This window comes from Faecalicatena orotica (assembly GCF_003149245.1).
In the GTDB taxonomy this organism is placed as follows: domain Bacteria; phylum Bacillota; class Clostridia; order Lachnospirales; family Lachnospiraceae; genus Faecalicatena_A; species Faecalicatena_A orotica.
The window spans coordinates 1-57,671 of record NZ_QGDL01000005.1 but is presented as its reverse complement, the minus strand read 5'-3'; the positions used below and the strand labels follow the sequence as shown (position 1 = coordinate 57,671).

56 protein-coding genes and 2 pseudogenes (1 of these 58 running past the window's edge) are annotated in these 57,671 nt (G+C 42.7%); 14 read left to right on the top strand and 44 right to left on the bottom strand.

What is annotated here, in order from left to right; genetic code table 11:
• A protein-coding gene (locus tag A8806_RS09200) for an AraC family transcriptional regulator (RefSeq protein ID WP_109730902.1) crosses the window boundary here: on the top strand, positions 1-246 show its final stretch. Its footprint begins 621 nt before the window's first position; 246 of the gene's 867 nt are visible here — the last part of the coding sequence; its start codon lies beyond the left edge, outside the window; the stop codon is at positions 244-246.
• 25 nt (positions 247-271) lie between these two features.
• On the opposite strand, the gene A8806_RS09195 is transcribed toward A8806_RS09200, so the two are convergent.
• Positions 272-841, bottom strand: a complete 570-nt coding sequence (locus tag A8806_RS09195; protein ID WP_109730901.1) for a TetR/AcrR family transcriptional regulator — start codon at positions 839-841, stop codon at positions 272-274.
• 180 nt (positions 842-1,021) lie between these two features.
• Here A8806_RS09195 and A8806_RS09190 point away from each other — a divergent pair, with 180 nt between their 5' ends.
• On the top strand, positions 1,022-2,053 hold the full coding sequence (locus A8806_RS09190) for an NAD-dependent epimerase/dehydratase family protein (RefSeq protein ID WP_109730900.1): 1,032 nt from the start codon (positions 1,022-1,024) through the stop codon (positions 2,051-2,053).
• Here A8806_RS09190 and A8806_RS09185 read toward each other — a convergent pair.
• Positions 2,050-2,883, bottom strand: a complete 834-nt coding sequence (locus tag A8806_RS09185; protein ID WP_109730899.1) for a C39 family peptidase — start codon at positions 2,881-2,883, stop codon at positions 2,050-2,052. The two genes, A8806_RS09190 and A8806_RS09185, sit on opposite strands and share 4 nt — an antisense overlap.
• Positions 2,884-3,022: 139 nt before the next feature.
• Here A8806_RS09185 and A8806_RS09180 point away from each other — a divergent pair, with 139 nt between their 5' ends.
• Complete coding sequence (locus tag A8806_RS09180; protein ID WP_109730898.1) at positions 3,023-4,222, top strand: MFS transporter; 1,200 nt, start codon at positions 3,023-3,025, stop codon at positions 4,220-4,222.
• Positions 4,223-4,253: 31 nt separating this feature from the next.
• On the opposite strand, the gene A8806_RS26620 is transcribed toward A8806_RS09180, so the two are convergent.
• From A8806_RS26620 to A8806_RS26610, 3 genes are read right to left on the bottom strand one after another with little or no spacing between them, the layout of a single operon-like run.
• On the bottom strand, positions 4,254-4,403 hold the full coding sequence (locus tag A8806_RS26620; RefSeq protein WP_242996020.1) for a hypothetical protein: 150 nt from the start codon (positions 4,401-4,403) through the stop codon (positions 4,254-4,256).
• 18 nt (positions 4,404-4,421) lie between these two features.
• Positions 4,422-4,586, bottom strand: coding sequence for a P-loop NTPase family protein (locus tag A8806_RS26615; RefSeq protein WP_242996018.1), 165 nt, complete (start codon positions 4,584-4,586; stop codon positions 4,422-4,424).
• Complete coding sequence (locus A8806_RS26610; protein WP_465220389.1) at positions 4,583-4,861, bottom strand: ABC transporter transmembrane domain-containing protein; 279 nt, start codon at positions 4,859-4,861, stop codon at positions 4,583-4,585. The genes A8806_RS26615 and A8806_RS26610 overlap by 4 nt, the downstream gene beginning before the upstream one ends.
• 55 nt (positions 4,862-4,916) lie before the next feature.
• Here A8806_RS26610 and A8806_RS27190 point away from each other — a divergent pair.
• From A8806_RS27190 to A8806_RS09150, 5 genes and pseudogenes are all read left to right on the top strand, one after another.
• Positions 4,917-5,313 (top strand): annotated as a pseudogene (locus A8806_RS27190) (transposase); the annotation flags it as partial.
• Positions 5,314-5,836: 523 nt separating this feature from the next.
• On the top strand, positions 5,837-7,261 hold the full coding sequence (ccpM, locus tag A8806_RS09165) for a Cys-rich peptide radical SAM maturase CcpM (RefSeq protein ID WP_109730897.1): 1,425 nt from the start codon (positions 5,837-5,839) through the stop codon (positions 7,259-7,261).
• Between the two features lie 10 nt (positions 7,262-7,271).
• A complete protein-coding gene (locus A8806_RS09160; RefSeq protein ID WP_181368640.1) occupies positions 7,272-8,330 on the top strand; it encodes a TIGR04066 family peptide maturation system protein in 1,059 nt (352 codons plus the stop codon).
• A 12-nt stretch (positions 8,331-8,342) separates the two neighbouring features.
• Positions 8,343-8,567, top strand: coding sequence for a hypothetical protein (locus A8806_RS09155; protein WP_109730895.1), 225 nt, complete (start codon positions 8,343-8,345; stop codon positions 8,565-8,567).
• A 431-nt stretch (positions 8,568-8,998) separates the two neighbouring features.
• Positions 8,999-10,525 (top strand): DUF6034 family protein, encoded by a 1,527-nt coding sequence (locus A8806_RS09150; RefSeq protein ID WP_109730894.1) that lies wholly within the window; start codon positions 8,999-9,001, stop codon positions 10,523-10,525.
• A gap of 259 nt (positions 10,526-10,784) precedes the next feature.
• On the opposite strand, the gene A8806_RS09145 is transcribed toward A8806_RS09150, so the two are convergent.
• From A8806_RS09145 to A8806_RS09090, 13 genes are all read right to left on the bottom strand, one after another.
• Positions 10,785-12,476: an ABC transporter ATP-binding protein gene (locus A8806_RS09145; protein ID WP_109730893.1), complete on the bottom strand. Its 1,692-nt coding sequence runs from the start codon at positions 12,474-12,476 to the stop codon at positions 10,785-10,787.
• Positions 12,477-12,554: 78 nt separating this feature from the next.
• Entirely contained in the window at positions 12,555-13,703 is a 1,149-nt protein-coding gene (locus A8806_RS09140; RefSeq protein WP_109730892.1) for a S8 family serine peptidase, read from the bottom strand.
• Positions 13,704-14,122: 419 nt separating this feature from the next.
• On the bottom strand, positions 14,123-14,764 hold the full coding sequence (locus A8806_RS09135) for an ABC transporter ATP-binding protein (protein ID WP_109731110.1): 642 nt from the start codon (positions 14,762-14,764) through the stop codon (positions 14,123-14,125).
• Positions 14,765-14,854: 90 nt separating this feature from the next.
• Positions 14,855-15,748 (bottom strand): hypothetical protein, encoded by an 894-nt coding sequence (locus A8806_RS09130; protein WP_109730891.1) that lies wholly within the window; start codon positions 15,746-15,748, stop codon positions 14,855-14,857.
• A complete protein-coding gene (locus tag A8806_RS09125; protein ID WP_109730890.1) occupies positions 15,741-16,496 on the bottom strand; it encodes an ABC transporter permease in 756 nt (251 codons plus the stop codon). The genes A8806_RS09130 and A8806_RS09125 overlap by 8 nt, the downstream gene beginning before the upstream one ends.
• 32 nt (positions 16,497-16,528) lie before the next feature.
• The gene (locus A8806_RS09120; protein WP_465220388.1) at positions 16,529-16,996 is read right to left on the bottom strand and encodes a DUF6034 family protein; all 468 of its coding nucleotides are present in this window, start codon (positions 16,994-16,996) and stop codon (positions 16,529-16,531) included.
• Positions 16,887-18,056 (bottom strand): DUF6034 family protein, encoded by a 1,170-nt coding sequence (locus tag A8806_RS09115; RefSeq protein WP_109730888.1) that lies wholly within the window; start codon positions 18,054-18,056, stop codon positions 16,887-16,889. Before A8806_RS09115 ends, A8806_RS09120 begins: the two co-directional genes overlap by 110 nt.
• Positions 18,057-18,196: 140 nt before the next feature.
• On the bottom strand, positions 18,197-18,547 hold the full coding sequence (locus tag A8806_RS09110) for a hypothetical protein (protein WP_109730887.1): 351 nt from the start codon (positions 18,545-18,547) through the stop codon (positions 18,197-18,199).
• Positions 18,548-19,488: 941 nt separating this feature from the next.
• Positions 19,489-22,554 carry a type 2 lanthipeptide synthetase LanM family protein gene (locus A8806_RS09105; protein WP_242996013.1) on the bottom strand — a complete coding sequence of 1,022 codons (3,066 nt, stop codon included), beginning with the start codon at positions 22,552-22,554 and terminating at the stop codon, positions 19,489-19,491.
• A gap of 188 nt (positions 22,555-22,742) precedes the next feature.
• Positions 22,743-22,892: a hypothetical protein gene (locus A8806_RS26140; RefSeq protein WP_181368638.1), complete on the bottom strand. Its 150-nt coding sequence runs from the start codon at positions 22,890-22,892 to the stop codon at positions 22,743-22,745.
• Positions 22,893-22,931: 39 nt separating this feature from the next.
• On the bottom strand, positions 22,932-24,251 hold the full coding sequence (locus A8806_RS09100; RefSeq protein WP_109730885.1) for an ATP-binding protein: 1,320 nt from the start codon (positions 24,249-24,251) through the stop codon (positions 22,932-22,934).
• The gene (locus tag A8806_RS09095; RefSeq protein WP_109730884.1) at positions 24,252-24,971 is read right to left on the bottom strand and encodes a LytR/AlgR family response regulator transcription factor; all 720 of its coding nucleotides are present in this window, start codon (positions 24,969-24,971) and stop codon (positions 24,252-24,254) included.
• Between the two features lie 9 nt (positions 24,972-24,980).
• Complete coding sequence (locus A8806_RS09090; RefSeq protein WP_109730883.1) at positions 24,981-25,532, bottom strand: hypothetical protein; 552 nt, start codon at positions 25,530-25,532, stop codon at positions 24,981-24,983.
• 127 nt (positions 25,533-25,659) lie between these two features.
• Between A8806_RS09090 and A8806_RS09085 the strand changes: the two genes are divergently transcribed.
• Positions 25,660-25,977, top strand: a complete 318-nt coding sequence (locus A8806_RS09085) for a helix-turn-helix domain-containing protein (RefSeq protein WP_109730882.1) — start codon at positions 25,660-25,662, stop codon at positions 25,975-25,977.
• Between the two features lie 123 nt (positions 25,978-26,100).
• Here the strand turns inward: A8806_RS09085 and A8806_RS09080 are convergent, their stop codons facing one another.
• From A8806_RS09080 to A8806_RS09025, 12 genes are all read right to left on the bottom strand, one after another.
• The gene (locus A8806_RS09080; protein ID WP_109730881.1) at positions 26,101-27,816 is read right to left on the bottom strand and encodes an AAA family ATPase; all 1,716 of its coding nucleotides are present in this window, start codon (positions 27,814-27,816) and stop codon (positions 26,101-26,103) included.
• A gap of 54 nt (positions 27,817-27,870) precedes the next feature.
• Positions 27,871-28,836, bottom strand: coding sequence for a carbohydrate kinase family protein (locus A8806_RS09075; protein ID WP_109730880.1), 966 nt, complete (start codon positions 28,834-28,836; stop codon positions 27,871-27,873).
• A gap of 94 nt (positions 28,837-28,930) precedes the next feature.
• Entirely contained in the window at positions 28,931-29,878 is a 948-nt protein-coding gene (locus tag A8806_RS09070; RefSeq protein ID WP_109730879.1) for a TIGR03943 family putative permease subunit, read from the bottom strand.
• Positions 29,879-29,944: 66 nt separating this feature from the next.
• Positions 29,945-31,120, bottom strand: a complete 1,176-nt coding sequence (locus A8806_RS09065) for a CobW family GTP-binding protein (RefSeq protein WP_109730878.1) — start codon at positions 31,118-31,120, stop codon at positions 29,945-29,947.
• Positions 31,121-31,153: 33 nt separating this feature from the next.
• Positions 31,154-31,906: an exodeoxyribonuclease III gene (locus tag A8806_RS09060; protein WP_109730877.1), complete on the bottom strand. Its 753-nt coding sequence runs from the start codon at positions 31,904-31,906 to the stop codon at positions 31,154-31,156.
• Positions 31,907-32,034: 128 nt separating this feature from the next.
• On the bottom strand, positions 32,035-32,772 hold the full coding sequence (gene truA, locus A8806_RS09055; RefSeq protein ID WP_109730876.1) for a tRNA pseudouridine(38-40) synthase TruA: 738 nt from the start codon (positions 32,770-32,772) through the stop codon (positions 32,035-32,037).
• The gene (locus A8806_RS09050; RefSeq protein ID WP_109730875.1) at positions 32,759-33,415 is read right to left on the bottom strand and encodes an ABC transporter ATP-binding protein; all 657 of its coding nucleotides are present in this window, start codon (positions 33,413-33,415) and stop codon (positions 32,759-32,761) included. Before A8806_RS09050 ends, truA begins: the two co-directional genes overlap by 14 nt.
• Positions 33,408-34,277 carry an ABC transporter ATP-binding protein gene (locus tag A8806_RS09045; protein ID WP_109730874.1) on the bottom strand — a complete coding sequence of 290 codons (870 nt, stop codon included), beginning with the start codon at positions 34,275-34,277 and terminating at the stop codon, positions 33,408-33,410. Before A8806_RS09045 ends, A8806_RS09050 begins: the two co-directional genes overlap by 8 nt.
• On the bottom strand, positions 34,277-35,032 hold the full coding sequence (locus A8806_RS09040) for an ABC transporter permease (RefSeq protein WP_242996041.1): 756 nt from the start codon (positions 35,030-35,032) through the stop codon (positions 34,277-34,279). Before A8806_RS09040 ends, A8806_RS09045 begins: the two co-directional genes overlap by 1 nt.
• A 160-nt stretch (positions 35,033-35,192) precedes the next feature.
• Positions 35,193-36,131, bottom strand: a complete 939-nt coding sequence (locus tag A8806_RS09035) for an ABC transporter permease (RefSeq protein ID WP_109730873.1) — start codon at positions 36,129-36,131, stop codon at positions 35,193-35,195.
• A gap of 89 nt (positions 36,132-36,220) precedes the next feature.
• A complete protein-coding gene (locus A8806_RS09030) occupies positions 36,221-37,765 on the bottom strand; it encodes an ABC transporter substrate-binding protein (protein ID WP_109730872.1) in 1,545 nt (514 codons plus the stop codon).
• Between the two features lie 102 nt (positions 37,766-37,867).
• Positions 37,868-38,743, bottom strand: a complete 876-nt coding sequence (locus A8806_RS09025) for a permease (protein ID WP_109730871.1) — start codon at positions 38,741-38,743, stop codon at positions 37,868-37,870.
• Positions 38,744-39,069: 326 nt separating this feature from the next.
• Here A8806_RS09025 and A8806_RS09020 point away from each other — a divergent pair, with 326 nt between their 5' ends.
• Together A8806_RS09020 and A8806_RS09015 are read left to right on the top strand one after the other, a co-directional pair.
• Positions 39,070-39,600, top strand: coding sequence for a nitroreductase family protein (locus tag A8806_RS09020; protein ID WP_109730870.1), 531 nt, complete (start codon positions 39,070-39,072; stop codon positions 39,598-39,600).
• On the top strand, positions 39,593-39,865 hold the full coding sequence (locus A8806_RS09015; protein ID WP_109730869.1) for a DUF6092 family protein: 273 nt from the start codon (positions 39,593-39,595) through the stop codon (positions 39,863-39,865). Before A8806_RS09020 ends, A8806_RS09015 begins: the two co-directional genes overlap by 8 nt.
• An 86-nt stretch (positions 39,866-39,951) precedes the next feature.
• Here A8806_RS09015 and A8806_RS09010 read toward each other — a convergent pair whose 3' ends face one another.
• The 11 genes from A8806_RS09010 to A8806_RS08960 all read right to left on the bottom strand — a co-directional run bounded on the left by A8806_RS09010 (position 39,952) and on the right by A8806_RS08960 (position 49,785).
• Positions 39,952-40,395, bottom strand: coding sequence for a hypothetical protein (locus A8806_RS09010; protein WP_109730868.1), 444 nt, complete (start codon positions 40,393-40,395; stop codon positions 39,952-39,954).
• Positions 40,392-43,457, bottom strand: coding sequence for a glycoside hydrolase family 3 protein (locus A8806_RS09005; RefSeq protein WP_109730867.1), 3,066 nt, complete (start codon positions 43,455-43,457; stop codon positions 40,392-40,394). Before A8806_RS09005 ends, A8806_RS09010 begins: the two co-directional genes overlap by 4 nt.
• Positions 43,458-43,696: 239 nt before the next feature.
• Complete coding sequence (locus A8806_RS09000) at positions 43,697-44,959, bottom strand: ATP-binding protein (RefSeq protein ID WP_109730866.1); 1,263 nt, start codon at positions 44,957-44,959, stop codon at positions 43,697-43,699.
• Positions 44,959-45,672, bottom strand: a complete 714-nt coding sequence (locus A8806_RS08995; protein WP_109730865.1) for a LytR/AlgR family response regulator transcription factor — start codon at positions 45,670-45,672, stop codon at positions 44,959-44,961. Before A8806_RS08995 ends, A8806_RS09000 begins: the two co-directional genes overlap by 1 nt.
• Positions 45,673-45,747: 75 nt before the next feature.
• Entirely contained in the window at positions 45,748-46,197 is a 450-nt protein-coding gene (gene nrdR, locus A8806_RS08990) for a transcriptional regulator NrdR (RefSeq protein ID WP_109731108.1), read from the bottom strand.
• A gap of 115 nt (positions 46,198-46,312) precedes the next feature.
• Positions 46,313-46,567 carry a YlmC/YmxH family sporulation protein gene (locus A8806_RS08985; protein ID WP_109730864.1) on the bottom strand — a complete coding sequence of 85 codons (255 nt, stop codon included), beginning with the start codon at positions 46,565-46,567 and terminating at the stop codon, positions 46,313-46,315.
• Positions 46,568-46,706: 139 nt separating this feature from the next.
• Complete coding sequence (locus tag A8806_RS08980) at positions 46,707-47,912, bottom strand: ABC transporter permease (protein WP_109730863.1); 1,206 nt, start codon at positions 47,910-47,912, stop codon at positions 46,707-46,709.
• 1 nt (position 47,913) lies between these two features.
• Complete coding sequence (locus A8806_RS08975) at positions 47,914-48,687, bottom strand: ABC transporter ATP-binding protein (RefSeq protein ID WP_109730862.1); 774 nt, start codon at positions 48,685-48,687, stop codon at positions 47,914-47,916.
• Positions 48,688-48,845: 158 nt separating this feature from the next.
• Positions 48,846-49,325 (bottom strand): hypothetical protein, encoded by a 480-nt coding sequence (locus A8806_RS08970; RefSeq protein ID WP_109730861.1) that lies wholly within the window; start codon positions 49,323-49,325, stop codon positions 48,846-48,848.
• The gene (locus tag A8806_RS08965; protein WP_109730860.1) at positions 49,322-49,531 is read right to left on the bottom strand and encodes a helix-turn-helix transcriptional regulator; all 210 of its coding nucleotides are present in this window, start codon (positions 49,529-49,531) and stop codon (positions 49,322-49,324) included. Before A8806_RS08965 ends, A8806_RS08970 begins: the two co-directional genes overlap by 4 nt.
• 17 nt (positions 49,532-49,548) lie before the next feature.
• Positions 49,549-49,785: a hypothetical protein gene (locus A8806_RS08960; RefSeq protein WP_109730859.1), complete on the bottom strand. Its 237-nt coding sequence runs from the start codon at positions 49,783-49,785 to the stop codon at positions 49,549-49,551.
• A 553-nt stretch (positions 49,786-50,338) separates the two neighbouring features.
• On the opposite strand from A8806_RS08960, the gene A8806_RS08955 reads away from it, so the two are divergent.
• Together A8806_RS08955 and A8806_RS08950 are read left to right on the top strand one after the other, a co-directional pair.
• Complete coding sequence (locus tag A8806_RS08955; RefSeq protein ID WP_109730858.1) at positions 50,339-51,364, top strand: Rpn family recombination-promoting nuclease/putative transposase; 1,026 nt, start codon at positions 50,339-50,341, stop codon at positions 51,362-51,364.
• Positions 51,365-51,411: 47 nt separating this feature from the next.
• On the top strand, positions 51,412-51,792 hold the full coding sequence (locus A8806_RS08950; RefSeq protein ID WP_109730857.1) for a DUF3783 domain-containing protein: 381 nt from the start codon (positions 51,412-51,414) through the stop codon (positions 51,790-51,792).
• A 132-nt stretch (positions 51,793-51,924) separates the two neighbouring features.
• On the opposite strand, the gene A8806_RS08945 is transcribed toward A8806_RS08950, so the two are convergent.
• From A8806_RS08945 to A8806_RS08935, 3 genes are all read right to left on the bottom strand, one after another.
• Positions 51,925-53,577, bottom strand: coding sequence for a hypothetical protein (locus A8806_RS08945; RefSeq protein WP_109730856.1), 1,653 nt, complete (start codon positions 53,575-53,577; stop codon positions 51,925-51,927).
• 142 nt (positions 53,578-53,719) lie between these two features.
• Positions 53,720-55,462 (bottom strand): ABC transporter ATP-binding protein, encoded by a 1,743-nt coding sequence (locus A8806_RS08940; RefSeq protein WP_109730855.1) that lies wholly within the window; start codon positions 55,460-55,462, stop codon positions 53,720-53,722.
• 1 nt (position 55,463) lies between these two features.
• The gene (locus A8806_RS08935; RefSeq protein WP_109730854.1) at positions 55,464-57,194 is read right to left on the bottom strand and encodes an ABC transporter ATP-binding protein; all 1,731 of its coding nucleotides are present in this window, start codon (positions 57,192-57,194) and stop codon (positions 55,464-55,466) included.
• A 281-nt stretch (positions 57,195-57,475) separates the two neighbouring features.
• Between A8806_RS08935 and A8806_RS08930 the strand changes: the two are divergent.
• Positions 57,476-57,671: pseudogene (locus A8806_RS08930) on the top strand (IS1634 family transposase); the annotation flags it as partial.

The following is a 57,671-nucleotide window of genomic DNA, read 5'->3' as shown; positions in this document are numbered from 1 at the left end:
AGCTATTTCGGAAAGATCTTCAAAGATACAGTAGGAAAATCCCCTCAGGAATTCCTGCTGAACTACCGCATGGCAAAAGCAGCTGAACTGCTGAAGCTCACCACACTTTCTATCGGTGATATCAGCAATGCGGTTGGCTACGCAAATCAGCTGCATTTCTCAAGGGCTTTCAAAAATGTATACGGGCTCTCTCCGCGAAGCTGGAGAAACCAGAACCAGGTAATCCGGCAGGATTCCAGTCAATGACACCTTGCCCCGCTCATGGCACAGCCTATGTTTCCATCCCCTTTACGCATGACCGGAACATCTGTGCCATAAACCGGGCCATATCCTCAGGCTCTGCCTGAAATCCGCTCTCTGCCCACTTCTGTATGGTGCCTGCACAGCCGTTGACGATAAATCCATACAGCCATTCCAGTTTCTCCTCCCCTATATCCGGATACAGCTTTTTCCAGTCCCCCAATGAATCCTCCTCCGCAAAATACATCAGCTTCCGTAAGAACTCCTTATCCCCGTATTTTCCGAACATCGCCCTGCAGAGTTCTTCATTTTCCCTGATCTTCTTAAGAATCTCTATAGGCAGTATTCCCGTATAGTCCTCCTGCACCATATTGCTGGCAGAATCCTGCACATCCCGGTAAAACTCCTCCTCGATCTTGTCCAGCAGATCATATACATCCTCATAATGGGCATAGAAAGTCGCCCGGTTAATATCTGCCATCCCACAGATCTCTTTCACAGTAATCTTCCCCAGCGGTTTTTCCGACAGAAGCTTAAGAAAACTGTGCCGTATCATATTCCTCGTGTACCTGACACGCCTGTCCAAATCTGAATTTTTCATAAACAATCAACACTTCTTTCTAATCTGTTGTCTAACTTACGTTTCACAAAAATCTGATGGTTGTCAACTTCCCCTGCCTTTATTATATTTTAAGTAAGAACAGAAAGCAACGCCGTGTTGTATATCTGTAAACATCTGTAAACAAAACTCCATTTATTCAGAACCAAGGAGGCGCTGATCATGAAACACACACAATATATCGTAACCGGAGCTGCCGGACACCTCGGCAGCCATATAGCAGCCGGACTTTTGAAACAGGGATATCCTGTCCTGGGCCTCATCCTGCCGGATGAATTGCAGGATGTGCCGGACCCTCCCCCAGGACTTTCCTATATCGCAGGGGATGTCCGTGATCCGGAAACAATGGAAATGCTGTTTACTGCGGCATCAGAAAATCTGCATGAAGCCTCCACCGGGAAGCCCGGTGTCGTGCTGATCCACTGTGCAGGCCTCATTTCCATCTACGGCGGCCCGACCCCTGCCGTGTATTCCGTAAATGTAGGCGGAACGAAGAATGTCGTAGACGCCTGTATCCGCCACCATGTAAAGCGTCTGGTCTATGTCAGCAGTGTCCACGCTATCCCCGAAACACCGGACCAGACAATTATATCCGAGATCAGGACTTTCTCCCCTGACGACGTAACGGGCTACTATGCCAAGACAAAAGCAGAAGCAACCCAATACGTTTTAGACAGTACCAAACGCGGACTCGATGCCGTGGTGGTACATCCGTCCGGCATCATCGGACCTGCCAGACACCCTTCCGGCAGCATGCTTCACATGATCGCCCATTATACACAGAAGGGGATGCCTGTAGCCGTACGCGGCGGATATGATTTTGTCGACGTGCGCGATGTCGCATCCGGAGTAATCAAGGCCTCCCAAAAAGGAAGATCTGGAGAGTGCTACATCCTCTGCAACCGGTTTGTCACGCTTAAAGAACTCTTCGGGGAACTCTCAGCAGCTACCGGACAGAAAAGGCCACGGATCTTCCTCCCCGCATGGATCGCCAAATGTGCGGCGCCTTTTGCACAACTGCACTACAAATGCTGGAAAAAAACGCCTGTTTTCACACCATATGCCATGTATACACTGACATCCAACGGGAACTTTTCACACGAAAAAGCAAGCAGGGAGCTGGGATATCATCCCCGCCCCCTGCACCAGACCATAGCCGACATGATCAGGCAGATGAAGAAAGAGAAGCGTTAACTCCCGGGCAGCACAGCCAGCGCCTGGCTGCCCATCTCCCGGTAACGCTCTTCTACTAACGCTTTCTCATATCTGGTCCCCCCGGACTTTTCCAGTGGGTCATTAAAATAATAGTACTCACGATCCACACCGACAAGCAGGAGACAGTGTTCTTCTGCCGGCCAGATATACTCTTTTCCGGTCTCCAGAATGGTCCAGCTGCGTCCTTCATAGCTCGGCTGCATACCAATCGTGGCCCAGAGGATCACAGGGATTCCATTGCCGATATATTCTTTGCATATATTCTGCAGTGTCATCCCTGTCAGGTCCTTCACCCGTTCTCCTCCCGCCGCCTCCACAAGCGCATCATGTATCACCGGGGCAAAGCAGCCAAAACCATTTCCCCTCGGATCACCGATAAAATAATAATAAGGACTGTTCCCGTAATATTGCCCGTCCTTCCAGTAATATTTCCCAATCCTCAGATACTGGTCTATAAATTCATCCACAGTAATGTCAACCCCTGCATACGACAGAGCCATCACCGAAGTCACGCTCTCACATCCTGTCGGGTAGTCGTCCTGATTCATAAAAGGAACCGTTATTATCCTGTCTGTCTCCCCCGTCCCGGAAGAAGCACCCTTTTTCCCACCGTCCATATAACTGCCTCCTGCACCAGATTGATCATTTTCTTCCTCCCCGCCGTTTCCTGCCGCCGCAATCCGTGATTGTGCATGTTTATCCATATGAACCGCCTTCGTGTAAAAAATACTGAGCACCGCAATACTTATATAAAGAGCGAGTCTGACCAGCTGCATCCTGTGCCCGCCGTCTCTCCTGAATTCTGACATATGCACTCTGATTTTTGCTTCTTATAACTATTATAATCGGCAGGGGTTGTACTCTATGCAGGCTTATTTTATAATCAGGTTATTACACGGGCATTGCCAGATGGAAAAATAATGGCTCAGAGAAGGGGGAATTATCTGTATGAGCAAGAAAAGAGTATGCGATAGATATATTATTCTCGAAACATTATTTTACTTACATTCTGGAATCATTGGGGCAACTTATATTTTATACTTTTATGATTTGGGTTATAGTAAATTTGTTACAAATATTATTACAAGCGTATTTAATGTATTTGTATTTATATTTGAAATACCAAGTGGCTCACTCAGTGATAACAGAGGAAATAAAAGTGCATTAATTATATCAGGTATAGCATTATCGTCTTCAATGGCACTTTTTTTGTATGCTGGTAATATTTCAATACTAATATTGGGGCAGATTTTCTGGGGGATTAGCTATGCTATGCAATCGGGCGCCTTAGAAGCCTGGGTAGTTAATACGGCAGATTTGGATGATAACGAATTGGATGCAGTTTTTTCTAAAAGTGCTAAAATTCGAAATTTTGTTATGATATTAGGAGGGGTTATAGGAACTTTTATTGCAAAAGCTGGCTTAAGGTATATTTGGATTATCCCTTTGATAACTGCTATAATTTATACACTATTGGTTTTACGATGGGTAAGAAACAAACAGTTGAATCAAAGTAAAATTCATACTTGTAATTTCAAAATAAATGTCAGATCAGAGCTAAAGGGGAGTTTTATTACAATATATGATACGATTCGAAAGGGAGACTCGATTAAAACGATTCTACTTTTAAATATGGGCGTAGCATTTGTAATCTCACCATTATTTACATACTGGTCACCTTATATTCTCCAATTAGGAGGAGGAGAGTTAGGTGTTTTGGCATGGATGTGGATATTCATTAAAATTAGTATGACCGCCGGAAATGCGTTATGGGAACATCTGCACAAAAAATATAATAGAATACAGGCATTGTTTGTAATATGTATATTATTTGGCTCAATATTTATAATTGCAGCTATCAATAGTAATCTTTTAGTGGGATTTGCGGTGATTATAGGGATGGAAATATTGCTTGGAGTGCTTGACCCTATTCAAAAAGCTCTGATAAATAAATATATTGACTCGGATAATAGGGCAACAATGCTATCTGTGAACTCAATGGCAGAAAGGGTTGGAGGGTGGATATCCCTCGTTTTAATGGGAATTTTAGGTGATGTATTTTCAATTGGTATTACTTGGATAATAGCTGGAGTAACTATGCTGTTTCTATGTATATTTATATCTAAGCTTAAAAGGAATCCAAATTAGTCAGAAGATGTGCAGCTGGCAAACAATTCATTCAAACCTGCCCTTCCATCAGTTCCAGCTGCCCTCCCGCAAGTCTATACACCTTCTCCACGCCTTCCAGCTTTTCAATGAATGTGATTGCACCGCTTTTGATACATGCATCAACCACATCTTCGTGAGATGCTGCCCCACCGATATTCACGTTTTCCTCTATTGTTCCCTAAAAAAGGTATGGCTTCTGGCTTACTACTGCAATCCTGTTCCTGATTATTTTAGGTTCCAGATTCTCGGTCGGAATCCCGTAGAATTTTATCTCGCCTTTCTCCGGGTGATAAAAACCCAGAATCAAATCCAGCATCATGTTTTCCCTGTAAGAATCCATCATCCTTCCCTGCAATTTTTCAAAATCTGGATTCTTTTTCTGGAAAAATAGAGTACCACTAGAAATTTTACGGGGATCAGCAGTGTAATCATCAATGCTAGTTTCCAGTCCAGTATCGATAATCCCACGATTCCTCCCACAATCTGCAGAATTGAAGAGATGGAAAATGTCGTAATCTGGTCTGCCGCAGAAGCCATATTGCTGATATCACTGCTGATCGTGTTTGCAATCTCCGCACTTCCTTTTTCATCATAATAACCGATATTCAGATTGTCCATTTTCCAATACGCTTTTCTGTAAAGGGAAAATGTCAGCCCGTTATGCCTCCGACATCTCAACTGCGGCGCCCCCTTTTTTGGCGGTGCCAAGTATTCTGACGACAGGCATCTTGTTTTTACCATTGATGAGTCCTCCGTCATTTTTTCCTTGACGACAGGGACTTGCTTAACTGCCTCTTCGAGGCCGTTTCCGAGGTCATTAAGAATCTTTTTCTTTCCCTCAACAAATCCAAAACTTTGTTCCCGGCTTTCTCTGTGTCCTCCATACTTTCGGCCGCCCTCTCGAATGGAACCCTCATTATATCCATTGTCTCCTCTCTGAAGGCGGATTCTGGCATACAGTTAACTATTTCAACTATTCCTACCTCCGTAAATCCTTCCAGACTGTTCTCCTCAATCATCTGGAAAAACGAATCGGTCCTTCTTTTAAGACGGTTAAATCCACTATTTATAAGACACTCTTTTTCAATATGTGATGCAAACGAATTTGACACTTTTTCTCCGTTACGATGTTTTGGCCGTGTGGGGACAACAGTTTCCTTATACAATCACAACAATTCGAGGTCAAAAAAATACAATTGATGGCCTACTTATTTCAAAAATAATAAAAGAAGCTATAATTAATATTAACAAGCTATAAGAAATTCGAGTGTCTGCAAAACTAATACTTGGTCTCCAGAGGGTAATTTCAGGGTGAGGTATTTAACTTTATCGGGAATAGATATTGCATCAGGATAAACAAAAATATCACAAAGGATATCCTGAGGGGGCATTTGTGTAGTAGTTCACGTCTAATACCCATGAACATTCTTCAAGAGCAAAGAGTAGGAGGTGAAAACGTAATATATTTTTCTAATTATGATTTTCTACAGGTTACTGAGATAGCATATACTAACAGTTAATAATACATCTATGTCATAGGGGCAGTTTAGTATCAAATAAAGTGTATTTTCTAAAAACAGAGAGAGGAAAATTATGGGCAAGATACTTATTAAATGTTTTGAGACACCTATGCAAAAGTATTTTTATGATCGTTTTTTTAATACTATTGTAATGGTAAATGATGAAGAATATGAGGTTTTAAAAGAGGTTGAAAAAACTGGGAAAATTCAAGACGAAGAATCATTAAGGATGTTTTTAGATAATGGATTACTGCAGGAAACAGTTATAGAAGGTATTGAACACCCAGAAACAGATAGATTAAAATTATTGACAGAACATTATATGGAGAATTTGATTTTACAAGTGACTCAACAATGTAATATGAGATGCAATTATTGCGCATATTCAGGAAATTATTTTAATCGATCACATGCATCAAATAGAATGAGCTTTGAAACAGCCAAAAAGGCAATTGATTTCTATCTTGCAAGGAGTGACAAGGCAGATGCAATATATGTATCATTTTATGGGGGAGAACCTTTATTAGAATTTGAACTCATAAAACAATGCGTAGACTATACTTTAGAGCACAAAGGGGATAAAACTGCAGGATTTCCAATGACAACAAATGGAACGCTGTTAACAGAAGAAGTTATTAAATTCTTAGTAAAACATAAATTTACTCTTATGATTAGTCTGGATGGTGATAAGGAAAGTCATGATGTAAACCGCATATTCAAAACAGGGGGCGGATCATTTGATACAATTTTAAAGAATTTAAAGGCACTGAAGAAATATGATGAAAAGTATTATAAAGAAAATGTTATGTTTAATTGTGTTATTAGTAACACAACAGATTTCGAAAGGGTCTATAAGTTCTATGCAGAGTCGGATTTGTTTACACCTGATTCTGTAAGCTTTAATTATGTAAATAAAATAGGGTTAAAAGATGACAATATCTCTGAAATCACACAAAAAAATAGACGGGTAGAACATTTGGCATATATAAAAATGGTCTTGGCAGTATTGGGGAAAAGAGAGTGGGATGCACAAAGCCGGATGGTTAGGCGACAACTACAGGATGTAGAACTCTTATATGATCAATTACATAAGCATTCACGAGAAGCTAAAAAGACACATCATGGTGGACCATGTATTCCGTCAGTCAGACGATTATTTGTAGAAACCAATGGCACTTTTTTCCCATGTGAAAGAGTATCGGAAGAAGATGAAGAAATGAGTATTGGTTCAATAAATACAGGGCTTGATTATGACAAATTGGATTTCTTTCTTAACCATGGAAAGATGATTCAAGGAAATTGTATGTCTTGTTGGAATTTAAGAACATGTACGTTTTGTCTTAGTGAGATATCAAAGGAAAATAAAAAGCTTACTGAAAATATGCTGTTTAGACAATGTGAGATATCTAAAAAGAAGACTTTGTCACAGTTTCGCAGGCTGTGTATGTTGGCCGAGTTAGGATATAGAGGGAATGAAAATTTACTTGGGTCAAGGTAGAGGAGGATATATGGAAAAATTAGTTCTTTTTCCCTTAAATGAAGATACGGAAGTTTTAATAAATAATCTAAGAAACAGTGAGCAATATCAGACAGTAGCAGTAGCCAGTTATTATGAAGATAAAAAAAGACTTGAACTACTGCAGAAAAAAAACTCTTTCTATTGTAGTACTGATTTTGAAAAGTGCCTTGGAGAAGCGGATGCTGTAGTATTTGCAGAAAACACGATGGAGTATGACTATGAGGGGTATAAGGAAAGAATAAATCAGGCTCAAAAGTCCATGAAAAAAATTTATATTAGTGTTGCATTATTAGAAAAATTGGGGCTTGATATAGAAATAGATAATTTTAATATATTACAAGAAAAGTCTTTACCACAAGATTTGGGAGAAACAAAGATTAAGGAAATAGATATTCCTATAATATCTATTATGGGAATGGGAGAAAACTGTGATAAGTTTAATCTGCAGGTGAAGGCAAAGGAAGTGATAGAAAAAAAGGGGTATAATGTATTAGCAATTTCTTCAAATGTTCTTGGGAAGTTTCTGGGAATGGAAGTATTACCGGGATTCTTATATTCTAAAAATATGTCCTATCCAGAAAAAATCAAGTATTTTAATGTATGGGTTTATCAGTTACAGAAACAAAAGAAAGCAGATGTGATTCTCTTGGGATGTCCAAGTGGAATTTCAGAGTTTGAGGATTATGAAACCAACTTTTATGCCGAAATTCCTTTAATCATTTCTAAAGCTATTAGTATAGATGCTGGCTTACTTACCTTATATGCCAATATGGGACAAAATGCTGAAACTATTAAGAAATTAAGTGATTTTTTAATGGTTAGGTTTGATACCGAGGTGAAAGAATTTGTAGTTTCAAAACAGTATTTTAAGGCTGATTATGAATGTCAAAGGATAAGATATTATAAAATATGTGAAAGGGATGATTCCCAATTTAACATAAATGATACGACAGGATATCATATTTCTTATATTGAGAATGATTTAGAAGTTGAAGATCAAGTTAAAGCAATAATAAATAAATTAGAAAACAATTTTCATGTAATTTAAGTGAGGAGAGGCATGGATAAATTATTGAGAAATGTAATATTGAAGTATTCAGGTATTGCATTGGAAAGTGATAAGCAAAATTTGCTGGATTTGCCCGTTTATGAGGAAGTTTGGGTATATATAATTATTGAATTGGAAGAGAAACATAAATTACCTATGCTGCAGGTGATGGAGGAGATTAATAGTAGTGAGTTTAATTTAGAAACTATATGTAAAAAATTAGAGTTGGCTTCCTAATAAAAAAATTAAAAAACAGTGAAACTCGTATATAGAGCCAGTGTTGCAGAAATTAATTCTCCTAGTACGAAAGGAGGTTAATAATATTAGGGAAGGAGGTAAAATATAATGAAGAAACTCGAAAAAAAGTTCAGAAAACATCGTTATACAATTGAGTCATTTGATTGTTCGTGCGGATGTCCATGTCCTTGCAATTATTGTGCTGCAACATATGTAGCACAGCGTAATGCTGATAAAAATAGGATTTATAATGCGGCAGATAATGCTATAATGGCTTCCTAATGTCTCACCAGATTTTAACTTATGTATTTGTAAAGAAGGTTGTCTAATACGTATATGTATTAGACAACTTTAATAGTATTACTCAAAACAAAGTAAAAATAGCTAGATGAAATGGAAAGGGAATAACTTCGCTTGAGAGGAGGACTGTTATGAAAAAAGTAGTTTTATTAATCATGATGTTATGTATGGCACTTACGGGGTGCCAAAAAACACCTGATAAAAGCTCTGTAGTCAGTAAAGCAGATGGGTTGAGTGAAGATGTGATTGCAGAACCTCTGGCAAACGGCGAAAAGAGAACCCTAGATAATCCCGAGCACTGGAAGATTAATGATAAGAGAAGCAATAACAGGGTAACGATTTCTGCTGATTTAGAATTGGGGAAGATAGAAACAGGAAACCTTCCGGTTATAGAGATGAAAAATCATGAATTAGAGCAGAAAGAGCTGGAAAAATTAGTTTTATATTTTTCTGGGAATAACGATTTATATGTGCAGCAAATTTATACCAAAGACATTTACCAGAAAGTGATAGACCGGATAGAGAATAAAGAAGGTACCTATGGAGACACAACCATGTGGACTTCTCATCAGGAATTGAAAGAGGCATTAAAGACGGCCATCAAACTAGCTCCGGATATTCTGGCGGAACCAAAAAAGGCGGAAATAAAGTTTCAAAAGATAATAGATAACCCGGCATTTACAGCCGCACAAGGTTGGGCAGGCGGTAAAAAAGATGAACAAGATTCTGATGCGAAGAATTATTTTTCTGTTGACGTAGGGAGAGAGATGACGGCGCATATCGATGCAGAGCGCTATGACTCAAAGCTCGGAAACAGTAGTAAGTTCAGTTGGATGCAGGGAGCAGATATTGTAGAAGCGGCTACGATACAGAAATATAAGATGCAATGTAAGTATCAAAATGATGCAGGGTTGGATACATCAGGTTATACAGAAGGATACAGCGCTTTATTAAGTCAGTACGATGCGTGTTTAGATCAACCGGGGATTGAAGAGGAGGAGGGAAAAAAGCAGGCAGAGCAGGTTTTACAAGATTTAAATATTACGGATATGGTATGTTCCTCATCTGAAAAGATTCTGTGGTTCCCTAAAGGAGCATTTCCGGAGAGAGACTCTCTGGGATTTTGGTCAGACCATTTATGGCTGGGAAATCTGGAAGAGGCAGAAACAGGATATCAATATATTTTTTCAGCTAATATAGAAGGAATCCCTGTAAAGCAGGTGTACGGGACTATTTCAGAAAAAACAATAGAAAGTTATACCCCTCCATTTCCAGTTGAAGAAATCACAATCACTGTGACGAAGGGGGGAATTAGGAGTTTTGATTGGCAAGGAATGACTGAAGAAGTCGAGCAAATAGCTGAGAATACAGAATTGCTGTCTTTTGAAACAATACAGAATCAACTGTTGGATCAAATTTTCTATTGGTATTCCCAACAGGGACAGCCGGTAAATGATACCACATTATTTAATTACCAGATAATAAGTACAGAATTAGAATACACATATATTCCGGCTTACAAAGAGCCCAAAAATGCATGGCTTGTTCCAGTATGGGTCTTCACGGTAAAAGAAAGTGCTGGGGAAGTGGAAACAGTACAGAACTTAAGCTTTGTGTTGAGTGCCTTGGATGGCGGTGTGGTAGGCAGGACAGACTAATAAAAGATTAAAATGGGGTCAATGGGTCTGGCTTAATCAAATCTATTTTTTCCCTTCAAGTACATAGGACATCTCTTTCTGATGATCGGGGCCTACGTTGTACCAGGTTGTAACATACTCATAATCACCGGCCCTAAAGTCATCGATAATCTATGAAAGCTGTTCTTCTGACGGCTTGCGACCCCCGCAGGATACAGAGAAAAAAGCGGTCAGAAGAAATAGAAATATGACAAGCCGCTGTTCTATCAGACAATTTTGATCAGATCTCTCCTTCCATCAGCTCCAGCCGCCCTTCCGCAAGCCTGTACACCATTTCCACTCCTTCCAGTTCTTCATATCTGTGTGTAATAAATATGACTGTCTTATCCTTCAATTCCCCGCACACCAGATTCATCAGGACTTTATCGGATTCCCTGTCAAAACCTGATGTTGCTTCATCCAGAAGTAATATATCGGCTTTTTTCAATATCGCACGTGCAACCGCCACCTTCTGTTTCTCACCACCTGAAAGTTTTGCTCCATCCTGACCTGCCCGCTGCATGAACCCGTCATCCAGCTTTTCAATGAATGTGATTGCACCGCTTTTGATACATGCATCAACCACGTCTTCGTGTGATGCCGTCCCACCGATATTCACGTTTTCCTCTATTGTTCCCTGAAAGAGGTATGGCTTCTGGCTTACTACTGCAATCCTGTTCCTGATTATCTTAGGTTCCAGATTCTCGGTCGGAATCCCCCAGAATTTTATCTCGCCTTTCTCCGGGTGATAAAAACCCAGAATCAAATCCAACAGTGTTGACTTCCCACTCCCGTTTTCTCCGATAACCGCGATCCTGTCCCCCCGCTGCACCGTCAAATTCACACCGCTTAAGATAGGGGTGCCTTCTTTGTACCCAAATATCACATCCTTCAGTTCCAGAACAGGTACTTCTGCGTCCTTATCAAACCTGCTTAAACTCCCCGCATGTTCCCCACCTTCTTCCGGCTGCTCTAGAAATTCAAAAAATCGTTTCGCAGATGGCTTAATCTGCGCAAAGTAATATTTGATATTGATCAAAAAAGTGATCGGGTTAACAACATATGCACTGTATGTCATAAACGCAAATGCTCCGCCAATTGTAAACTCTCCTCTCACAATCAAAAGACCGCCTGATATATAGAGAGCAGCATTCATCAGGGCATCCAGCATAGACACACTAAACGTCCTGTATTCATCCAGCATCATGTTTTCCCTGTAAGAATCCATCATCTTTCCCTGCAATTTTTCAAAATCCGCATTCTTTATACGAAACAAGTCCCAGAGCTTCATTTCCCGTATACCATTAATGCAGTCACCCAGCCAGCCGAAGAACACCCGGTTATTTTCTATCAGGCGTTCAAAAGCTAAATTCTTTTTTCTGGAAAAATAGAGTACCACCAGAAATTTTACGGGGATCAGCAGTGTAATCATCAGTGCCAGTTTCCAGTCCAGTATCGATAATCCCACGATTCCTCCCACAATCTGCAGAATAGAAGAGATGGAAAATGTCGTAATCTGGTCTGCCACAGAAGCCACATTGCTGATATCACTGCCGATCGTGTTTGCAATCTCCGCACTTCCTTTTTCATCATAATAACCAATATTCAGAGTGTCCATTTTCCAATACGCTTCTCTGTAAAGGGAAAATGTCAACCCGTTATGTATATTGGAAAAAAGTCGTGTCTGTATCACTTCTGTCACTTGGACAATCACGGAGATGCCGACCAGCACTCCTGAGAAAATAAGAATGCACTCCATATCTTTCGCTACCATCCCCTGGTCTGTTATCCTTCGGATAACCAGCGGCTGTAAAAAAGTCATAAATGAAGTGCAAACTAAACATATGAAAATACCCGGGAAATACTTTTTGTATGCGAGAAGCAGCCCGCAGACCCGCCTCCAGATTTTACTGTCATTCTTCCTTTTTTCCATATTTTTTCTTTCTCCTTTTATCTCCATGCCCGGTATTTTAATTACTTGCCGTTTGGAACACCAGAGTGTGTTTGATACTTAAAAATACTGGCAGATAATACCCCCTATTTCTTCTGCCTTTCCGGCTGTCCTTTGCAGTCCCTTGGCCGTGATCGTATAAGAGCCGCTGTCATGTGAGATAAACATATCTATTTCGGATTTTTCAGCCTCGCTGCAGGTCTTTACAGATAAATAATCCAAAAAAATAATATCCGGTTTGTATATAACATCCACTGTATGGAGAATCTGCCCAAGAGGACGGTCCTTTCCGCCATAGTATTCTATTGGGATTGCACCAGAATCCACCACCTTTTCCTGCAGTAGCAATGACTGAAAGCCTTTTCCTTCAAATTCATCCGTCAGCATCCTCATCTCCGTGCGGCATCCTCTCCCGGCAATCACTGGTATCTCTAGACTCTCATCGTTTTCAGCCTGGGACATTCTCCTGCCATTTCGCATGTCGGTTTTAGGAATGACACAATCTATCTTATCCTGATACTCACGGCCCGTTACAGCATTTTTTTCCAGATATTCTAAGACAGTGTCAATCCCCGCCTTCTGGTTTTCACATAAAACTTTTGCTGCATACCCTGTAATAACAGGCGCCGCATAGCTGTTGGAACGCTGATCACCACCCCCGCCCCACCAGTGTGCTACGATCGAATTCTCACGACCATAGCCTGCCTGTTCCTGAAACAGGAACTGGTTATCTTCCAATATCCCCTCCCGGTCCTGACGCACCCCAAACACTCCCGGAAATGCAGCTGGATATGTCCTGATATTACGGTTATGATACGCCGCAACAATTATCACGTTCTGGTCCAGCAAGCTTCTTACCCGTTCCTCTAATGGTTTTTTATCAAAGTAATGCACTGTGCCGAGACTTAAATGTATCAGCTTCACCCCCTGTTGTGCACACCAGTCCAACGCTTCCAGCAATTTTAAGAGGTCTGTCGTCCCGTCCGGCTGCATTGCCGTCAAATCAAGAAAATACGCGTCCGGGCATATCCCGCAGATGATCTTTGCACAAACTGTACCATGTACACAGGACGACCGCCTGTGTCGAACCTCCGTTTTCTTCTGGGCCTCAGCAAAGAAGTCTACTCTCGTAGAAATCCTGCCATTTAGAACCCCTTCCTCGTAAATTCCGCTGTCAATCACAGCAATCTTAATCTTCTTTTCTTTCATGCCCTTGCTATTCCTTTTCACTGCATTTATCTGTGCCGCTTTCGCCTGCTGAGTCAGATGATCACTACCATGTAATTATCCTTCCATCCAGCGCATCAATTATATATGGCATCTCCTGATACACATTGCCATTCATACTTTGTTTTATCATAAAGAACCATGCCGGAACCAGCCAGACATTTTCCGGTTTCTCAAAAGCTGTAATATACGTATAGCCCAGCCTGACATTTGTCACCTCATAATCAAATGTTGACTAATCATTTTCAGGCTGTCCCATTGCCGTATAAAGATAAAAATTGACCCTTTAGGGTCGCACGAACCAATAGTCTCCCGTTAGTTCCATCCCCGGGATTACAACCGTTTTGCCGTGCGTTTCTGCAAGATTCTCCATCCATGCTTTGAAGTTTATATAACCAACTTCACTTCATCCGCGTCAATACCCCCGCGTCCATCTCACTGATTGTATCGCAAAGATACTCGATCTCCAGCATATTATGCGCTGCAACCAGTATGGTCTTCCCCCGCCCCCTGATTTCATCGAACAAAGCACATACTTCCTCAGCCCCCCGTTTATCCAGTCCGTTAAACGGCTCATCCAGAATCAGCAGTTCAGGATCTTCCATAATAGCCTGTGCAATGCCGAGACGTTCCCTCATCCCCAAAGAATACTGCCCCACTTTCTTCTTCGAGTCCGGATCAAGTCCTACTCTCCTGATTGATTCCCGCACCTCTTCATCCGTAATCAGCCTTTTCAGCGCCGCCAGCCGTTTCAGATTAGCAAACCCGCTGAGTCCCGGCAGAAATCCCGGACTCTCAATAATCATCCCCACAGATTCCGGGAAATCCACATCCTTACCAATCTGCCTTCCATCCACCCAGACAGCGCCCCCATCCGGTTTTAAGAATCCGCAGATACACTTAAACATAACCGTCTTTCCGGAGCCATTAAACCCCATGATTCCATGTATTTTCCCTTTTTCAAAACTATGTGTGATTCCCTTCAGGACCTTCTCTTCTTTAAATGATTTCGATAGATTTTCCAGCCTTACCGCAATTTCCATCCCGCACTCCTTTCGCCTTGTATCGTTTTCATTCTGCATCGCACTTATCCTTTATCACTGCCTGCCACGCTGCCCATACAATCATTCACATCATTCGTTTACCTGAACAAATGAAAAATTATAACTTCGCATTTTTCTTCCTGCCAGAAAAACCAGTATCGCAATCAGTCCCAGAAAGATTCCCGCACTCACCTGTATTCTCGGCAGGTAATCATAGCCAAAATTATGCATGGGAAATGTAGCATGATTCAATGGTGAGAGCCATCCGCACAACACATTTGCCCGATACTCCAGATTCCCCGTAAAATGGAAGATTCTTTGAAAAATTGATGGATTCAGAAGGAATCCATACAGATTCACAGCAAAAGCCCCCAGCACGCCTGCCGCATTCCCTCCCAGCAGATTCAAAAGCAGCATCAGAACCGCAATAAAGAGTGAGTACAGAAGCATAAGCAAAAAAACGACCGAAGCACAGTAATACGGTGTAGAGATTTCCATCGTTTTAATGGATACCGGAACAGTGATGTTCTCTCCCCCTCCATATCCAAACATCGCCGCCGTCTCACTCCACACATTTCCTGTAAAAGAAAAAGGTGCCCCCATAATCCCCAATACAGCCAGCAAAAAGAGATTATAAATAACTGTTGCCAGAACCACATAAATCACCTGCCCTGCCAGCCATACACTCCGCTTTGTCCGGACCAGCCAGTATGGTGTAACCTGACTCACAAACGGCATATCCGCAAACAGCAGTACCAGAAGAAGCGAGGAAAGCATCACCGAAGCAGCATCCCCGTAAGTCCAGATAAAGGGCTCCAGTATCTGCAGAATGGATTCATACTGCACAGCATGCGAAATGACCTGATTTGAAAGCATCAGGCAGAGAACCAGCGCCAAAATAAATGACATCCAGATTCGCGGGCTCCGCTTCCATCCGGAGAAGTTCTGTCCCGCGATTTGAAAAGCTTGTCTAATATCACGCATACCTCAGCCTCCTTTTCAATGCCCACATAAACAACAGGCTGGTCAGAACAGAAAGTACCAGCAGAACCACAACACAAAACAAGTCATTATAATAAACTGGGGCCATCCAGTATCTGGGATTCAGGAAAAACAACGCACGGTAGTATCTCTCCTGAAAGACACTCAGCACATAATAGAGGATAAACGGCACCGCATTTGCCATATACCGGTTGCGCGTCACAACCGCCGCAAAACTTCCTGCCACAGCCCACAAAGCCCCGTTCAGAAATCCTCTGAGAAAACTGACAAGCACCTTTAAAACAAGTTCTGAAAATGCCGGTCCATGATCACTCAATATTGGAATATGACCAAAAACAACACAACTGACTCCCAGCATAAGCAGCATGGCAAAACAAAGCATAAGCCCGCCGGAAAAAAACAGTCCTGCCGCCTTTCCGAGAAGATACTGTTTCTTTCCTGAACGAATGCAGCTAAACAGGGCATACCTGCTGCGAAGCTCCATCTCCGCATCTCCTCCTGCCGCAAAAGTAACAGCTATTGGGACGAAGAGAAGCGTATTCGTGCCATTAGAACAAAACAAATATGCCAGAAACCATCCCGGCCCTTCCTGTGAGCCACCTGCGTCTATCAGGAACTGCAGGTGCACCTGTTCCGATATAAGTGCCGCAGTCAGAATTAAAATCACACCGGCCAGAAAACGAATATTCAAGATGCTGTTTTTACATTCAACCGCTAATGTATGCCCCATAAGCCCCCTCCTGTCAGCTGTAAAATGTCACACTACTGTGCGACAATGACACCGCCGTCCATAGCATTGATCGCAACCGGTATAATCACTAAGTCCTTCATATTTTCTGCCTGCCCCTCACTTCGCATTACCTGAAAAAACCATGCTGGAACCATCCATGCGTTTTCCGGTTTATGAAAGGCAGTTACATAAGTATAACCCAGCTTTGCAGAGGTTACCTTGTAATCAAATTTTGTCGTATCCTCTGCCGGCTGTCCAATATTCAAATAACTATAAAAAATCTGCTCAAATAGCGGTTTCTGTATGTCATCGAAGGGAAGGAGATTTACATTCTCTGCAATAACAGCTACTTCCTCGCACATCCCTTTCCATGAAAAAGATTTCACACCGTCATCTGTCACTATCATTGACACCATTTCTATTGGGAACGGTGCAGTATATGTATCCGTTGTATCCTTTGTGGCACCCCCGATAGACGCATCTGCCGAAATCCCCCCCATATGAACGTGTAAAATCATAACGATATCCAATTTTTGCGTTTTTCAGATCTGCCTGCCAATAAAAATCATCACTCTTTCCATACCTGTCGTCAGGTGCCGCTTCTTCTGGAAACCACAGAATCTTATCCGTGGATAAAAGTGACATCTCTGGTATGTCCAGATCCTTTATTACGTTTTCTGCCTGCTTCTGCCCTTCTTCCTTAGAAAATGTCTCTTGTTCCAAAGTCGCCTGAAATTGATTTAACAGATCACGGAACTTCTCCTTATATCCTGAGGTGTCCGGGCTATATTCATTCATTCTTATATATTGTTGAATATATTCCAGACTATAGCCGCCTGTTCCCGTTTTCCAAACAAAACTACTGCTGTTAGCAAGTTTAGGATTATAACTCCTCGCCTCAATATGAGACAATCTGTTTTTCCCGACATCTGCCGAAAAAAACGCCTCGGCATCCGGAGTCTGCTCCACTTCTCCCCTCAGCTTCGAGTACCAGCTGTCTGATGCCATTGCGACTATATCTTCTGATTTTTTATGAAATTTAAATTCCGCCTTTTGATCTTCCGGCGGTGTCTCAGGTGCAGACTCGGCAGCCTCCTCCAAAGCACTTTTTAAGTCGTTAAACGGTGCTAAAGTTGGGTTAGCATAGACTCCTTCTTTCTGATCTATACGGTCTATCACCTTCTGGAAAACCTCTTTCGTGTCAACTTGCGGTACATAAAAATCCTCACCGTCTGCAAAATACTCTGCATATTCTTTCAATTCCTTCTGCGTCAACGTGTGATTTGCCATCTCCACAACCGGAAGATTTCCTGTATGTAGCTTTCCCAGATCCAAATCTGCAGATATCGTCACCCTGTCGTTGCTTTTCTTTTCTGATGCACTCCAATGTTCCGGCATATCAACGGTCCTCGTCTCACCAGATTCTAAGGGTTCGGCAATAAACTCCTCACTCAGACCGTCAGCCTTACTGACCACAGAACTCTTATCCGGTGTTTTCTGGCAGCCAGACAGGCATAACGCAAATGACATCACCAGACATAAAACCATTTTCTTTTTCAAAGCATTTTCTCCTCCGTTTTTAATACGTTATTTTTTGTAACTATTGTTGTACAAATAGCCAGCTTAACGCTGGCTATTTGTAGTCTGCAATTCTCTTTTTTGTTTTACCTCATCATGTTTCAAAAATATAAATTCAGAAATCAGGTTGTTTTTTTCTGAAAGAATGTAGAAACTACAACAATCACACCAATTCCTACTAATGCGCCAGCCAAAACCTGAACCCACGACTGTGAAATTAGTGCAATACCTAAACCAGCCACTACTGAAGCATTCGCATTCGAACCTGCACTCTGACTTCTTCCGCTGAAAAATGCTAAGTTCATTCTTTCTTCTACTATCATGTATATGACAGCCAGTACGCCTATGATAATTCCAACTATTCTTATGATCGCATTTGCACTTGGATTACTTTCAATTATTTGTCCTCTTATTAGATAGATAAAAATACTTGCTGCTACTAACGTAATCATTTTTAAATACTCTTTTCTCATTTTTATATCTCCTTCCTAAATTTACTGCATATTAGTCCTCCTAGTGAAAAAATAGCTTATATAATTATTTTCCATAATTTCCCCCTTTCTTCTATGCTTAAAACCTCATAGTACAGCCCCTTCAAATGGTCTGAAAAATCATGAAGAACCGGAAAATTTATTATACTTATTACTGTTACGAATCAATGTAATAATTAACTATTTCAATTCATTTGTTTATTTAATCATACCATTGTCTGATAATATTTACAATTATTATTTTATAATTTGATATTTCGTTCATTTTTTCTTTATAATCTTTTTTTACTCTGAGTAGCATTTTGTAAATTCATATTTTTACTTAAACCGCTCAATATCAGAGCATTAACAAATCGCTATAAAAATACTTAATGAAAAAGAATGTTTCCTCATTAAATCCTATATCGCTGAGAAATATTGTATTCATATATCGATTTTATTGTAACTATAATCTGAATATTTTACAATTAGCTGTCCGTAAACAGTATGTTTTTTGTCCCTAAAAAGTCAAAATCTTATTTCTAATGTTAGGACGAGATCATTATCCATCCCTTCCTTTTCTACTAAATTGTACTATTCTTCTTAAATTTATATTGTAATTAACTTTTTCATTAATAGAAAGTACCTGCGCTTTCTATTGATGAAAATGCAGGTACTTACTATTGGTTTATTAAATTAATACATGGGTGTCCTCTTAACTCCTATATCACTATTGAATCATAATGATTCTTTTCCCATCCCAGGCTCTTTTTATAAAATCCACCTCCCCCATTCCTTAAAATATATAGTAATGAGCAAAATGCATACCTTAGATTTGTAAACGATTTAGGGCTGGACTATTTGCTCATTTCTATTCAACTTCATTATAAAAATTGAATCCCTTCAGCGCAACGCTTTGTCCTCCAATGGTATGATATGTGTCCTCAAAAACTTTGTAAAAGTCTGTAAAGAATCCCTCCATAACCATTCATAAATCCGGGATTCATTCTTTCTTGCGGCAGTAAAGTTATCTTTCTTATAATCTGTTCTTCTTTCTCCCGTTCAGTGTAAGGTTCCATCCCAAATTCATCCATCTTACTTCCTGCGATGTCCAGAATCCAAAGATTTCCCAATATCCCATGACAAAGGCAATAACTGTCACGCAGCCAATAACCATTCAATTTAGAATAGGCCCGTCTTATATCTGTTTCTATCCGCTTTTTCCACACATCATCTTCAACCATTTCATAACAGAAAATACGTGAGAGTAAAATTCCCCCTGCACCATGACACCATGCAACAGAGCCGATGCGGTCTACTTTTTCACTCTCTTTATGGCTGCGCAGATCTTCCCAGTTATTCATCACGGAATTGTATAATGAATCCTCATACTTCCAAATATCTTCTGCCAATACACGGTACCGTTCCTTCTTTGTATACTTCCATAGTGCAATCACAGGCATCAGAATCCCGCTATTCCCATGTGCAAGACCTGACATAGGCATTTCGCCTTGTTCCACGATCCATCCTAAGCCACATGACTGTCTCTCTGCCCTCTGATCCAGCCTGGCTATACTGCGTTCGGCCAAATGAATATATTTTGAATCCTTTGTTATTTCATACAGCAATATCATAATCCAGGCTGCGCCGGCATTGCCAGATAGCAGGTCATAACGAATATCCTGATCAATAAGTTTCTCCACAATCCCGGCATGTTTCATGGCATATTTCAGAAACTTTTCATTCCCGCCCTGCCTGTAAAGCATGATGTACACATAAATAATCGAGCTTTCCCCATCGTAGGCCCCTGTATTATGGGAGTCTAAACCGTCAAGGGATTTCATTCCCTGATCCGTATATAAGAAAAGCATTCTTTTCAGTGTTCTGTAAATATCCGTTATGTTCTTGTCTGTATTTCTCTTTTTTAATTCAGAAAAAACAAGCAGCATCCCAGATAAACCGTCATACAGATAATGGTTCATCGGCTTTATATCCCAATTCATCTTTCCAAAAGAAGAAAGCTGCACAGTATACCAGCTTACTTCCGTTCTTTTCTGATTCCAAACTGCATATTTCAAAATCCGGTCCGTCAGATCTTCCGCAGTATACCTCACACGCTCTTTGTCCGCCTGCTCCATCAGCATACTGTCAGTCACTCGATAAACACGATTCATATAACCATCATTTTTATCAGGCATCAGCTCCAGCGACAAGCGAATATACTCACTCTGTATTTCTAAATCTATTTCGCTCAGCGCTCTTATTCTTGCATGAACAAACTCTATGGGCTCTTCTGGAAGATCATGCTGTCCGATTACTTTTTGTTCGCTGAACAATTCCTTCTGACTCAAAACATTATAAAAATAAGGGATATCCCCATCCAGCATAGCTGCCACTTCAATATCCACAAGCTCCATATCCTGTTCTTCTCTGCCACTCAGCATGGAATACAAAAAAATCTCCCGCTCCGCCCCATCTCTCAACAGGCTTGGATGGTAAGAACCTGAAATCATCATGCTGTATCTTTGTGTATCTGCCATAAGTACCCTGTTTTTTATGTCTTTTGAATCTTTTAATTGATCGAAAAAGTCCTCCTTATTGTTTATAACCTGCCTGTATGCCCGGGTAAATCCCTCTGTCATTTCTTTTTTATAATGGTATGGTTCGTAAAACGTTCCTTCCAGTGTCGCTAAGTTTTGTACATTCCGGGAAACCGGAGACTGATATTCAATTCTCATGTCAGATGTTCCTTCATTCACTACCACAGGCACCCTGAATGGATACTTCTGCCCTCCCACACCATTGACAGCACTCTGGTTAATTCCTTCCCCATTCTTATTCCAGTGATAAAACGGAAGCATTCCGGAAAAAAGAACGGAATCAGACAGGCGGCCGTTAATTTCCTGCCGGACAGTCTCCCATCCTCTTTGATCTGCGATGCTCATCAGCACTTCCAAATCAATTAAAACCGGATATTCCCCTGAAGCTATGATGTTCTCACAATGCAGATCCTTTGTACCTAAGGCATAGGCTAAAAACAACTGAACCCCCAAACGCAGGTAATAATCTTTCAATTGCTGTTCTGTCCTGCATGAACAGTACTCCACACAGGACGACCAGCTATAAGTATCTTTAGGAATAAAAGAATATGCGGATTGTTTTATCCCTGTTTTAGCACCCAGCCAATCCAGCAATTTGTAAAATACCCTTTCATTCTCCATTGAATGCGGCTTATATAAGATCTCAGCTGTATCATCTAACTGCATTCTAAGTACTTGTTTTCCCCCATGATGTGTATCCGAAAAATCGCCTTTTATCCCGGTAATCTTTCCAATAGCTTTTCCTGCAAATATTTCATTCTGTATTTCAGACCGGTCACAGCTATAACATATCAACACTTCTGCATAATATTCTACTAATTGTTCACATTTCTGAACGATACAGCGGTATAACACCGGATATGTGTCAAATAATTCTCTGTAGAACTCTGCTTTACCTAAATACTGCGTACAATAAAATTCATACTCGTCACTGGAATTTTCTCCCTGAAGAAGTCCTTTTTGTTTATAGAAATGCATTTGGACAATTAACGTCCTTGTACATATATTCTGTAGCTGCCCTGCTAAATGGATAGAAAAATCTTTATAAATATTTTCATCAAAATATAGTTTTAAATTATTTATCCTCAAATTTAATCCATCTGTATAGTACAGTAATATTTTAAAATAGAACTCCGAAAAAACAATTTTCTCTTTTATTGATTCTAAACAGCTTAACTTCCTCTCACTTTCATTATCCTGTGTAAGATATTGAAACAACTCATCTGATATAGATTTTAAATCTGCCTTAAAATCTGCTGTATTTAAATAAAAAGCAAAATTTTTATTCTTCTTTAAAAGAAGTTCAAAATTCTGCTCCCCCAATAACTTTTTCCAATAGCTTAATTTTTCAAAATTCCATTTGAAGTCCTGACTACATTCCCTATACTTACGTTCCAATAAATAACTCATCCTCATATCCATATGCTTCACCCTTATCCTATTGTCTGTTAAAGTCCTCCGAAGTTGTTATCCCCAAAAAAGACAAAGGGCTGCAACAGATGTACTATTTTAATCAGATAAAATCTCTGGAATACTGATTCCATAATATCTAAAATAATAATTCATCTTATAGCAGCCCCTCTATCATTTTCTGGATCTTAACAGCAATAAATTGTAAATAAATTGGAACATCCTACAGTATTAGTAAATATTTGTTCTATTCTGTCAATATCTGAAATAATTTTACTTACTTCATCAACCTCCTGAAATAAATCTCCTGCAAATTCTATAGCTTTCTCTTCTTTCATAAACGTTCTCCTTTCTTTTAAATTTTATATGAATTGGTATTACATATCAAAGAAAGTAAGTCTTACTATAAACTTGTCCTGTTCGATTTGATATGCAATATTACCTTCATATGCTTCTACTATTCGTTGAACACTTTTTAGTCCAAAGCCATGTAAATCTTTATTTGTCTTTGTTGATAGAAACCCTTTTCCAGATTTTTTTGGAAAATCATTTATTGAATTCATTATTTGTAAAAAAAATAAATTATTTTGCCTTTCTAAACGTACTCCGATGCATCTATTGGACTCCACCTTTTCACAAGCCTCTATAGCATTATCCAGCAAGTTTCCAAAAATGATACATAACTCCCTTTCTTTAAATGGAAGCTTTGAAAGTGGCATTACTTGTAACATTAATGTAATATTTTTTTGCTCAGATATCAATTTTTTCTGACTCAAAATCAGATCTATTACACGATTACCAGTATATATCTGTGGATTCACCTTGATAAAACTATGTTTCAGGTCTTCTATATAATCATGGAGCCTTTGATAATCTCCGCTCCTTTCGTATTCACTTATTATTAGATAATGATTTTTTGTATCATGTATTAATTCTTTATTCTTTTCCAATGCAGACTCTAGTTCTTCGTATTTTTGATGTTCTAATTCTTCTTTGAGAACAAGAAATTCATACTCATTCTTTATCATTTTATTTTTTGATAAGATCATGCCTATAAAGCCTATTATAACGACTATTGTTATTAATGACAAAATACCGATACTGCCGTTTTTTTCTCTAAGACCAAATACCATTGATACTATATATAAGTGATATCCTTTAGCCAGTATCAAAAATAAAAGACCCATTAAAAATATGATTTTGCGCAATTCAAATATAACTTTTTTCAAATCACTTTTTCGAACTATTATAACTAATATCGTCGTAATCATCCTTGAAAAAATATAAATTATTATTTTTTGATTACTTATTCCATTAAAATAAACTATCTCATTAAATTTCTCCTCCAGAAAATTCATCTGTAAAAAGGCAAATAAAAAGTCTAATAATGCCACAAATGCAAAGTAAACAAGAACTAAGCTGACGGTTAAAAACTTATAGTTTTTTATTATTATACAGCTAAAAAGTATCACCAACACTACTGTTAAAAAAAATACTGAATCAGAAAAAAATATTATTTTGCGGTTAATTGCTAAACTCGAGCCGGTTACCACAATACTAAACCACAGAACTGCCATATATCTCTTTTTTATGTTTTTTTTCTCTATTAGAACTCCGAAAACTAACTGATAATAAAGCCAAACTTCATATAATGATATTACAAGCAGAATCCCCCTTAGAACCGCTTCTTCTTTCATTTAATTCCCCCAATATAAATTAATCTCCTTCTTAACCTCTGCCAGTTTTGCCCTGCTGATCTTTACCTGACAATTATCTTCCAGATATATGGTATCACCCAATACTTTGTATATATGCTTCATATTTACAATATAACCACGCTCTACCATTACAAACATCTTACTCCCCAGTTCCTCGTATACCTGACGCAATGTTATTCTTTCCCGATACTCGCCGGCGCTTGTCCTATAGGTGACATATTTACCGCCTTTCGCTTTATATATGTATATAATATCTTTATAGTATAGCTTTATTTGCCCTTCACCTATTTTTATCATCCTGTACTGCCTGCTGTCGAGACTGATTTTATCAATCAGCCGACGTGCCACATCCGGCAGACGGTATTCCATATCCTGTTTTAAAATATACTGATACGCTTCAATCATATAGCTCTCAACCGCATACTCGGCATAAGAAGTAATAAAAACAATATACATCTTAGAATGTGCTTCCCGTATCTTTTTTCCCAGCTCCATGCCATCCATCTCTGACATCTGGATATCTGTAAACAGGATGTCAAACAGCTCTCCATTTTTTACCTGCTCTAAAAAAGATTCGCCGCTTGTATATTCCAGAATCTCAATGCTCTCTTTCTCATCCTCTTTCATTGTCTGCTTAATACATTTGCATACCATGTCCCGCATGGCTTTTTCGTCATCGACAACTGCAATTCTAATCATAAGTCTCCCTCAAAATGTATAATACTTCTTACTATTCACGTCATAAAGTATTGCCTCATCTGATTGTATATACAGTTTAAATGTTTTGTCCCACAAGGTCTTGTCTCCCTCCTGAGCCAGAACTTTCCCTGAATAATATGTATAGACCCCTTCTCTCTTTTCAGTAATATTTTTCATAATATCCTGAACTGCATCTGCAATTTTCATGGAGTGCAGGTTGGGGCTCCATTTTCCTAATATGTTCCTTATAACAGATTTATTTAATGGCATAGCTTTATACAGCCATTTTTCATCCGGAAATACATCTTTTTTATTTAAATGCAGATAATCTAATATTATATGGAATTCTTCTTCTACATCGCAAAAAGGATGTCCCAGTTCCATATAGGCATAAATATGCCACATTGCTTTTTTTAGATAACCTGCTTCTTGGAATTTTTCGAAATCACTTCTTAGATACTTTATACTCTTTAATAAGACCTGTTTACTCGATATGCCCAGACTTTCAATACCGGCCACAGACATTTTTATGCCTGCAACTTCAACACCATCGTAGAACATTGTACTATATCCTCCTTTTTTTATATAGTACGTCATTATTTACTATTTGTAAATATATTGCATATAAGTAAATTCTCTTTCTTCATCAGTCTTGCTAAAATAAAAGAAAGATTATTAGGAGGCACTTATGACAATAGGAGAACGAATCCGGTATGTACGTAACTCAAAAAATATAACACAGAGCGCTCTTGCTGATTCTATACACATATCTCCAAGTTTCATGAACCGTATAGAAAGTGGGTCTTCTATGCCTTCTATTGATACTGTCTGCGCGATTGCAGATGCTTTACATTCATCTCCCCAGGAACTCCTTTGTGATATCTTCGTGTATCCCGATGATACATCTGTTTCCGAGAGAATTAAAAATATCGTAGAACAGCTTCCCGCTGAAAAGCAGCAGTTAGTTTTAGAAACACTGGAATTTTTACTGCCACGTCTTATTTAAGATTATAGCAGAATTATTGTCATTTCATATACTTTGACCCTGAATGGTAGTAATTCTGTCCTTGAATGGTATAAAAATACCCGGCTGTTAATGTGTTGACTCACATCTCGGCCGGGTATTCTCTTATTCCGGGCAATCTCCCTGCCCGATCAACACTTGTTTTCCTCTAAACGCGAAGCCATATTGGCGTATGCTTTTCTCCGGTATTCCCTTGGCAGCGAGAGAAGCGCTGTACTGTTTCCGTTTAATCTGTTCCAACGCAGCTTCCACCGTTTCCTCCAGATTGCTTTCTTTCCTCGGATTAAATACTTTAAACTCGAGAATGATTGCGTCTAAATCATCTCTCTTAGGTTCCAGCATAACATCATATCTGCCAAATCCGCTTTCCCTGTTAGAAGTTAGAATGTACTTATCCGATAGTTCTACCATAAGCCCCAATACGAATCCATGATAGAAACGTTCGGGCTCTGATTCCCTGGATGCGCTCCCCCCTGTATCAAAATAACTGAATGTGGTAAGGGCGACCCGGTTCATATATACATTCATTGCTTCTACATCACGGCTTAGAAGTGCCTTTAAGAAGTCATTGTAACTGGACGAAGACGCAGCAAACCAATCCTGCACCATGTTCTGAAACATAATTTTTACTTCAAAATTGGTCAGTTCCAGTTCATAAGTTTCCCTCCATCTTCCACCATGTTCATCCCCTCCGGCCTCATATCGTTTCACCTTTAGATATCCACTGGCAAGCATCAGGCTCCAGATTGCATTTTCCTTCTGGCCTAATTGATTATAAACAATCTCCTCGTCTATCTCTGTTACAATTGATTCCCCGGCAAGCAGGCTTTCAAATTCTTCCTTAACCCGGCTGCTCCCTTCTCTGATTACTTTACCAATCATACCGTTACTGCTGGTATTTGCCCAGTAGGCCCCAGTCTTTTTCTCATCCAAATAATTAATAATGGACCACGGGTTATAGATGTCTTTCGTTTTTCCAAATGTAAAACCATCATACCAACGCTTTACTTTATGCTTCTGGCCATATAATCCATACTCCTCCAGTGCTTCATACACTTCTTTCTCTGTAAATCCAAAAGAATCTTCATACTTATCAGTAGTTGTTGTGACTACCTTCAAGTTATTTAAATCTGAGAATATTGATTCCTTACTTATTCTCGTAATTCCTGTCATAATCGCCCGTTCTAGATAAGGGTTCGTCTTAAAAGCCGCGTTAAACATACTCCGTGTAAATGTAACCAGCTCGTTCCAATAACCGGACACATAGGCTTCCTGCATAGGCGTATCATATTCATCCAACAGGATGATTACCCTTTTCCTATAATATCTGCTAAGAAAATCTGACATTTTATGAATAGCCATAGTTGCCGTGACTTCATCCATATCCGGTCTGACACTTTTAAAATACTCTTTCTCCTGATCAGTCAGCAGACTCCCATCCAGCAGGAAAATATTTTCATTATACAGATCCGTGAGAATTTGATTTATCCTCTGCTTTGTCATCTCAAAATTCGGCTCTTTTACATTTGCAAAGGTTAAGCTGATTGTGGGATAGGTGCCCTGAATCTCCCTGTATCTTTCTCCTTTCCAAATTTCCAGTCCCTCAAATAAGTCTCCCCTGCCTGCATAATGGACTGAAAAAAATTGCTCTGTCATGCTCATCGTGAGGGTCTTTCCAAATCTGCGCGGCCGTGTAATCAAAGTCACGTGATCACCGCTGTCCCACCATTCCTTGATAAATCCAGTCTTATCTATATAAAAATAATTATTTGTGCGGATCACACTGAAATCCTGATTTCCAATTCCAACCGTTCTGGACATGCGGACTTTGCCCCCCTTCTGCCTTCAGCCTGCTTTTGCTTACTATGATATCGCTTACGCCTGCTCTCCAATGACACTCATTACCTCTTCCTTCTCAGGCATCGCACGTATAGCCCCCTTACGGGTTGTGATAACGGCTGCTGCTGCATTGGCAAATGTGAGCATCTCGCCGAGTTCTTCTTCCGTCAGATTGTCGATACCGTGCTCCAGTATATAATTCAGGGAGCTTCCGCAGAAGGTATCTCCTGCACCGGTTGTCTCGATTGTGTTCATGGTGAATCCGCTTCTCTCGACACGCATGCCTTTATAGTATGCGCGACTTCCGTCTTTTCCAAGGGTCAGCAGGATCAGCGGGATGTTGTATTTCTCCTGAAGGTACTGGATTCCCTCGTCATAGTCCTCTTTCCCGGATACAAACTGGATCTCATTGTCTGATATCTTAAGGATATCGCAGAACTGGAAACCATATTCCATCTGCTCTTTTGCCAGCTCGAGTGAGCTCCAGAGCGGCGGGCGCAGGTTCGGATCGAAGGAAATAAGAAGGCCATTCTCTTTTGCCGTATCCAGAGCCTTTTCTGTTGCCTTACGGACACCCTCATGTGTCATCGACAGCGTACCGAAGTGGAATAATCTTGCCTTGTTCAGGAATTCCGGATCTACATCATCCTCTGTCAGCATCATGTCGGCTCCGGGATTACGGTAGAATGAGAATTCGCGGTCCCCATCGGGGAATGTATGTACGAAGGCCAATGTTGTGTTCACATCGGCATCCATTTTTAAATTAGAGGTGTCAATTCCTGTTTCGTCTAATGTATTCTTGAGCAGAACTCCGAACTGGTCCTTCCCGACTTTTCCAAGAAATGCAGTCTTCTTGCCCAGCTTGTTCAACATTGCAAGCACGTTGCACGGAGCGCCGCCCGGGCATGCCTCAAACAGGCCATTTCCCTGTTCGCTCTGTCCGTTCATTGTAAAATCAATCAAGAGTTCCCCCATTGCGATTACGTCAAATTGCTTTTCCATAGACTCTCTCCTTCTTATCTCACCATATTTGATACAATTTTAACGCACTTTACACCTTTATGCAATCCTTAAAAGTGCAGTTCAAATATTACTTTTAGTTAAAATATACCAGTTCCTCTATAGGTTCCGCAGACTCAATATGCTCTGCCTCCAGCACCGGACCGACACCACGGTAAACAGACACGCGTCCAAAACCGATTTTTGCACGCACGGTCACCCACTGCCCCGGCTTTAATTTTGGTGCATAGGAACTCTTACATATATATCCCAGAAACGTGGTATCATCTGCACAGCAGGTCATGGCCATACGTCCCGGCAGGAATACTTTGGAAGGAAATCCTTTCGGCTTCAACACTCTGGCCGTAAACTCTACCGTTTTCCCTTTATATCTGTCCGGATTGTCCATCACATCTACATACCAGATTCCGTAGTCCTCCCGGCGCACTTCGATTACAGGGGCATTCAGGTCATACGGGACATCGTCCTCAAAAATATTTTCCACTTCCCCCTGCCCGTCCTCAAAGATCACTTCCGCCTGGGGGCTTACAACTTTCACGCTCCGGCGGTATCCGGACAGCGGTTTCTTATCCGTGCAGCGGTTAAATAATACCATTTCTGAATTTCTAACCATTTCTACAAACAAAGGCTTCAGATTAGCCAGATACATCTGGAAAGTGCTGGCATCCACTGTTGTAAGCTTCTGCTCAATTCCCCATCCTTTTGGAAGTTCCAGTGCCTCAAAGTCACTGACCTTCCACATTCCGTTATACTCGACTACAACACGCTCGGGACTATATTTTTCATTCATTTCCTCCAGCCATTGTGCCGTCAGTTCTTCCTGATCTTCCACATACTCAATAACTACATTATATTTCTTCATTTCCTGCGGGTCATACTCCTCTTCACCCTCTTCACAAAGAATGAGCAGAGTTGTCCCCTCTATCTGGAAATATTCCTGCTCCAGCGTGAACTTCAGAAACTGTGTCTTTCCGCTGTCCAGAAATCCGGTCATCAGATAAACCATTACATCTGGTTCTGCCATTTTAAATCTCTCCAATCATGCTTTTATATCTGCATGCAGCTGTTCGTATGTTTTGAACAGTTACATCTATTTTATACCAAATAATTCTGCAAGTCTGTCTTCTTTGAGTTCAGAACCAATCACACAGATTCTGCCGGTATATTCAGCTGAACCGCTGCGCACTTCATGTTCCTGGGGAACCATATCGAAATAAATCCATTCTCCCTCCCCGGCAACCATCCCTTTCGCACGCAGGATTGTACCAAGTGTGTCGTCGTACTCCAGTGTCTCAAGAATACTGCTGATCTCCGCTTTCGTATAGGTTTTGATGGTCTCACATCCCCAGCTGGTAAATACTTCATCGGCATGGTGGTGTCCATGCTCGTGGTGATGGTCGTGGCCGCAGCCACAGTGGTCATCGTGATCGTGGCCTTCATGGTCATGCGGGTGTCCGGCGTGATCATGGCTGTGCCCTTCGTGGCCGTGGTTTTCGTGATGATGTCCAGCATGGTCGTGGTCTTCGTGATGATGTCCAGCATGGTCATGTTCTTCATGGTGGTGCCCGTGGTCCGCATGGTCATGGCCACAGCCGCATGTTTCCCCGTGCTCATGATGCCCGCCGCATTCAGGGCAGGTAATCTCTGCCAGCAGTTCTTCTTCCAGAGACTTGCTGTGTTCCATTGTTTCCAGCAGTTTTTCACCGGAAAGCTCCGCGATCGGAGTTGTAATGATCGGTGCTTTCTCATTCAGTTCGCGCAGAAGCTGATAGCTTTCTTCCACCTTTTCCGGTTTTGCTTTGTCTGTACGGCTTAATATGATTGCCCCCGCATACTCGACCTGATTGCTGAAGAATTCACCAAAATTCTTTCTGTACAGACGACACTTCATTGCATCTACCACAGTGGTAAAACTGTTCAGTACCGCATCAATCTCTCCCTGGACATCCTGCACTGCTTTGATGACATCGGAGAGTTTCCCGACTCCGGAAGGTTCGATCAGGATCCGGTCCGGGTGGTACTTATCCACTACTTCTTTCAGTGACTTTCCGAAATCCCCGACTAAAGAACAGCAGATGCATCCTGAATTCATCTCGCGGATTTCGATCCCGGAATCTTTCAAAAATCTTCCGTCAATCCCAATCTCGCCAAATTCATTTTCAATCAGAACCACCTGTTCTCCCTGAAATGCCTCCTGAAGCATTTTTTTGATAAATGTTGTTTTTCCGGCTCCGAGAAAACCGGAAATGATATCAATCTTTGTCATGCTGACTGCCTCCTGTTTCTATATTTAAATTATTTACTCCATCTCGAGTACGACGGGGCAATGGTCTGAACCGAGCACCTCCGTCAGGATGCCTGCCCCTTTGAGTCTGTCTTTTAACGACTCTGATACGCAGAAATAGTCGATACGCCACCCTGCATTCTTTTCGCGGGCCCGGAAACGGTAAGACCACCAGGAATAGATGCCTTCCTGATCCGGATAAAAATAACGGAATGTATCGATGAATCCTGCATCCAGAAGATCTGTAAATTTCTGGCGTTCTTCATCCGTAAAACCTGCATTCCTGCGGTTTGTTTTTGGATTTTTCAGGTCGATTTCCTGATGTGCCACGTTCATGTCGCCAGTCACGACAACTGGCTTGTTCTCATCCAGTTTCTTCAGATATGCCCGGAAATCATCTTCCCACTTCATCCGGTAATCCAGTCTGGCGAGTTCATTCTGGGAATTTGGTGTGTAGACAGTTACAAAGTAAAAGTCTTCAAATTCCAGCGTGATGACACGCCCTTCCTGATCGTGTTCTTCGATACCAATCCCATAAGCCACGGACAGGGGCTCTTTTTTTGTAAATACTGCTGTCCCGGAGTATCCTTTTTTTACCGCATAGTTCCAGTACTGGTGATATCCCTCCAGATCCAGTTCCAACTGCCCCTCCTGCATTTTTGTTTCCTGAATGCAGAAAATATCTGCGTCCGCCCCGCGGAAAAATTCCACGAATCCTTTCTGCACACATGCGCGTATGCCGTTCACATTCCATGATATAAATTTCATTTAGGCCTCCTTATCTTTTCATCTGATTCTAAAGTAAATCAGGAGCCGGCTGCCGGGAATCGCATGAATATGAGCAGAATCTGCTCTACATCCTTTTCTTCCCCGCATTCCGGCTCCCCTGCATCCTCTTAAGTATAGTAGACTTCTTTTAAAAACAATCCTCTGGCAGGTGCCAGAAAGCCTGCATATTCACGCTTTCCCGCCTCCAGAATGGAGATGGCCTCATCCGGCTTTTTCTCTCCTGTGCCTACCTCCAGAAGAGTTCCTGTCAGAATACGGACCATATGGTACAGAAAGCCCGTCCCATAATATTCGATCCGTATCCTGCTGTCCTGTTTCTCAATGATTATATCATAAATTGTCCGAATTGTGGACTTTTCGTCTTTTTTATCTGTAAATCCTGAAAAATCATGTTTCCCGATCAGATAACCGGCCGCCTCTTCCATCGCCGCAATGTTCAGTCCATAAGGATAGTGACAGCAATATTTTCTTGCAAATACATCCGGCTTTTCCCGGGTATCTATGAAATATTCGTACCGCTTCCCTTTTGCATTCTGCCGGGCGTGAAAACCGTTTTTCACAAGGAGCATTTCCTTTACCCGGATGTCTTCGGGGAGTATTTTGTTCAGTTCTTCACGGAATGTTGTTTCATCCACTCTGCCGGACAGGGTTATGCTTGCAGTCTGTCCTTTTGCATGCACACCGCCGTCTGTCCTGCCGGAACCATTTACTTCCACCGGATAACCGGCTATTTTCCCGATGGACGCCTCCAAGATACCCTGAATTGTCTGATCCGTATTTTTCTGCCTCTGCCAGCCCTGGTACCTCGTTCCATCGTATATAATTGTCATTTTATAAGTCCGCATATTCCTTCACTTTCCTGTCTTTTAAAAAGAGAACCCGGCTGCATAGCATACTGACCACATCCAGATCATGGGATACGAACAGGTAACAGATTTTTTCACTTTCCTGCAGCTCCTTTAAAAGAGCGATGATCTGGGCCTGAACCGTCACGTCCAGTGCGGACAGAGGTTCATCTGCCAGAATAAATTTTGTGCCTGTAATTAAAGCCAGGGCGATGCTCACCCTCTGCCTCTGTCCGCCGCTTAGTTCTCTCGGATAACGACCATATAGTTCCACCGGAAGATGTACGCGTTTTAACATCTCTTCCGCCTTTTCCCGGCGCTGCTCTTTCGTGCACCCGCCCTGTACTTTTAATGGTTCCTCGAGAATCCAGCCGATCGATTTCTTTGGGTTCAGGGAGCGGAACGGGTCCTGAAAGATCATCTGGGGGGATTTTGTATAATGAATGATCTCTCCATCATATTCTTTCAGGAGGCCGAGCACGCATTTGCACAATGTAGACTTGCCGCTTCCGCTGGCTCCAACCAGCCCCGTGATTTCGCCCTCATACAAGGTAAACGAAACGTCTTCGAGAACTTGTTTCTTCTGTTTTCCTTCCTTATAATATGCGTTTACTCCCTTTAACTCTAGTACTTTCTCAGGCATTTTCTTCACCTGCCTTTACATCCGAATCTGCAAATCCTTCCTCACTGGCTCTTGCTTTCAGGAGTTCATAGAATCTGCTTCCTTTTGTCCGGGTCGGGATCGCGGCGATTAGTTCCTTTGTATACTCTGTCTGCGGATGCTCAAAAATCTGCACTGCCTGTCCTTCCTCCAGCACCCGGCCGTCTTTCATGACGAGGACCCTGCTGCAGAGTTCATTTACCACTCTCAGGTTATGGGATATAAAGAGGATTCCCATATTGTATTTTTTATTCAATTTCTTTAATAATTTCAGAATACTCTCCTGCGTCCCCACATCCAGCGCCGTTGTCGGCTCGTCAGCGATTAGAAGTTTGGGCCGGCATACGATTGCCGCGGCGATCATGACGCGCTGCCGCATTCCTCCGGATAATTCATAAGGGTATTTGCGGCACAGCTTTTCAGGCTGAGTCAATTCCACATCTTCCAGAGCTTTGATGACCTTTTTCCTGCGTTCCTCCTTTGAAAGATCTGTGTGCAGGATTAGTGCCTCCTCTACTTGTTTTCCAATCCTCATCGTCGGATTGAGTGCGGTCATCGGTTCCTGAAAAATCATACTGATATCTTTTCCCTGAATTGAGCGCATTTCCTTTTCCGACAGTGAAAGCAGGTTTACGCCATCCAGCCGGATACTTCCGCTGTCCAATATGGCATTGTTTTTCAAAAGCCCTGCGATCGTCAGAGCCGTCATTGTTTTCCCCGAGCCTGATTCACCCACGATTCCTAAGATTTCTCCGTCCTGAATATCAAAGGATACATCCCGCACGACTTCCTGGCTGGCTCCGCGCTCTTCGAAGTGAATCGACAGATTTTCCACTTTCAGCATTATCTTCCACCTCCGAATCTGTCCAGAATCCCTTCACCCAGCATTCCGACTCCCAGAATCAGCAGGACCAGAAAGAGTCCGGGAAAAACTGCACACCACGGTCCGCTTGCCAGATATGTCTGGGATTCAGAAAGCATCCGGCCAAGGCTGGCATCCGGCGGCTGCACACCGATCCCTAGATAACTCATGCCCGCCTCCTGAATGACGGCGTTATTGAACCCGATTGTCAGGGAAGATAAGAGTGCCGGAAGGATATTCGGCAGTATATGGACAAACAAAATCCGTGGCGTGGATACCCCGATCAGTCTGGCACTTGTGACGTAATCTTCTTCCCGGCAGCGCATAAATTCACCGCGCACAATCCTTGCAAAACTCGGGATAAAAGCGATTCCGAGAGCCAGCATGACCTTATATTTCCCGCTTCCCCATATGCTGATAATCACCAGTGCAAGAAGTACACTGGGAAATGCTGCCAGTACATCGTTGATCCGCATCAGACCTTCATCCAGCCAGCCTCCGAAATATCCGGTCACGGCCCCAGTCAGAATGCCAATACCGCCCCCGATCAGAATCGTCCCCCCTGCAATCACCAGCGTGCTGCCTGCGCCGGAAAGAACCCGGCTGAACACATCCCTGCCGAACTGGTCCGTCCCGAATATATGGGCAAGAGACGGGGCATTCAGTTTTACCGACCCCTGCATCGCTTCCGTATCATACGGCACCCAGAAAAATCCCAGCACGATCAGTCCCAGCATAATCACCGTAAGTACCGCCCCAAATGTGAAATTATAACTTCTCAGCCCGCCCCCGGCCGCCTTCTGCCCGGACAGCTTTTGGGGCCCGCCGGAAAATAGGTTATTGGAAGTTTTTCCCTTTTTCATCCCATTTATACTTAATCTGCTCAAATCAGTACCTCTATATCTCAATCCGTTTGTCCAGTTTCCGATACAGTAAATCCACAATTACATTAATCACCAGAATCACCACTGCAATCAGAACAATCACAGCCTCCACCACAGGATAATCCCGTTTGGATATCGACGAGATCAGCGTCCTCCCGAGTCCCGGGATTCCGAACACCTGCTCGATCACAATACTATTTGCAATCATATCCGCAATCGCCATTCCTAAAAATGTAATCACCGGAAGAATCCCATTCTTCAGCGCATGATGCACAAGCACTCTCCACGGGGCGTTCCCCCTGCTCATCGCCGTACGCACATAATCCTGCCTCATCTCCGTAATCAGCGAACTGCGGAACAGCTTCGTAGTCATAGCCGCCTTTGGCAGCGCAATGGCGATCGACGGAAGAATCAGATATCCCAGAAATCCGGTAAGACTCTCCGTATAAGAAACATATCCCCCCGGCGTGAACAACTTAAATACCAATCCGAATAACACCGTGAAAATAATCCCGACAAAAAACGGCGGAACAGACATCGTAACCTGATTCAGAATCAAAAAGAACTGATCCACAAACCGATTCTCATACCTCACACTCAAAAGGCTCACCGGTATAGAAAACAACAAAATAAAGAAAAAACCCATCAGAGTCAGCGTAATCGTAATAGGAATCTTATCCCCGATCATCTCCCTGACCGGGACCTGATAAGAATAAGACATCCCCATATCCCCTGCGGCAAAATCCTTCAGCCACAGTCCATATCGCTGCGGCAGGGGACGGTTCAATCCCATCTCCTCCCGCAGAGCCTGGACCTTCGCCTCAGTCGCCTCCGTGCCGAGAATCGACCTCGCAGGGTCCCCGGGAATCACCTCAAACGCAAGGAAGGCAAGCATACTGACAATTAATAATGCGATTATAAGACCTGATAATTTCCTAAAAACAAATTTCATACCTGCCTCCTTGGGGACGTAATCTTTTTCAACTTTACTACGTCCCAAACTGCGTTTAGTGGTGTACCTTTTTGAAGGTTTTTTGTGGTTTATTCAACCATATATATTGTTGACATATCCTGTACATACAACGGGTAGAATGTATATCCGTCGTATTTATTGCTGACTGCTACCAGATTTGCCAGATCCTGAATGTAGACGTTTGCGGCTTTTTCTGCTAATATTCCTTCTGCCTGTTTGTATAGTTTGATCTGTTCTGTTTCGTCTGTTGCTGCGATTGCTTCTTTGAAGACTTTATCGTACTCGTCGTCTTTGAAGTTGATAAAGTTTCCGGATGCGTCGGATGTGAAGCGTTCCAGCATTGCGCGTGCTGACAGGTTGGATGCGTCTACACCAACTACGGTTGACTGGTAGTCGCGTTTTGCGTAGACATCTTCCAGCCATGCTTCCCATTCGATCGGTTTGATTGTGACATTGACGCCGATGTTTTTGAGTTCTTCTGCAATCACCTGTGCAGTGTCTACGTGTGGCTGGTCTGCGGAGCTTACGGTTATCTCCAGGTCAAATCCATCCGGATATCCGGCTTCTTTGAGCAGTTCTTTTGCTTTTTCAAAATCTTGTGCGTAATAATCCGCGTATTCTTCATCGTAGTACTTCTTTAATCCCGGATACATGCTTGTCCCGATGCGGACGCCCTTGCCGTCTGCCATCATATCCATGATTTCATCTGGATTGACTGCGTAGCAGAGTGCCTGTCTGACCTTTTCGTTGTTCAGTGGCTCCACATCATTGTTCAGGTATAATGCCTGTACAAGATTCATGGTTCCTTCTTCTATATGGAAGCCGTCTGTCAGCTCCGCGGCCTGACTTGAAGTAAGTCGCATCGCCATGTCGATGGAACCGCCTTTCAAATTCGTGACCAGCATATCCGCGTCTGCTACAATTTTAAATTCCACCTTATCAAGATGTGCTTTTTCTCCCCAGTAGTCTTCATTCTTCTCCAGAATAACATTTTCCTGCGGGCTGCGAGATACGTACTTAAACGGACCTGTCCCAACTGGTTCTGTGTCCAGCTTGTCATAGTCTTTCGGGATAATCGCTGTCGTCATATAGGCAAGGAACTCGGTATTGGATTCTGTGAGGCGGATTTCAACCGTCTTCTCATCCAGAATATTCACACTCTCAATAATAGAATACGCTGATACCAATGGTTCCCCATTAGAAGTATCAGCGCATCTGTCTATTGAATATTTCACATCTTCTGCCGTCACAGCATTCCCGTTATGGAACTTCACCCCATCACGCAAGGTAAATGTATATACCTTTGCATCATCAGAAACTGAATAGCTTCTGGCTACGGCTTCGACTAAATTACCATCTTTATCCGGCTTTACTAGGCCTTCATAAATGTTAAATAAAACCTCTTTTGTTCCTGCCGCAACTGCTTTGTGTGGGTCAAGACTGTCCAAATCCTGGGAAATACCTACCTTGATACTTCCGCCCTCGACTGGGTTTCCTGAAAGTTTATTCTCCGTCGTTGACTTCTGCTCTCCCTTATCACCTGAACATCCGCTCAGTGCAATAGTTACAGCCATCGTAAGCATTACAAGAATACTCATTGTTCTTCTTTTCATGTCTGTCTCCTTCTTCAAATAACCTTCATTATTAAATTGTCGACTTCATTGTATAGGATTTGGCACCGTTTGGCAAGTATTTATCAAAAATGAATCCCATTCCTACTCGGCATTTTTCCTTGCATCTTTAAAAAACATGACAGCAGTATACAGCATTACTACTATAATAATCCATGTCAGTATTTCCAGCGGAAGCGATCGTACGATGCAAAATGCAATAAAAATCCCTACTGCCCCGCCGATTGTCAGCCATGCAGCCGCAGCCCTGTCATAAGTTCCTTTTTTAATAAATGCAAATCCGCAGGAAGGCATCAGGAAGGCACAAGAACCGAACATAACCGGAAAGGCGATCTTTACATTCAGTCCCAGTGCGCTGCAAAGAGCGATGCATGGGGTGTACAGCCCGACACCTATAGTCATTAGCGCACCCAGCAAAAAATTTACACCGACAGCCACGGCAAGTTTCCACCCTGCAAGTCCTGTTGCCATCCCGGCTGTACCGAACGGGCCGATCTCCATCAGCCTGCAGCCCATCATGACTGCCAGAAATACCAGTGCGCCTCCCAAAGCATATCTTACGACCTTAACGGACCATTTGGATACAACATTTGCCCCAATAAGTGAACCTATAATCGCCCCCACAATCATAGAGATCAGTGTCAGTGGAGCCACCTCTACCAGTCCGAGAAACAGAAGAAACTCCGTCATGACCGGAATACAGTCCCCAACGTTCAGAGTTCCCGGCATAATCTTATCCGAACTTGATTTTGTCAGTTTAAAGGCCGCCTGTGTTGTCGCAAAGCTTCCGATTCCCAGTGTATCGAAAAAATTGGTAACCGCCCCGATGATAAACAGGGTAACATGTCTCCGCCCCTTAAAATCCTCCTTATGGTTCAGACAGTCTCTGATAAATACTACCGCAAATATGAGGGCATATCCTATGATAGCCACGCGTAGTCCTAACGTTACAATATTCAATTCGTTTTCTCCTTTCTTATCCTTTGTAATTTCAACGGTTCCGCGAGCTTTACTAGACTAAAGTCTATACTTCATTCTATACTTTATTCTCGTAAAGTTCAGTTGATTTTATTATGAAATTTTCATCTCCGAATGTCAATATTTTTTTGAAAATAAATACAAATCTGTCCTACAACACTAAACTGTGTTTTCAAAAGTATGTGACACATTTTATTAGATGAGATATAATAATTTTATCCGCGATCCCCGTAAATATCCGGGGAAAATATATGCCTGTACCGGAAATGTTTAGTGAATGATACTCCACGAAAGAGAGGTATGAATCTATGAATGTTACCGAAGCAATCCAGTCCCGCAGAAGTATACGAAAATTTCAGGATAAGCCCGTACCCACGGAACTCCTCCTGAAGCTTGCAGATGCCGGCCGGTCCGCCCCGAGCGCCAGTAATCTCCAGGCATGGAAGTTTATCTTTGTCACGCTTCCCGAACTAGTAAGTAAAGTCGATCTGTTTAGTCCCGGTTTGAGCGGCAAACCGCCTGTCATTCTGGTCATTTGTTCGGATATGGACTATGCCCTGAAACATGGTTCACGCAATTCTGAAATCTACGGCTGCATGATGGATGCCTCTATGGCTGCCGAAAACATTATGCTTGCCGCGCTTGAAGAAGGCCTCGGGACCTGTGCTGTCAAATCTTATAACGACGCAGCTGTCAGGAAGCTTCTGAATCTGCCCGATACCTACCGCATTGAAATGCTTATGTCCATAGGCTGGCCGGACGGAGAACCCAGAGAGTCCAGACGGAAATCTCTGGAGGATGTCCTGATTTTTAACCGATGGGAGGAAAAACATGAATAACAAAGAAGCATATATGGAACTTTTAATTTATATGATAACCAGTGCCGCCGGCTTAGAAAACGAACCGCATATCTATGGCCCTCTCAGAATGATAGAGGCGTCCCAGAGGCTGTGCGGACTGATGCAGGAGGAAGACCCGGATAATGAAGATCTCAAAGAGCTGATCCGGATCATAGAGAATGGAAAACAAAAGAGCACATCCGACGAGGAAGCCTTTTATCAGATGCTGCAGGATGCGGCCGCAAAGCTTGTAGACCTTTTATAAGCTGCTCCTTTACCACAAAAATGAAGCCATACTGTCACCGTACCATGCAGAAGCGGTACAATGTCAGTATGGCTTTACTTCTCTTCTTAATCAGATACTTTATCTGTTAATTTTACTAATGGGACTTTCGGCTCCCTGCTCATAAAGCAGGATACAATCTCAGCCAGCAGGGCCACTGCAAGCAGAATCAGAAGAACGACAATATACCCGATATCTCCGGATGATCCAAACATGGAGATACCATTCAGCGCGTCGGCAAATGTATTAATACTGCCGATTGCAAATGTCCCTATTCCCATCGTAAGGAATACAACAGCGACCAGATTTGCGATATCCAGAAACTTATGATCAACGCTGAAATATACAGCACAGCATATTACAGCAAGCAGCAGATATATCACTACATTCTTATTGAATTCTCCTGCTTTATTTGACAGAACCGCATAAGCGATCATAATAATGAAAGTAAATACTGCATTCACAAGATTGATCAGGCCGCTGATTCTTTTTTGTACTAATAATCCTTTCATGACTGCTTCCCTCCCAGTTCTTTTTTACTCCAGACAAATGCCTCCAGATAGTATAGTCCGATAAACAATGCTGTCAGCAGGATGAATACAACATTCAGTGCTTTCAGAGCAGTCTGCCACCACGGTGTAATGTGTTCTACTTTTGCATTGCTGTCAAGTCCGTTGATCAGAATGGATCTGGACTGGGCATAGACGGTATGCTTTGTTGCATTACGCAATGCTTCCAGCATATAACCATCGCCATCTTCAATTGCCTTTAATACTTTGTCTTTACTGAGGTTGGATGCCGCCGACTCCTCTGATGCTCCGAATCCAGCCATATCCCAGCAGAAATAGTCGACGCCTGCTGTGATATTCGACGTATAATGCGTCTTATAATCCATTGCAACAACCGCATCTGTTGTCACATGCCCTTTAAAGCCCCATTCACCGCGCAGCACCTGTGTCAGAAGAGGCGCAGAGCTTCCACAGTAGGTACATCCGATACGGTTAAACGCTGTCATTGTCCCCAGGGCGCCGCCTTTCGTATAAGCGCCTTCAAATGCCCTGAGATACTGCTCTCTTAAAGCCTGTTCATTTGTAAAGGTCGCCACACTCTCCCTGTTTGCCTCCTGATCGTTGACAACCATGTGTTTGAGCCCCAGAATAATACCGTATTTTTGGACATTTTCCCCGACAATGGCTCCGACGATATATCCCATATTACCGTCTTCTGAATAGTACGCGGATGCACGTCCGTTAAATGGTGTCCTGTGAATATTCGGCCCCCCTGACCAGATCTCGGTACAGCCCATGAAGTAAGCCTCGTTTGCTGTCAGGGCACTGCGCCTTGCCATCTCATCCTTGTTCCATGTTGAGGTCATGACCACCGTTGAAGGCCATACGATACCAGACTTTTCAGTTGCCTTAAATTTCACCTGCTCCAGACAGTCCATGTCATCCCCTCTGTATGTGGCCGGCATATTTACGCTTTCGATCATAGAAGAACCATTCTGGTCCGGAAGGATTGAACACATTTCCTCTGCCGTCAGCTGGTCTAAAAATGTATTCCATGTTTCCTCATCGTCAAACTCCACATCTTTCATGCTTACAAAGGAGAGGCCAGCATCTTTTCCCTGTGTAAAATCATCGACGGACGGAGAATCCTCTGGCTGTTCGTACAGCTCGCCGTCGAGAGTTTTCATCATATCCTCTGTCGCCGTTACAGAAACCTGTGTAACCGGATATGTGCCCTCCCAGTCACTTCTGGAAAGGTAATCAACTGTATCTGTTTCTAGATTATTCAGGTCGGCATCGTCAAACTGATTTGTCACCGTCTCGTCAGAATAACGTGACTGTCTATATGTTTCTGTATCCAGTTTCTCTTCCTTCCAAGTGTATGCCTTGTCCGCATCTCCTTCGGCCGGGCTGCCAAGTACGTCTGTCATTCCTTGCGCACCTTTTGCCGCCAGAATATTATTTAATGCATCATGCGCGTCATCACCGATTGCAAGATAATAATCTCCTTCACTCAGGATATATCCCTTTGCATTCGTATAATCATAGCTGGCCAGCAGATATTTTTCCACATCAACCTCTACAGTCTCGGATGCGCCCGGTTCCAGCATACCAGTCTTCTCAAAACCGGCCACCTGAATGGCAGACTTTTCAACTGCATTTTCTTTCTCGTAATCACCATAAGGAGTCTGCGCATAAACCTGGACAACAGATTTTCCTGCCTTATCTCCTTCATTTGTTACCGTCACCTTTACTGTATAGCTGTCTGTCTCTTCATGGTACTCTACACCATCTACCTGCTGTGTGAAGGATGTGTAAGACAATCCATATCCAAACGGATAGGCAATTTCGTTGTTATAATCCCACGCTGCATTTGTCGAAGAACCGGCGGCACCCGTAGCATTCCCGCTGCCAAGCACTGTATCCTCGTATCTTGTCTCATAATATTTATATCCCACATAAATACCCTCGGAATAGATCAGATAATTAGAAACATATTTGTCCGTATCTGAACAGAATTCCAGAACTTCATCCAGATTTTCCCACTGTGGTGTGTTTTTAGCCTGCGCATAGGTAACTGCCGGTGCTGACAGGGAGTTTTTCGCATAAGTATCCACCAGTTTTCCGGACGGGCTGACATCACCCTTCAGCACGTTTACAACGCCGGTAAAACCAACTGCACCGGGAGACCCGATCCAGAGACATGCATCCACATCATAATCGTCAAGCTCCCCAAGTTCCATCGCCCAGTTCGAGTTTACAAGAAGAATAATCTTCTTAAATGTTCCGTTTGCTTTCTCTTCCTTAAGCATTTCCAGAAGATCACGCTCATCCTGATGCAGTGCGAGCTGGCTGATCCCCTCTGAGTCCTCCAGCACAAGGTCACAGTCTTCACTTCCCTGCCTCGTCAGCATGACTACTGCCGCATCATTATATTCATTTTTCCAGCTGTTTTTCAGATCTTCAGTGTATAATTCCTTCGGTGCCTCTCCGATTTCCGGATTCTGTGCATCCTTCAGGCGCGTATAACCACTGTTCTGGTATGCTTTCACCATTGTTTCGTTTACATTATACGCCGACTGCATGGCAGATAAATACGTTACCAGTTCCTGTGTGGACCCACTTGTTGAATGATAGCTGTAAAACGGCCCGCTGACAGGTGCCGCCGCTCCAAACCCGCCGGCCGACTCGGACTTCTGGGCACTTTCTATAGAATTCTGCCCGAATAATGTGATGCTGCTGCCCTCTGAGAGTGGAAGCGCATTATTATCATTTTTTAAAAGTACGGATCCTTCCTCCTGTTCAAGCACTGCCTCATCGGCACAGTCGTCTTCCAGTTCCTGAAGCTTGTCTGTATCATAAATATCTGTTCCATAATCGCTCTTATAATATGCTGTATCCTCTTCCTTTGTATCATCAGATACAATTTTCGTTGTGTTAATTCCAAGAACCGTATTGATCCTGCCTTCATACGAATCCGCAACTGGTGCGCCCAGGTTCACCGCAACTAGCATGAACGCCGAGACTGCACCTAAACCTCGTGTCAGTTCTTTCTTAATTTTCATTCCCTTTCCTCCATGATATATGATCGCGCCAGATACACTGCATCAAACTGCAGGGAACCCGACTCCCGCTGCTGCCGCCAGCCGGACATGCAAATCTGTCTGCCCGAATCGCTGCCCGCGGGAATAAAATAATTCCGTGCACATCATTATTTTTGTAAAATATATCATGAATTCACAAAATATCCACAGATATTTCGTAACAGGTCATTTCCATTTCGTACTTTGCATTTTTTTCTTTCTTACGGAATCGGAACTACAATCATCAGCCTAAATGTATTGTTTTGTATCCCCACATCCATACAGCCATCATATTTTTCCACGCTGTTTCTGATACTTTTCAGCCCGAATCCATGCCCTTCACTCTCCTTCTTCGTCGTCAGCGGCAGACCATTTTCAAAAATAAGGTCCTCATTTTCAAAATAGTTTTCCACCTGCATAAGCAGAAGTTTTCCTTTTGTCCACACTGAAACCGAAATTATCTTCTTTTCCGGATCAGAAACCATAAGTACACTTTCAATAGCATTGTCTATCGCATTTCCAAGGATTGTATAAAGATCTACCGCATGAATGAAATCCATCTTTTTCCCATCTGCCACACAAGTCAGGTCAATACCATTCTTCATACAGATCAGATTCTTTTGCGAGAGCAGAATGTCCAGCACCTTGCTGCCGGTCTCCAGTTGGGAATCATAGGACTGTATTGTTTTGCTGACTTCATTGAAATATGTCTGCCGCTCCTCTTCATTCGCAAACAGTTTAAGGGACTCCAGATGCTTCTTCAGGTCATGGCAGATCATATTGATCGTCTCCATGTCATCTTTCCTGAGCTTGTACAATTCCTTTTGTTTCATCCAGATCTGCTTTTCCATATCCTGTTCTCTCTGTTTTTTCAGCTTTTTCTTATAATCAACCTGTTCCCATAAAACAAAGACACAGCAGATCAGATCATATGCCATACAAACGTAGTACATGCTGCTTCTGTCCCCAGCATAAATATTATCCGCCACAATACTGAGTACCAGTACAAGCAGTAATATAATACAGAGTGAAAACATCGAAAATTTAAGGTCAATATTAAACCTGCCGTTTTCTGGCAGCTTTCTCACGACCAAATAATAAACTGCCGCAAGTACGGCTATGGAAACCAGTATATAGCCGATAGAATAAACCGGCTGGTTTCCATCCGGGCGGAACAGTATCTGGTACAGGCCGTAAGAAATGTGCTGTGTTATGTATGCGCACGCAAGACAATAAACAGATTCTTTTACCGTTATATCATACAGGAGGAAGCAAAATACTGTCATTGCACAGAATTCAACAATATACGTTAAAAATCCGTGGGTGAACAGACTGGCACAGAACAGACAGAATATAATCCCTCCGGCCAGTCGGTACGGGAACCTGTCCCTTTTCTTTAAACCGGCTGAAAACAGCAAAACAATCGGAAGCATATTAATCGTAAAAAAACTCCGTAATATCAAGTCTGCAATTGTCTCTCCCATTATCTCAGCCCTCCCTTGTAATAATCTAAAAGTGCCTGCTTTAACTGCTTTTTGCGCGATCTGCTCACCTTCAGCTCATACCTGCCATCCAGTTCAACTGTTTCTTTCTCAAGTGACGTTACATATTTCAGATTGATACAAAAGCAGTGGTTACAACATGTGAAATGCTTTTCCTCAAATTTGTTTGCAAATTCTTTCAAAGTCCCCAGCATTTTATACTCCTGACTCTTTGTAATAATATGAAGCCAGTGGTCTCTTATCTCAGCATAGATAATATCATCAGACATTACCTTCCGGACTCCCGTCTCATAAGGAACAAGCAGGCTTACCGCCTCCGATTCCCTGATAGATGAAATCGCCTTCGTCAGCTTCATGGAAAACGGGAAATATTTGACTGGCTTGAGTACATAATCCAGAGCCCCGACCTCATACCCGTTGATCGCATACTGTGCCATATTCGTTATAAAAATTATAATGACCCGGTCATCTGTCCTGCGCACCACCTTTGCCGCGTCCATTCCGTTCATTCTCGGCATTTCAATATCCATTAACAGAATATCATACACCGGCTCATAGTCTGAAACCAGTTCACTTCCATCAGAAAAACAAGAAACATCGATTTCGACATCGTTTTCCATGACATAAGTGTCTATATACTTTTTGATCCTGTTCATAAAAGCTTTATCATCCTCTACGATTGCAATACGAATCATGTTTCCCCCTTATATATGGAAAAGCACGTCCGCAGACGTGCTTTTCTTCCTGTCAAAACAGATGATATCCATCACTTATTCAAGGAACTGCTTCAGCTCTGACATAAATGTATTCACATCCTTAAATTCCCTGTAAACGGATGCAAAACGAACATAAGCTACAGGGTCCAGAGCCATCAGCTTGTCCATCACGATCTCGCCGATCTTGCTGCTCGGAATCTCTTTCTCTTCCCTGTTAAAAATCTCCAGTTCAATTTCATCTATCGTCTTCTGGATCTCAGATGCAGGAACCGGACGTTTATAACAAGCACTTAAAACACCCTGTTCTATCTTGGCACGGTCATACTGTTCCCTGTTGTTATCTTTCTTGATCACGATCAGCGGAATAGTCTCAATTTTTTCATAAGTTGTAAAACGCTTTCCGCACACATCGCAGGAACGCCTTCTGCGAATGGAATTGTTCTCTTCCGCCGGTCTTGAATCAATAACTCTCGTATCGGGGTGGCCACAATAAGGACATTTCATAATATATTCCGCCTTTCCTACCAATTCTGTCCTCATTATACACAATATCCTTTACTGTGTCCAGATGATGTTTCGCGTATTTACGGGCTTTTTTGCCCTTTTCCGGGGCGGGTCTTTACAGCTTCTGAAGAAACTTTTCCTCCTGTATTTCTACTAATATAATATCCGGACCAATCTTCTTAATACAGCGCCACGGAATCACATATTCGCAGTCTGTCCCCAGAAACCCGCATATCTTCCCGGGGCCCGGAATTATGATCGCCTCAACCCTGCCTTCTTTGACATCGATGTCTATGTCTACGACACACCCCAGCCTCTTACAGTCACATACGTTGATTACTTCCTTTTCCCGCAGTTCACATAATCTCATAGTTTCCCATCCTGAACAGTCAGCCTGCTTCATACGGACCCATTTTCTGATAACACAAAAAATGCCCGCATACAGCAACAGCAGTTATTCTTACTGTTACTATATGCAGGCATTCAGAATCGGTGATACTGTGTAATGGTTAAATTGACATCACTTTCTCGCTCTCAAATGCCTTCGCGATTACACCGATCAGTACCGCTCCGAGAACCAGTGTTACTCCCAGTGTCAGTCCATACTGCATCATGGTGACCTCCTGTGTCAGGATTCCCTGCAGCGTCAGTGATGTGTTATAGATCGGTACGGCATAAAGCCATTCCTGTGGGGTCTTTGTTGTAAACATTGTTGTGATTCCGAGTACAAGTACGAGCATATACACTGGCATGATATAGGAGTTCGCTTCCTTTACAGTCTTGGCAAATACAGATACCAGAACGATGATCGCGGAATACATAAACGCAATTGCAATTAAAAGCGCCGCCAGCATTCCTATCTGTGCCGGGTTCAGCGACAGGTTCACGCCTAAATCCGAACCTCCCATGCCGCCCATCATCTGTGGCATAAAGGCTACCATAGCCCCCACATAGACAACCGAAGAGACACCGGAAATAATCATGAGTGAGAATACTTTTCCTAATACGATCGAGCTTCTTTTTATCGGAGACACGAGAAGGCTTGCCATTGTACCACGCTCCTTCTCACCGGCTACCATATCCGTCCCGATCCCCATCGCACCAGCAAATAACAGGATCGTTATAAAGTAAGGCAGCATCATACCGAGTATCTTCCCGCCGGCCTTTTCTTCATCCTGAATGACCATATCCGGATTGTCAGAATTCACCGTAAATACGGTCAGCCCCGCCATGTCTTCCACGCGGTCTGCCAGAAGTGTCTCCCTGTAATTTTCCAGCACGCCTGATGAAATCGCATCATATGCCGCACGTGAATAATCTTCCGACGGGTTATAATAGGTCTTGATCTGAGGGACAGAATCACCGGCCTTATACTCCGTAACCGCGTCCATGAAACCTTCCGGAAATTCTATCAGCAGGTCTGCATTCCCGTCTCTGATCATATCTTCCGTGCCTGCACGGTCGCTCATCTGGATAATCTCACATTCTTTATCTGATGATCTTAAAAAGTCTTCAAATCCGTCCGGGGCATTCTGGACATATACAATAGAATTATGCGCTTCCACATCATTCTGTGCACTCGTGCTCAGACTGCTGACCAGTGTCATGATCCCGACCATGATAAGGACAGGAAGCAGGAAAACGGAAAAAATCATCTTCTTATCTTTAAATACTCTGGCCAGTTCTTTCCGGCATATCTGACTGATTCCACTCATCTTACTTCCCCCCTTTTATGTCTCTGTAGAGTTCAAAGAAAGCATCTTCGAGATCCTCTGTATTCGTATCGTGGAGGATCTGCTCCAGATTCCCCTCAGCAACTTTACATCCGTCAATGATAATCCCGATCCTGTCACAGATCTTCTCAGCCTCGGACATCACATGTGTGGAGATGATGACAAGCTTGCCGTCATCCCGCAGCTTTTTCAGATAATCCGTCACGCTTCTGGCCGTGATAACATCCAGCCCATTGGTCGGCTCATCAAATATCACAATCTCCGGGTCGTGCACAAGGCAGACTGCGATAGCCGCCTTCTGTGCCATACCTGTTGACAGCTCTTTGATCTTCTTATGTGAAAAATCCTTGATCCCGAAATAAGTAAAAAGTTCTTCTTTCCGGGACTTTAACCTGTCTTCCGGTATATTATGCAGTCTTCCGAAGAAGTCAAACATATAGTCAACGGAAAACTGCGGGTCCAGCTTGATATCACCGGTCAGGAAACCGATCTTCTCCCTTACTTTTTCCGGCTCCTTCTGTACCTCGTGCCCTGCAACGAATATCTCTCCTTTTGTGGGCTTGATAATCGTAGAGATGCAGCGCAGTGTCGTCGTCTTTCCCGCCCCGTTTGGTCCTAAAAGTCCATATATCTCTCCCGGCTTTGCAGTCAGGCTCAGGTTATTAACAGCAGTCTTGACCGGATTCGTCGTCTTGGATTCCTTCATCTGCTTTTTGTTCAGCTTATAAATCTTGGTCATGCCTTTGATTTCAATCATAATCTCCCCTCCTCATATCTGTATTATTGTGTTAATACAAATATAAGTCTTTGTTATCTATTTGTCAACCAAAATATTTTACCAGTTTTATCCCTGTTTTTTATTGGGTTTTTATATTTAATTTCTCAGTCTGCTTTCCTGAAATCAGAAACCCGGAATTACAGGTTCTTCTCATAGTACTTTTTGATAACAGCCAGAAGCAGGCAGTACAATATTGTCACGGCCCATATGCACCAGAATACCATCATATTGAAGAACACGGATATCAGCATTGTCACATAACAGAGACCAAGCATAATATATCCTGTCAGGTACATCGTCTTCTGCATGATCAGGCTGTTCCTTTCATCGGACTCTTTCAGCCGTTCCGCCCTCAGACGTTTTTCATCACGCAGAAGTTTCTTTGCTTTTATATACTCCTTAATTCCCATGACAATGATAACTGCCCCGGTTCCTGAAAATAATCCGCATACAAATCCTGCATGCATGGTTTCCATACGCATCATTGCAAACAGCGCCGCAATTATGGCTGCAGCCCCCGCAAAACAAAGCAGGATATCGGCCTTACATCTGCTCTTCAACTTGTTCCTGTACTCCTCATCGGTCTTTGCACCTTTTAATAATGTTTTCACTATCATATGTTCTCCTCCTCCAGATTAAATATAAAAATCTCCTCTATACTCATTTCAAAATACTGTGCGATCTTATGGGCTAAAATCAACGATGCATTATACTTGCCGTTTTCCAGCGATATAATGGTCTGCCTTGTCACTTCAACCGCATCTGCCAGCTCATTCTGCGTAATCTTCCGCGCTTTCCTTAATTCCTGAATCCGGTTAATCAATACGCTTCCCCGCTTTCTTATGTTTTATCATGATTCTTGTCTGCACCCTGCCTGAATCTGAAAAGCTCTTTCTTCTTTGCTTTCAGTCTCTGGTACTTTTCTTCCGACAGCAGCCCTATTAGTTCAAAGCATATGCCAATTCCTAACATCACGCATTTAATAAACTCAGGCACAGCAAAAAACTGTTCCATCGTTAACGTTCCTGCACACACCAATAATCCTATTTTTACTTCCTTACGTAAATCTCTTCTCATTGGAACTTCTCCTTTCTGCTACTTTATGGATTATGAAAGCCTAAAATCATGTTTCCGTATTTGTCTTTCTGAATAAAGTATAGTTTGCTTTACATTAAATGTCAAGTGTGTTTTACATTTTTTGTAAAGTTTGTTTTACATTATTAATTTTCAACCTCTTTGCCCTGTAAAATTTAAAAAAATTAGGGACAATTTTTGTTGCCCCCCACTACTTGTAAACGAATAAATCCGATGTTATATCGTCAAACTACAGCATCGGATTTTCTGTGTCTTCCAATTTCGTCAAAATGCCTAATTGCTCTTTTTCTTATCTCATGATATAGTTCTATCAGAAACTTCGAAAGGTATTCACCTTTCATTTTTCAATCGGCAGTTCGCCGGTTTACCCAATTAATTACTTATTAGAACCGCAGAAAACAAAATCTGAGTACTACATATTGAAGAGATTCCTGTCTTTTACATATCTGCATTTCGTGATATGATAATAATAAGTCAGAAGAACTCCTTACATGTGTATTATCTGTTTTCTGCACAGGAAAGGAGATTTCATTTTATGACCAAAAGCAACTTTATTATGTTACCCACTGTAGACTTTTGTTTCAAGGAACTGATGCAGAACCCCAAAGTCAGGAAGGGCTTCATTTCAGCATTGCTGAACCTGTCGCCGGATGAAGTCGAGGATACGATTCTTCTCCCCACGCTGCTTCCGAGAGACTCGGCTGATGATAAGCTGGGAATCATGGATGTACGTGTATTACTTAAGGACGGGACGCAGATGAATATGGAAATGCAGGTCAAATACTTTGAATACTGGGATGAACGCGCCATGTTCTACCTCAGTAAGATGTTTGACAGCCAGATCCGCAAGGGTGAATCCTATGAAAAACTGCAGAAATGTATCCATGTAAGTATTTTAGATTTCATCCATTTTCCCAATGACAAAGAATGTTACCGCAGGATTCATTTCCGGGATGACAGCACCTATGATCTTTATTCGGATAAAATGGAGCTTCAGATACTGGAACTGAAAAAACTGCCCCCTGAAGTAAAGACTGGCGAGGATGTTCTTGCATGGATGAGGTTCTTCAGTGGTAAAAACAGAGAGGAGTTTCAGACTATGGCTAAGACAAACGAATATCTCGATGAAGCATACAATACACTGCTCCAACTGAGTGCGGATGATAAAAAGCGGCTGGAATATGAGGCCCGTGAAAAGGCATTGAAAGATTATAATACCCAGATAAAAAGCGCTGAAAAGAGAGGGCTGAAAGCCGGCGAGGAGATTGGGCGCAAAGCCGGCGAGGAAATCGGACGCAAAGCTGGGGAGGCGATTGGACGCAAAGCTGGGGAGGAAATCGGACGCAAAGCCGGTGAAGAGATTGGACGCAAAGCCGGCGAGGAAATCGGACGTAAGGCTGGAGAAGAAATTGGGATGTGCAGGGGCAAAGAGTTGGGGGAACAGGAAGGGGAACGCCGTACCCGCCAGATCTTCAAACTTTTCATGCAAGGTAAATCACCGGAAGAAATTGCCGCCCTTTGTAATATTAGTATAGATAAAGTAAAACATATATTAGAATAGCTTGTAAGCTACATTAGATTTTTGAGAGTTCAGGAGGATTTTACACTATGAAAGAAACTATATTATTATTTCACGTATCAGATAAAGAGAAGCTTTTGAAAATAGAGATGGCATTATTCCCTCTACACGTGCGTCTAAAGAAAGTAAAGACGGAAGAGTACAATCAGCCGCTCGGCGTACTGGCGGGTGTGAAAGACGCGGTTCCCAAAGAAGGGGCCTATAACGGGGACGATCTGCCGGATACGATGATTGTCTTTGCCTTTTTCGATGACAACAGGCTGAATCAGGCACTTGCAGCCCTAAAAAAGAGCGGGGCGGGCCCTCTCCCCTACAAGGCAGTGCTTACTCCTACGAACCAGTTATGGACGGCACAGGAATGTTTTGCAGAAATCCGGCAGGAGCATGAGGCTATGACTCCGAAGAAGTAGTCTTCAGCATATTTCTGTAACAGATGCTGCTTTCTTATACGTTAAAAAGGTTCTATCGAATACAGTGACGCCCGGAATATCCGGGTTGTGCGTATTCAATAGAGCCTTTTCCTATGCATTATAGTGCCAGTATTACCACGGAAGGAGTTTTCCACCCCCGCTTAATGTAATCGTTTTTTTATTCAGCCAGCTGTTTCCGGCATTTGAGCTGTCGTAGTAAATAGAGTGTCCATTGGACTGAATATTACTGCATTTTGAATCATCATTCTTAATAACATTTACATAGGAATCCCCGGTTAATTCCCATTTAGAGTCTTTATCCAGAGAAATATCCACATTCTGTCCCTTGTTTTCCCCATTTACAGTGCCCTTTAATGTTGACTGTTCCGTGAGATTTATTGTCACCCTGCTTATTTCATCACAGATGATATCACCCTGCAGCTTCTGTGCAATTCCTGTCAGTGTAATATCGCCCCCGTTCTTTCCTGCCGTCCCCCAGCTATTCGTATCATTGCCGGCAGCGTTAATAAGTATTTTCCCCTGATATATCAATTCTGTGTTTATAAGAACCGCTTCAGCCTTCGTATTGGTAATATAGAACATGGGTCCCTGCCCTGTCGATGTCAGCCTGGAATCGGTTACTTTCAGTTTTGCCGGGTCTTCTTTGGAATCCCCTTCAGTACTCTGATACAGCATGATCCCCTGTTTCCCGACTCCTGTAAAATCACATTTGTTCAGGCTCACGGAATTCTTCCCATCAACCACGATAATCGGTCCTGTTTCAGAATTACCGGTCAGGTCTTCCAATGCAATCTTCCCTTCCGAATAAATACAGGGACTCCCCTGTCCGGAAGCAGAAATATTACCGCCTGTTACACTTACTGTTCCGCCGCCTTTTCCGGCTGCTATCGGCGGACTCTGGTCTCCGCTGGTCGTTATATCGACGTCAGCCGCCTCTATCGTGCCGCCGTATGTCGCTGTCAGACCTTTTGAAGATCCCCCTGACGTCTCTATCTTCACATCACTGACATGGACTAATGCATCTTTCCCCGAAGAAAAAATCCCCCCGGAACCTTCAGATGATGATGTTATCTCACTTTTGCCGATGCTGGATTCGCTTCCTGCGGTCGTTACAAAAACCGCATTTACACCATAAAAACTACTTTCATCCACACTTGTTGTATCTCCGGCCTTTGTCAGCTTAGCATTTGTCATATTCAAAGTCCCACTGTTCTTTACCAGTACAACACTTTCATTCTCTTTACTTGACCCCAGTGATTCTTTATCGGAAGTGTCGCTTTTGCCATCTACCTGAAGGACCGCTGACAGTTCAATGATGCCCTTGGCAGTTCCATCCGTCTCTGCCTGATCTGCACTGTCCTGTTTCTCAATGCTTGAGGCATCCGGCAGAATCGTAACTGTCTTCGCATCTGCCCCTTCCAGTATTGCCACAATGATATCCCCTGTCTCAATGTCATCAATGGACCCAGCTTCTGTTTCCTCTTGTTTTCCGGAAGATACTTCGGACTCCTGTACTTCTGTCTTATCAGAAACAGTGATAACCTGTTCTTCTCCTGTCAATATCACATTGCTGTAGTCTTCCTCCGGAATTTCGGAGCTTGAATCTTTCCTTTGTGCCAGTGCGATTGTAATGTGTTCTCCCTCGATCTTCGCAACCTGTCCGTAAACAGTAATTTCATCACTCGTCCCCTGACGGCTGCACCCTGTGAATGCAAACGACAGTATCGTTATACCCAGAATCATACGTACCCATCTTTTTTTCATTAGACCATCCTTTCTGCCCCTTATTTCCGGATATCTACCAGCATACCTGCTTTTCTCCATGAGTCAGCATAATTGTATGAAAAATTTTTGACATCCATGTAGCAGAAATGTGTTTTTTCTGTGAACGGAAAGAGTCTGGGTCTTAATGTGCAAACTGGCTTTCATACAACCGCTGGTAGAATCCACCTTTTTCCAACAGTTCTTCATGGCTTCCCTGCTCAATGATATTACCATCCTTCATGACAAGAATCACATCGGCCGTCCTGATCGTTGAAAGTCTGTGTGCCACGATGAAGCTTGTTCTGCCTTCCATCATCCTCTGGAAAGCCTCCTGCACCTTGATCTCTGTTCTCGTATCGATCGATGATGTAGCCTCATCCAGAATCAGCATTGGCGGCAGGTTCAGCATGACTCTTGCAATACAGAGAAGCTGCTTCTGCCCCTGGGACAGATTTCCCCCCTCTTCCTGTATCTCCGTATCATATCCGTCTTTCATTCTCTTTATAAAACTGTGGGCATGCGCCGCCTTTGCCGCTGCTATGATATCCTCCCTCGGCGTATCCGGCCGCCCGTAGGCGATATTTTCCGCTACAGTACCTGATTTCAACCATGTATCCTGAAGTACCATACCGTAATTTGCCCGCAGGCTGTCGCGGGTCACCTCGCGGATATCATGTCCGCTTAAGATGATCTGGCCGGCGTCTACATCATAAAAACGCATAAGCAGGTTAATCAGCGTCGTCTTCCCGCATCCGGTCGGACCGACGATTGCGATCTTCTGTCCCGGTTTTACATCCAGTTTCAGATGTTCCAGAAGCGTGACATCTTTCTTATAGGAAAAGGACACATCTTCAAGCCTCAGGCTCCCGTCTGCCTGCTCCATAATTTCGGCATCTCCTGCATCCGGAATTTCCGGTGTCTCCTCGATAAAATCAAATACACGCTTTGCGCATGCAAAGGCATTCTGCAGCTCTGTTACCACACTTGAGATTTCATTGAAGGGCTTTGTATACTGATTTGCATAGCTCAGGAAACAGGAAAGCTGTCCGACTGAAATCGCCCCGCCCATCGCGGTAAATGCTCCTACAATACCGACGCCGGTATACACAAGTCCGTTGACAAATCGTGTACTCGGATTCGTGATCGAGGAAAAGAAAATTGCTTTCAGACTTACCTCCTGCAGTTTTTTGTTGATCTCATCAAATCTCTCCAGCGCCTTGTCGCCGTATCCGAAAGCCTGAACCACTTTCTGGTTTCCTACCATCTCATCTACAAGGGAAGTCATCTCTGCCCTCGCCTCCGACTGCGCTTTAAACATCATATAGGTTCTCTTCGCTATGAAACTTGCCACAAACAGCGACAACGGCGTAATGAGGATAACTACCAGCGAAATATTCACATTAATCGAAAGCATGAAGACCAGTGTTCCTACAATGGTGACCACACCTGTGAATAACTGGGTAAATCCCATCAGCAGGCCATCCGAAAACTGCTCCACATCCGTGATGATGCGGCTGATCGTCTCACCATACTGATGGCTGTCGATATACTTTAAAGGCAGGACCTGAAGCTGTGCAAACGCACGCGTCCTGACGTCTTTTACAACACGGTAGGTAATCGTATTATTGCACAGGTTCATCATCCACTGTGCAGCACTTGTGAGAAAAACAACCGCTGTCAGTATTTTCAGTATATAAAAAACCGAATCAAAATCAACCTGTCCGATCCCGATAATATAGTCAATCGCATTTCCTGTCAAAATCGGCGCATACAAGGTAAGAGCCACCGATATAACTGCAAATACAAGAGAGAGTATGAGATAATGCAGGTATGGTTTAATCAGACGTATAATTTTCCACGTCGTTTTATCTTTTCTGCCCGTCATGTTAACCTACCTCCTCTCTGGAAAGCTGTGAGTAGCAGATTTCCTGATATACACTGCATGTTTCAAGCAGTTCACTATGGGTGCCGCAGCCTGCGATCTCCCCGTCATCCAGCACAAGGATTCTGTCGGCATACATAATAGAGGCCGCCCGCTGTGACACGATGAATACGGTCATCCCAGTCGTATCCTCGGACAGAGCTTTCCGCAGCCTGGAATCTGTTGCAAAATCCAGCGCAGATGCACTGTCATCCAGAATCAGAATCTGCGGTTTCCTCACAAGTGCCCTTGCTATCGTTAACCGCTGCTTCTGCCCGCCTGAAAGATTCTTTCCGCCCTCGCTCACAGGCGTATCCAGACCTTCCGGTTTTGTCTCGACAATTTCCAGTGCCTGAGCCGTCTTCAGTGCCTCTCTTATCTCCTCATCAGATGCATTTTCCTTTCCCATCTGCATGTTTTCACGGATTGTACCGTGAAACAGTACTGCTTTCTGGGGAACAATCCCCACCTTTTCACGAAGCTCATTTAGCTTCCACGACTTCACATTAACGCCGTTTACGAGCATCTCCCCCTTGCTGGCATCATAAAAACGGGGGATTAGATTCACAAGCGAAGATTTTCCACAGCCTGTACCTCCTATGATACCTATCGTTTCCCCTGCATATGCAGTGAATGTGATATGGGACAGCGCCGGCTCTTTACTTCCCTGATAATAGAATGTAACATCCTTCGCCTCTACACGCGGGGCATTGGAATCCCTGCATGTGTCATCTTCACTGCCGTCTCTGATTCCAGATTCCAGGTCAAATACTTCATTGATTCTTCCCGCCGATGCCACGGCCTTGGTGAAAGATACGATCAGATTCGCCAGCGCTACCAGTGCCAGCAGAATCTGGGACATGTAGTTTACGAGTGCGATGACTTCCCCCTGTGTAATCCTTCCTGTATCCACAGCGCTTCCGCCATACCAGACAACGGCAATGATTCCCACATTAACAAGCACGTATGTCAAAGGGTTCAGAAGTGCTGAAATCTTCCCCACCCGCTGCTGGAATCTCATCAGCAGACTGCTCTTCTCCTCAAACTCCTCTTTTTCCTGATCCTGTGTGCAAAAGGCACGGATTACACGTATCCCTGCAAGGTTTTCACGTGTAGAAAGCAGAACATCATCCAGACTTTTCTGTACCTTCTTATACAAAGGAATCGTCAGCATCATGATTCCATAAATCACAAGAGATAAAAGTGGAACCGTAATTAAAAATATCACTGCAACCTTCACATCGATCGTGAAAGCCATAATCATAGCCCCCACAACAATAAACGGGGACCTAAGGAACAGCCTCAGTACCAGATTTACCCCTGACTGGACCTGATTAATGTCACTGGTCATTCGCACGACAAGCGTGGAACTCCCGGCCTTGTCTATCTCAACATAAGAGAGCTGCCCAATGTGGTGAAACAATGCGTGGCGCAGCCCAGTCCCGAAACCAACCGCGGCCTTCGCTGCAAAGTACTGTGCAAGCAGGGAACAGGAAAGCCCCAGTACACCAAAGACAACCAGAACCGCCCCCATCTTCCATATATAAGGAATATTTTGTTCTTTAATTCCTACATCGATGATCTGCGCCATGATTAAAGGCACGATCAGTTCAAATGTTGCTTCCAGCAGCTTGAACAGCGGACCAATCACGCTCTCTTTTTTATAACCGCTCAAAAATGGTAATAATCTTTTCACTTCCAACCCCTCCGTATATAATCTGTCATATCATAACCAAAGATACCTAACATTGTACCAGATGAAAACCCGCCTGTAAACGGGGTTGAAGCGCACGATGTTGTACGGCAGTAAAGCGTAAATAAACTTTAACAAGAAAGTATTGACTCGGGCGTTTGACAGTTGCATAAAAGAAAAACCCTTATAGTGCCTAGAAATAGGCGCTTTTTTTGTCAACTATTTTAATTTAATATATAGTAATATTTAGTGATATGTGGTATACTTATATTGAGGTGATTACTATGCGCGTGACTACATCAAAATCAAAGAATTCTGAATCCTTTTATATTACCAAATCCTATACCAACGCCCAGGGCAAAAGCACTTCGAAGACCATCCGGAAATTAGGCACCCTGGCGGAACTGTCAAAACGTCTCGGTACCGACAGGGACGGTGTTATGGCGTGGGCAGAAGAAGAAGCACGCCTAGAAACTTTAA

Bases quoted from the DNA above. Each gene is read 5' to 3' on its own strand.
- A8806_RS09080 (WP_109730881.1), bottom strand. From the start codon at position 27,816: ATGTCCAGAACGGTTGGAATTGGAAATCAGGATTTCAGTGTGATCCGC.
- ccpM (WP_109730897.1), top strand. From the start codon at position 5,837: ATGGGCAAGATACTTATTAAATGTTTTGAGACACCTATGCAAAAGTAT.
- A8806_RS08970 (WP_109730861.1), bottom strand. From the start codon at position 49,325: ATGATAGTGAAAACATTATTAAAAGGTGCAAAGACCGATGAGGAGTAC.
- A8806_RS09185 (WP_109730899.1), bottom strand. From the start codon at position 2,883: ATGTCAGAATTCAGGAGAGACGGCGGGCACAGGATGCAGCTGGTCAGA.
- A8806_RS09060 (WP_109730877.1), bottom strand. From the start codon at position 31,906: ATGAAATTTATATCATGGAATGTGAACGGCATACGCGCATGTGTGCAG.
- A8806_RS09140 (WP_109730892.1), bottom strand. From the start codon at position 13,703: ATGAAAGAAAAGAAGATTAAGATTGCTGTGATTGACAGCGGAATTTAC.
- A8806_RS08985 (WP_109730864.1), bottom strand. From the start codon at position 46,567: ATGAGATTATGTGAACTGCGGGAAAAGGAAGTAATCAACGTATGTGAC.
- A8806_RS09065 (WP_109730878.1), bottom strand. From the start codon at position 31,120: ATGACAAAGATTGATATCATTTCCGGTTTTCTCGGAGCCGGAAAAACA.
- A8806_RS09145 (WP_109730893.1), bottom strand. From the start codon at position 12,476: ATGGAAAAAAGGAAGAATGACAGTAAAATCTGGAGGCGGGTCTGCGGG.
- A8806_RS26140 (WP_181368638.1), bottom strand. From the start codon at position 22,892: ATGAAAGAAGAGAAAGCTATAGAATTTGCAGGAGATTTATTTCAGGAG.
- A8806_RS09155 (WP_109730895.1), top strand. From the start codon at position 8,343: ATGGATAAATTATTGAGAAATGTAATATTGAAGTATTCAGGTATTGCA.
- A8806_RS09190 (WP_109730900.1), top strand. From the start codon at position 1,022: ATGAAACACACACAATATATCGTAACCGGAGCTGCCGGACACCTCGGC.
- A8806_RS09030 (WP_109730872.1), bottom strand. From the start codon at position 37,765: ATGAAAAGAAGAACAATGAGTATTCTTGTAATGCTTACGATGGCTGTA.
- A8806_RS09110 (WP_109730887.1), bottom strand. From the start codon at position 18,547: ATGAGAAAAGAGTATTTAAAAATGATTACGTTAGTAGCAGCAAGTATT.
- A8806_RS08950 (WP_109730857.1), top strand. From the start codon at position 51,412: ATGAAAGAAACTATATTATTATTTCACGTATCAGATAAAGAGAAGCTT.
- A8806_RS09135 (WP_109731110.1), bottom strand. From the start codon at position 14,764: ATGGAAATTGCGGTAAGGCTGGAAAATCTATCGAAATCATTTAAAGAA.
- A8806_RS09085 (WP_109730882.1), top strand. From the start codon at position 25,660: ATGACAATAGGAGAACGAATCCGGTATGTACGTAACTCAAAAAATATA.
- A8806_RS26610 (WP_465220389.1), bottom strand. From the start codon at position 4,861: ATGGACAATCTGAATATCGGTTATTATGATGAAAAAGGAAGTGCGGAG.
- A8806_RS09130 (WP_109730891.1), bottom strand. From the start codon at position 15,748: ATGCGTGATATTAGACAAGCTTTTCAAATCGCGGGACAGAACTTCTCC.
- A8806_RS09195 (WP_109730901.1), bottom strand. From the start codon at position 841: ATGAAAAATTCAGATTTGGACAGGCGTGTCAGGTACACGAGGAATATG.
- A8806_RS08975 (WP_109730862.1), bottom strand. From the start codon at position 48,687: ATGATTGAAATCAAAGGCATGACCAAGATTTATAAGCTGAACAAAAAG.
- A8806_RS09075 (WP_109730880.1), bottom strand. From the start codon at position 28,836: ATGGAAAAGCAATTTGACGTAATCGCAATGGGGGAACTCTTGATTGAT.
- A8806_RS09015 (WP_109730869.1), top strand. From the start codon at position 39,593: ATGAATAACAAAGAAGCATATATGGAACTTTTAATTTATATGATAACC.
- A8806_RS09035 (WP_109730873.1), bottom strand. From the start codon at position 36,131: ATGAAATTTGTTTTTAGGAAATTATCAGGTCTTATAATCGCATTATTA.
- A8806_RS09120 (WP_465220388.1), bottom strand. From the start codon at position 16,996: ATGGGGGGGATTTCGGCAGATGCGTCTATCGGGGGTGCCACAAAGGAT.
- A8806_RS08980 (WP_109730863.1), bottom strand. From the start codon at position 47,912: ATGAGTGGAATCAGTCAGATATGCCGGAAAGAACTGGCCAGAGTATTT.
- A8806_RS09090 (WP_109730883.1), bottom strand. From the start codon at position 25,532: ATGTTCTACGATGGTGTTGAAGTTGCAGGCATAAAAATGTCTGTGGCC.
- A8806_RS08940 (WP_109730855.1), bottom strand. From the start codon at position 55,462: ATGACGGGCAGAAAAGATAAAACGACGTGGAAAATTATACGTCTGATT.
- A8806_RS08955 (WP_109730858.1), top strand. From the start codon at position 50,339: ATGACCAAAAGCAACTTTATTATGTTACCCACTGTAGACTTTTGTTTC.
- truA (WP_109730876.1), bottom strand. From the start codon at position 32,772: ATGCGGACTTATAAAATGACAATTATATACGATGGAACGAGGTACCAG.
- nrdR (WP_109731108.1), bottom strand. From the start codon at position 46,197: ATGAAATGTCCTTATTGTGGCCACCCCGATACGAGAGTTATTGATTCA.
- A8806_RS08995 (WP_109730865.1), bottom strand. From the start codon at position 45,672: ATGATTCGTATTGCAATCGTAGAGGATGATAAAGCTTTTATGAACAGG.
- A8806_RS09095 (WP_109730884.1), bottom strand. From the start codon at position 24,971: ATGATTAGAATTGCAGTTGTCGATGACGAAAAAGCCATGCGGGACATG.
- A8806_RS09125 (WP_109730890.1), bottom strand. From the start codon at position 16,496: ATGGGGCATACATTAGCGGTTGAATGTAAAAACAGCATCTTGAATATT.
- A8806_RS09070 (WP_109730879.1), bottom strand. From the start codon at position 29,878: ATGGCAGAACCAGATGTAATGGTTTATCTGATGACCGGATTTCTGGAC.
- A8806_RS09040 (WP_242996041.1), bottom strand. From the start codon at position 35,032: ATGCTGGGACTGATCGTGCTGGGATTTTTCTGGGTGCCGTATGATACG.
- A8806_RS09045 (WP_109730874.1), bottom strand. From the start codon at position 34,277: ATGCTGAAAGTGGAAAATCTGTCGATTCACTTCGAAGAGCGCGGAGCC.
- A8806_RS09005 (WP_109730867.1), bottom strand. From the start codon at position 43,457: ATGAAAATTAAGAAAGAACTGACACGAGGTTTAGGTGCAGTCTCGGCG.
- A8806_RS09160 (WP_181368640.1), top strand. From the start codon at position 7,272: ATGGAAAAATTAGTTCTTTTTCCCTTAAATGAAGATACGGAAGTTTTA.
- A8806_RS09000 (WP_109730866.1), bottom strand. From the start codon at position 44,959: ATGGGAGAGACAATTGCAGACTTGATATTACGGAGTTTTTTTACGATT.
- A8806_RS09050 (WP_109730875.1), bottom strand. From the start codon at position 33,415: ATGCCTGAGAAAGTACTAGAGTTAAAGGGAGTAAACGCATATTATAAG.
- A8806_RS09180 (WP_109730898.1), top strand. From the start codon at position 3,023: ATGAGCAAGAAAAGAGTATGCGATAGATATATTATTCTCGAAACATTA.
- A8806_RS09100 (WP_109730885.1), bottom strand. From the start codon at position 24,251: ATGAAAGAAGAAGCGGTTCTAAGGGGGATTCTGCTTGTAATATCATTA.
- A8806_RS09150 (WP_109730894.1), top strand. From the start codon at position 8,999: ATGAAAAAAGTAGTTTTATTAATCATGATGTTATGTATGGCACTTACG.
- A8806_RS09105 (WP_242996013.1), bottom strand. From the start codon at position 22,554: ATGAGTTATTTATTGGAACGTAAGTATAGGGAATGTAGTCAGGACTTC.
- A8806_RS09010 (WP_109730868.1), bottom strand. From the start codon at position 40,395: ATGAAAGGATTATTAGTACAAAAAAGAATCAGCGGCCTGATCAATCTT.
- A8806_RS26615 (WP_242996018.1), bottom strand. From the start codon at position 4,586: ATGATGGATTCTTACAGGGAAAACATGATGCTGGATTTGATTCTGGGT.
- A8806_RS09020 (WP_109730870.1), top strand. From the start codon at position 39,070: ATGAATGTTACCGAAGCAATCCAGTCCCGCAGAAGTATACGAAAATTT.
- A8806_RS08945 (WP_109730856.1), bottom strand. From the start codon at position 53,577: ATGAAAAAAAGATGGGTACGTATGATTCTGGGTATAACGATACTGTCG.
- A8806_RS08960 (WP_109730859.1), bottom strand. From the start codon at position 49,785: ATGAGAAGAGATTTACGTAAGGAAGTAAAAATAGGATTATTGGTGTGT.